The 57,671-nt window shown below is 44.7% G+C and carries 56 protein-coding genes, 3 pseudogenes and 1 riboswitch (1 of these 60 running past the window's edge); of the genes and pseudogenes, 51 read left to right on the top strand and 8 right to left on the bottom strand.

The window, feature by feature from the left end; genetic code table 11:
* Positions 1–104: pseudogene (locus P364_RS38710) on the top strand (hypothetical protein) (its annotated part extends 16 nt beyond the left edge of the window); the annotation flags it as partial.
* A gap of 69 nt (positions 105–173) precedes the next feature.
* On the opposite strand, the pseudogene P364_RS35270 reads toward P364_RS38710, so the two are convergent.
* Both P364_RS35270 and P364_RS36840 read right to left on the bottom strand, forming a co-directional pair.
* Positions 174–1,213: pseudogene (locus P364_RS35270) on the bottom strand (transposase).
* A 166-nt stretch (positions 1,214–1,379) separates the two neighbouring features.
* Positions 1,380–2,742: pseudogene (locus tag P364_RS36840) on the bottom strand (IS1182 family transposase).
* 226 nt (positions 2,743–2,968) lie between these two features.
* Here P364_RS36840 and P364_RS0112230 point away from each other — a divergent pair.
* From P364_RS0112230 to P364_RS38200, 8 genes are all read left to right on the top strand, one after another.
* Positions 2,969–3,256 carry a hypothetical protein gene (locus P364_RS0112230; protein ID WP_024630407.1) on the top strand — a complete coding sequence of 96 codons (288 nt, stop codon included), beginning with the start codon at positions 2,969–2,971 and terminating at the stop codon, positions 3,254–3,256.
* A 2-nt stretch (positions 3,257–3,258) separates the two neighbouring features.
* Positions 3,259–4,218, top strand: coding sequence for a sigma-70 family RNA polymerase sigma factor (locus P364_RS0112225; protein WP_024630406.1), 960 nt, complete (start codon positions 3,259–3,261; stop codon positions 4,216–4,218).
* 155 nt (positions 4,219–4,373) lie between these two features.
* Positions 4,374–4,550: a hypothetical protein gene (locus tag P364_RS37540; protein WP_161634212.1), complete on the top strand. Its 177-nt coding sequence runs from the start codon at positions 4,374–4,376 to the stop codon at positions 4,548–4,550.
* 326 nt (positions 4,551–4,876) lie between these two features.
* A complete protein-coding gene (locus tag P364_RS38705) occupies positions 4,877–5,089 on the top strand; it encodes a thioredoxin family protein (protein ID WP_052017197.1) in 213 nt (70 codons plus the stop codon).
* 245 nt (positions 5,090–5,334) lie between these two features.
* Entirely contained in the window at positions 5,335–5,604 is a 270-nt protein-coding gene (locus P364_RS0112200) for a thioredoxin family protein (protein ID WP_024630404.1), read from the top strand.
* Positions 5,605–5,891: 287 nt separating this feature from the next.
* Complete coding sequence (gene tnpA / locus P364_RS0112195) at positions 5,892–6,368, top strand: IS200/IS605 family transposase (protein WP_236642086.1); 477 nt, start codon at positions 5,892–5,894, stop codon at positions 6,366–6,368.
* A gap of 224 nt (positions 6,369–6,592) precedes the next feature.
* Positions 6,593–7,288 carry a hypothetical protein gene (locus tag P364_RS38205; protein WP_052016607.1) on the top strand — a complete coding sequence of 232 codons (696 nt, stop codon included), beginning with the start codon at positions 6,593–6,595 and terminating at the stop codon, positions 7,286–7,288.
* Between the two features lie 71 nt (positions 7,289–7,359).
* Positions 7,360–7,887, top strand: coding sequence for a peptidase G2 autoproteolytic cleavage domain-containing protein (locus P364_RS38200; protein WP_052016606.1), 528 nt, complete (start codon positions 7,360–7,362; stop codon positions 7,885–7,887).
* 640 nt (positions 7,888–8,527) lie between these two features.
* Here the strand turns inward: P364_RS38200 and P364_RS0112185 are convergent.
* The gene (locus P364_RS0112185; protein ID WP_024630402.1) at positions 8,528–9,187 is read right to left on the bottom strand and encodes a CatB-related O-acetyltransferase; all 660 of its coding nucleotides are present in this window, start codon (positions 9,185–9,187) and stop codon (positions 8,528–8,530) included.
* A 544-nt stretch (positions 9,188–9,731) separates the two neighbouring features.
* On the opposite strand from P364_RS0112185, the gene P364_RS0112180 reads away from it, so the two are divergent.
* Positions 9,732–11,033, top strand: a complete 1,302-nt coding sequence (locus P364_RS0112180; protein WP_024630401.1) for an aldehyde dehydrogenase — start codon at positions 9,732–9,734, stop codon at positions 11,031–11,033.
* A gap of 112 nt (positions 11,034–11,145) precedes the next feature.
* Here P364_RS0112180 and lexA read toward each other — a convergent pair whose 3' ends face one another.
* Positions 11,146–11,772 carry a transcriptional repressor LexA gene (gene lexA / locus P364_RS0112175; RefSeq protein ID WP_024630400.1) on the bottom strand — a complete coding sequence of 209 codons (627 nt, stop codon included), beginning with the start codon at positions 11,770–11,772 and terminating at the stop codon, positions 11,146–11,148.
* Positions 11,773–12,087: 315 nt separating this feature from the next.
* Here lexA and P364_RS0112170 point away from each other — a divergent pair, with 315 nt between their 5' ends.
* The 8 genes from P364_RS0112170 (at position 12,088) to P364_RS0112135 (ending at position 19,116) form a co-directional block, all read left to right on the top strand.
* A complete protein-coding gene (locus P364_RS0112170; RefSeq protein ID WP_024630399.1) occupies positions 12,088–12,465 on the top strand; it encodes a LysM peptidoglycan-binding domain-containing protein in 378 nt (125 codons plus the stop codon).
* A gap of 96 nt (positions 12,466–12,561) precedes the next feature.
* Positions 12,562–12,771 carry a DUF896 domain-containing protein gene (locus P364_RS0112165; RefSeq protein ID WP_024630398.1) on the top strand — a complete coding sequence of 70 codons (210 nt, stop codon included), beginning with the start codon at positions 12,562–12,564 and terminating at the stop codon, positions 12,769–12,771.
* Between the two features lie 127 nt (positions 12,772–12,898).
* Complete coding sequence (locus P364_RS0112160) at positions 12,899–13,411, top strand: hypothetical protein (RefSeq protein WP_024630397.1); 513 nt, start codon at positions 12,899–12,901, stop codon at positions 13,409–13,411.
* Between the two features lie 28 nt (positions 13,412–13,439).
* On the top strand, positions 13,440–14,246 hold the full coding sequence (locus tag P364_RS0112155; protein ID WP_024630396.1) for an HAD family hydrolase: 807 nt from the start codon (positions 13,440–13,442) through the stop codon (positions 14,244–14,246).
* A 577-nt stretch (positions 14,247–14,823) separates the two neighbouring features.
* On the top strand, positions 14,824–15,753 hold the full coding sequence (locus P364_RS0112150) for an ABC transporter permease (RefSeq protein WP_373456214.1): 930 nt from the start codon (positions 14,824–14,826) through the stop codon (positions 15,751–15,753).
* A gap of 12 nt (positions 15,754–15,765) precedes the next feature.
* Complete coding sequence (locus P364_RS0112145) at positions 15,766–16,635, top strand: carbohydrate ABC transporter permease (RefSeq protein WP_024630394.1); 870 nt, start codon at positions 15,766–15,768, stop codon at positions 16,633–16,635.
* A 69-nt stretch (positions 16,636–16,704) separates the two neighbouring features.
* Complete coding sequence (locus P364_RS0112140) at positions 16,705–18,336, top strand: ABC transporter substrate-binding protein (protein ID WP_024630393.1); 1,632 nt, start codon at positions 16,705–16,707, stop codon at positions 18,334–18,336.
* Between the two features lie 105 nt (positions 18,337–18,441).
* Entirely contained in the window at positions 18,442–19,116 is a 675-nt protein-coding gene (locus P364_RS0112135) for a GntR family transcriptional regulator (RefSeq protein WP_024630392.1), read from the top strand.
* A 90-nt stretch (positions 19,117–19,206) separates the two neighbouring features.
* On the opposite strand, the gene P364_RS0112130 is transcribed toward P364_RS0112135, so the two are convergent.
* Positions 19,207–19,752, bottom strand: coding sequence for a cupin domain-containing protein (locus P364_RS0112130; protein WP_024630391.1), 546 nt, complete (start codon positions 19,750–19,752; stop codon positions 19,207–19,209).
* Positions 19,753–19,931: 179 nt separating this feature from the next.
* Between P364_RS0112130 and metH the strand changes: the two genes are divergently transcribed.
* The 26 genes from metH (at position 19,932) to P364_RS0112000 (ending at position 47,355) form a co-directional block, all read left to right on the top strand.
* Positions 19,932–23,372, top strand: a complete 3,441-nt coding sequence (gene metH, locus P364_RS0112125; protein ID WP_024630390.1) for a methionine synthase — start codon at positions 19,932–19,934, stop codon at positions 23,370–23,372.
* Positions 23,373–23,446: 74 nt separating this feature from the next.
* Entirely contained in the window at positions 23,447–24,388 is a 942-nt protein-coding gene (gene rnz / locus P364_RS0112120) for a ribonuclease Z (protein WP_024630389.1), read from the top strand.
* A gap of 355 nt (positions 24,389–24,743) precedes the next feature.
* The gene (locus P364_RS0112115; protein ID WP_024630388.1) at positions 24,744–25,553 is read left to right on the top strand and encodes a TIGR01457 family HAD-type hydrolase; all 810 of its coding nucleotides are present in this window, start codon (positions 24,744–24,746) and stop codon (positions 25,551–25,553) included.
* Between the two features lie 7 nt (positions 25,554–25,560).
* On the top strand, positions 25,561–26,382 hold the full coding sequence (locus tag P364_RS0112110) for an Fpg/Nei family DNA glycosylase (RefSeq protein ID WP_024630387.1): 822 nt from the start codon (positions 25,561–25,563) through the stop codon (positions 26,380–26,382).
* Positions 26,372–27,220 carry a deoxyribonuclease IV gene (locus P364_RS0112105; protein WP_024630386.1) on the top strand — a complete coding sequence of 283 codons (849 nt, stop codon included), beginning with the start codon at positions 26,372–26,374 and terminating at the stop codon, positions 27,218–27,220. Before P364_RS0112110 ends, P364_RS0112105 begins: the two co-directional genes overlap by 11 nt.
* A gap of 20 nt (positions 27,221–27,240) precedes the next feature.
* Positions 27,241–27,579: a cyclic-phosphate processing receiver domain-containing protein gene (locus P364_RS0112100; protein ID WP_024630385.1), complete on the top strand. Its 339-nt coding sequence runs from the start codon at positions 27,241–27,243 to the stop codon at positions 27,577–27,579.
* Positions 27,579–27,896: a thioredoxin family protein gene (locus P364_RS0112095; RefSeq protein ID WP_024630384.1), complete on the top strand. Its 318-nt coding sequence runs from the start codon at positions 27,579–27,581 to the stop codon at positions 27,894–27,896. The genes P364_RS0112100 and P364_RS0112095 overlap by 1 nt, the downstream gene beginning before the upstream one ends.
* The gene (locus P364_RS0112090; protein ID WP_024630383.1) at positions 27,893–28,672 is read left to right on the top strand and encodes an ABC transporter ATP-binding protein; all 780 of its coding nucleotides are present in this window, start codon (positions 27,893–27,895) and stop codon (positions 28,670–28,672) included. Before P364_RS0112095 ends, P364_RS0112090 begins: the two co-directional genes overlap by 4 nt.
* 6 nt (positions 28,673–28,678) lie before the next feature.
* On the top strand, positions 28,679–29,728 hold the full coding sequence (locus tag P364_RS0112085; protein ID WP_024630382.1) for an SAM-dependent methyltransferase: 1,050 nt from the start codon (positions 28,679–28,681) through the stop codon (positions 29,726–29,728).
* Positions 29,729–29,908: 180 nt separating this feature from the next.
* Entirely contained in the window at positions 29,909–31,387 is a 1,479-nt protein-coding gene (locus tag P364_RS0112080) for a serine/threonine protein kinase (RefSeq protein ID WP_024630381.1), read from the top strand.
* A 26-nt stretch (positions 31,388–31,413) separates the two neighbouring features.
* Complete coding sequence (locus P364_RS0112075; protein WP_024630380.1) at positions 31,414–32,436, top strand: SAF domain-containing protein; 1,023 nt, start codon at positions 31,414–31,416, stop codon at positions 32,434–32,436.
* 71 nt (positions 32,437–32,507) lie between these two features.
* Entirely contained in the window at positions 32,508–33,221 is a 714-nt protein-coding gene (locus tag P364_RS0112070) for a hypothetical protein (RefSeq protein ID WP_024630379.1), read from the top strand.
* On the top strand, positions 33,218–34,048 hold the full coding sequence (locus P364_RS0112065) for a ParA family protein (protein ID WP_024630378.1): 831 nt from the start codon (positions 33,218–33,220) through the stop codon (positions 34,046–34,048). The genes P364_RS0112070 and P364_RS0112065 overlap by 4 nt, the downstream gene beginning before the upstream one ends.
* Before the next feature lie 7 nt (positions 34,049–34,055).
* Positions 34,056–35,882, top strand: a complete 1,827-nt coding sequence (locus P364_RS0112060; protein WP_024630377.1) for an ATPase, T2SS/T4P/T4SS family — start codon at positions 34,056–34,058, stop codon at positions 35,880–35,882.
* Positions 35,872–37,938 (top strand): hypothetical protein, encoded by a 2,067-nt coding sequence (locus P364_RS0112055; protein ID WP_024630376.1) that lies wholly within the window; start codon positions 35,872–35,874, stop codon positions 37,936–37,938. Before P364_RS0112060 ends, P364_RS0112055 begins: the two co-directional genes overlap by 11 nt.
* A gap of 59 nt (positions 37,939–37,997) precedes the next feature.
* Positions 37,998–38,483, top strand: coding sequence for a hypothetical protein (locus P364_RS0112050; protein ID WP_024630375.1), 486 nt, complete (start codon positions 37,998–38,000; stop codon positions 38,481–38,483).
* Positions 38,484–38,499: 16 nt separating this feature from the next.
* Positions 38,500–38,898: a hypothetical protein gene (locus P364_RS0112045; RefSeq protein WP_024630374.1), complete on the top strand. Its 399-nt coding sequence runs from the start codon at positions 38,500–38,502 to the stop codon at positions 38,896–38,898.
* Positions 38,895–39,446 carry a hypothetical protein gene (locus P364_RS0112040; protein WP_024630373.1) on the top strand — a complete coding sequence of 184 codons (552 nt, stop codon included), beginning with the start codon at positions 38,895–38,897 and terminating at the stop codon, positions 39,444–39,446. Before P364_RS0112045 ends, P364_RS0112040 begins: the two co-directional genes overlap by 4 nt.
* The gene (locus P364_RS0112035) at positions 39,433–40,416 is read left to right on the top strand and encodes a hypothetical protein (RefSeq protein WP_024630372.1); all 984 of its coding nucleotides are present in this window, start codon (positions 39,433–39,435) and stop codon (positions 40,414–40,416) included. The genes P364_RS0112040 and P364_RS0112035 overlap by 14 nt, the downstream gene beginning before the upstream one ends.
* A 132-nt stretch (positions 40,417–40,548) precedes the next feature.
* Positions 40,549–42,099, top strand: a complete 1,551-nt coding sequence (locus tag P364_RS0112030; RefSeq protein WP_024630371.1) for an ABC-F family ATP-binding cassette domain-containing protein — start codon at positions 40,549–40,551, stop codon at positions 42,097–42,099.
* Positions 42,100–42,224: 125 nt separating this feature from the next.
* Positions 42,225–42,334, top strand: a riboswitch (TPP riboswitch).
* A gap of 187 nt (positions 42,335–42,521) precedes the next feature.
* On the top strand, positions 42,522–43,241 hold the full coding sequence (locus tag P364_RS0112025; protein ID WP_328285956.1) for a thiamine phosphate synthase: 720 nt from the start codon (positions 42,522–42,524) through the stop codon (positions 43,239–43,241).
* A 4-nt stretch (positions 43,242–43,245) separates the two neighbouring features.
* Positions 43,246–44,475, top strand: a complete 1,230-nt coding sequence (gene thiO, locus P364_RS0112020) for a glycine oxidase ThiO (protein ID WP_024630369.1) — start codon at positions 43,246–43,248, stop codon at positions 44,473–44,475.
* Positions 44,472–44,675, top strand: coding sequence for a sulfur carrier protein ThiS (gene thiS, locus P364_RS0112015; RefSeq protein ID WP_024630368.1), 204 nt, complete (start codon positions 44,472–44,474; stop codon positions 44,673–44,675). Before thiO ends, thiS begins: the two co-directional genes overlap by 4 nt.
* A 3-nt stretch (positions 44,676–44,678) precedes the next feature.
* Complete coding sequence (locus P364_RS0112010) at positions 44,679–45,446, top strand: thiazole synthase (RefSeq protein ID WP_024630367.1); 768 nt, start codon at positions 44,679–44,681, stop codon at positions 45,444–45,446.
* A complete protein-coding gene (locus P364_RS0112005; RefSeq protein WP_024630366.1) occupies positions 45,443–46,492 on the top strand; it encodes a MoeB/ThiF family adenylyltransferase in 1,050 nt (349 codons plus the stop codon). Before P364_RS0112010 ends, P364_RS0112005 begins: the two co-directional genes overlap by 4 nt.
* 173 nt (positions 46,493–46,665) lie before the next feature.
* The gene (locus P364_RS0112000; RefSeq protein ID WP_024630365.1) at positions 46,666–47,355 is read left to right on the top strand and encodes a response regulator transcription factor; all 690 of its coding nucleotides are present in this window, start codon (positions 46,666–46,668) and stop codon (positions 47,353–47,355) included.
* 135 nt (positions 47,356–47,490) lie between these two features.
* Here P364_RS0112000 and P364_RS0111995 read toward each other — a convergent pair whose 3' ends face one another.
* A complete protein-coding gene (locus P364_RS0111995) occupies positions 47,491–47,991 on the bottom strand; it encodes a C40 family peptidase (RefSeq protein ID WP_024630364.1) in 501 nt (166 codons plus the stop codon).
* Between the two features lie 282 nt (positions 47,992–48,273).
* Positions 48,274–48,915 (bottom strand): thiamine diphosphokinase, encoded by a 642-nt coding sequence (locus tag P364_RS0111990; protein WP_024630363.1) that lies wholly within the window; start codon positions 48,913–48,915, stop codon positions 48,274–48,276.
* 187 nt (positions 48,916–49,102) lie between these two features.
* Here P364_RS0111990 and P364_RS0111985 point away from each other — a divergent pair, with 187 nt between their 5' ends.
* Positions 49,103–49,771 (top strand): trimeric intracellular cation channel family protein, encoded by a 669-nt coding sequence (locus P364_RS0111985; RefSeq protein ID WP_024630362.1) that lies wholly within the window; start codon positions 49,103–49,105, stop codon positions 49,769–49,771.
* Position 49,772: 1 nt separating this feature from the next.
* Positions 49,773–50,243 carry a low molecular weight protein-tyrosine-phosphatase gene (locus P364_RS0111980; protein ID WP_024630361.1) on the top strand — a complete coding sequence of 157 codons (471 nt, stop codon included), beginning with the start codon at positions 49,773–49,775 and terminating at the stop codon, positions 50,241–50,243.
* 157 nt (positions 50,244–50,400) lie between these two features.
* Here the strand turns inward: P364_RS0111980 and P364_RS0111975 are convergent, their stop codons facing one another.
* The gene (locus P364_RS0111975; protein WP_024630360.1) at positions 50,401–51,135 is read right to left on the bottom strand and encodes an alpha/beta hydrolase; all 735 of its coding nucleotides are present in this window, start codon (positions 51,133–51,135) and stop codon (positions 50,401–50,403) included.
* Between the two features lie 255 nt (positions 51,136–51,390).
* On the opposite strand from P364_RS0111975, the gene pdhA reads away from it, so the two are divergent.
* From pdhA to thyA, 5 genes are all read left to right on the top strand, one after another.
* Positions 51,391–52,458 (top strand): pyruvate dehydrogenase (acetyl-transferring) E1 component subunit alpha, encoded by a 1,068-nt coding sequence (pdhA, locus tag P364_RS0111970; RefSeq protein ID WP_024630359.1) that lies wholly within the window; start codon positions 51,391–51,393, stop codon positions 52,456–52,458.
* A gap of 105 nt (positions 52,459–52,563) precedes the next feature.
* Positions 52,564–53,541: an alpha-ketoacid dehydrogenase subunit beta gene (locus tag P364_RS0111965; RefSeq protein ID WP_024630358.1), complete on the top strand. Its 978-nt coding sequence runs from the start codon at positions 52,564–52,566 to the stop codon at positions 53,539–53,541.
* 175 nt (positions 53,542–53,716) lie between these two features.
* Entirely contained in the window at positions 53,717–55,039 is a 1,323-nt protein-coding gene (locus P364_RS0111960) for a dihydrolipoamide acetyltransferase family protein (RefSeq protein ID WP_024630357.1), read from the top strand.
* Between the two features lie 3 nt (positions 55,040–55,042).
* Positions 55,043–56,458, top strand: a complete 1,416-nt coding sequence (lpdA, locus tag P364_RS0111955) for a dihydrolipoyl dehydrogenase (RefSeq protein WP_024630356.1) — start codon at positions 55,043–55,045, stop codon at positions 56,456–56,458.
* A 327-nt stretch (positions 56,459–56,785) separates the two neighbouring features.
* Positions 56,786–57,580 carry a thymidylate synthase gene (thyA, locus tag P364_RS0111950; protein ID WP_024630355.1) on the top strand — a complete coding sequence of 265 codons (795 nt, stop codon included), beginning with the start codon at positions 56,786–56,788 and terminating at the stop codon, positions 57,578–57,580.
* The last annotated feature ends 91 nt before the right edge of the window (positions 57,581–57,671 follow it).

Here is a 57,671-nt window from a genome sequence, read left to right as displayed (position 1 = left end):
GAGAGCCGATGGTCATTGAACCATATCGAGCAATCCTTATCAAACCGTCTGAGTCTGCCAAAAAGCGACTCAAGGTCGGCAAGAAAACCTATCCGCTGAAGTAATAGAAAGACCCCGAAAGGGGTCTTCAGATTGTCGAGAAACCCTCTACTTTTTTCAAAGTACGGGGTTTCTCATATTTTAAGTGGTCGGTTTAAAAAGGAAATAGGGGAGATTACCCCCCGTTTTTCCAGGCGATCCAGGTGGATCGCCATCTTCTTCATGTTCTGCACAGCTGCCGTCATCAGGGCCTGTTCCCTGACGTTTTGCAGTCCGAACAAACGGCAATAGCGAAACCCATGGAGCTCTTTAGCATCCGCGAAGCTTCGCTCAATCGTCTCTTTTCGTTTGCGGTAGATATACTTCCCGGATCGACTGAGCCGGTTGCCTCGCACCCACTCTTTACTGTCCTCCCAGACATGACGGGTCACCACTTTTCGGTGGTTTCGAGATCGTGTGCATTCGTTTAATAACGGGCAGTTCTTGCAATGCTGGTGTACTGTCGGTATCCCTCGCGGTTGGTCGTTCTATACGGTAATTCGTGCTTTTCCGGACAAACATAAATATTGCGCTGTGCATCATATATGAACTTCCATTTGGGGAATAAACCTTGGGTCAGGTGAAATCTTCGGTGAGCAATAACGGCAAAAATATTTCGGCTTTGCAGCCCTTTGCAGATGGGTGAAGTCAAGTACCCCGAGTCCAGAGCAACGGCTTCTACTTTAAAACCAAATCGTTGTTGTTGACGATCCAAACGTGACAAATACGGTATAGAATCATGGACATTTCCAGCGGTCACATGTACATCCGTAATCATGTTGTATTTCAGATCCACAGTACGCTGGTCTAAGTAGAAAAATCCTTCCGGCTTCCCATCACGTATCATATAACCGCTGTCCAGGATCTGTTGTGCTCACTTTAATTTCCTTTTCCTCTATCACGTCCTCTCTAGGTTTTAGCGCTTTTTTCCATGTGCATTCCGGTCGGCCTCTACGGCAGCATTAAGTTCATTCACATAATCACGGGTGTTTTGTAGAACCTGACGAACCTTTTCGTCGATGAAAGAAAAATCGATATACTTATCCACTTTACGGAGCAGATGATCTTGAGGAACCAGTTCTTCAATGGAAACAAATTCGTAAGCCTGTTGTTTTTCTCGATTCGAACGCAACATATTTGTACACCCTTCCGCACGTTTATTTACTAATATTATACAACATTAACGCGGTGTCGTGTTGAATTAAATGTATAAAAAAATAGCTGTCGAGAAACCCAGTCATTTTCATGACATCGGGTTTCTCTTTTTGTTTTGGCAGATGTAAAATTGGGAAATAGGGGGGTTATCCCCGTTTCTCCAGGCGATCCAGGTGGATCGCCATCTTCTTCATGTTCTGCACGGCTGCCGTCATCAGTGCTTGTTCCCTGACGTTTAGTAGCCCTCGCAAACGGCAATAGCGAAACCCGTGGAGCTCTTTAGCATCCGCGAAGCTTCGCTCAATTGTTTCTTTTCGTTTGCGGTACAACTGTTTGCCTGACTTGCTGAGTCGGTTATTCCGTACCCAATCCTTGCTGTCTTCCCAGACATGCCGGGTCACCACCTTCCGGTGGTTTCGGGATTGCGTACATCGGTCCAGCAAGGGGCAGTTCTTGCAATGCTCTGGATTTGACGTGTACTGCCGGTAGCCTTTTCGATCCGTTGTGCGGTAATTCAGTTCGTGATTTGCAGGGCAGACATAACGATTTCGCTCCGCATCAAATGTAAACTTCCATTTCGAAAACAACCCTTGCTTGGAATGAAATCTTCGGTGGGCAATCACTGCAAAAATCTTTCGGCTTTGCAATCCTCGGCAAATGGGCGTGGTTAAATAACCCGAATCTAGGGCAACGGCTTCGATTTTAAAGTCAAAACGTTCTCGCTGGCGATCCAGACGCGACAAATAGGGAACAGAATCCTGAACATTTCCCGGCGTGACATGCACGTCCGTAATAAGATTGTACTTGGCATAAACACGGTGCGGTGGTCCAGATAAAAGAAGCCCTCGGGCTTACCGTCTCGAATCATATACCCGCTGTCTTGATCGGTCTTGCTCACTTTAATTTCTTTATCCTCAGTCACTTCCTCTCTAGGTTTTAGGGCTTTTTTCCGTGCTCTTTCCGGTCCTCCGCCACAGCGGCGTTAAGCTCGTCCACGTAATCTTTGGTATTTTGCAGTTCTTTCTGTTTGGTGTATTGGTGCTTGTTGGCATTCGCTTTAACATGAGTTGAATCGGTCACCAGAACACGTCCGCCGACCATCCGATGCGAAATGGCCTGCATGACAATCTCATCGAAAATATCCTGAAAGATGTTTGTATCTTTGAAGCGAGTTCGCCGGTTCCAGCTAATGGTTGTATGGTCCGGGACCTTGTCGGTCAACCCGAGTCCTAAAAACCAGCGGTAAGCTAGATTCATCTGAATCTCCCGTTCCAGTTGTCGTTCAGAACGGATGCCGTAAAAGTAACCAAGAAAAATCATTTTGAACAATACGATTGGATCTATCGCACGACGTCCGTTATCCGCACAGTATAAGGGGCGAACCATTTCATCGATAAAAGAAAAATCAATATATTTATCTACTTTACGGAGTAAATGATCTTGTGGGACCAAATCTTCTATGGAAACAAATCCGTAAGATTGCTGTTTTTCTCGGTTGGAGCGTAGCATGTAGAACACCATCCATTCTATAAAAATAGTTACCTATATTATACAACATTAACGCGGTGTCGTCTTAAATAGTTTGGATATAAAGATAGCTGTCGAGACTTTCTCGACAGCCTGGAAGACCCTGAAAGGGGTCTTTTCTTTTTGTTCGCATCTCATACCATACATAGCGCGACTACTAGAGTATGAAGCAAATAACACGGTTTAATACCGGAAGGAGATGGGATAAATGAGTGTTGTTAATACCCCCGAGATAGCCGATAACGAATTGGATATTGAGGTAACAGATGCCCGAGCCACAGGCAACCACAAGAAAATCAAGACGATGGATGACACTGTGTACAAAGCATTTATGGAGAGAAACGGCTTCGCAAAACCTCAAGGACCGAAATTGAAGTGGAGCGATTTCAAAAAAACTCTTACAGTCAACGAGGATAGTGTCGTGGTTACTGCAGATGGTGAGGTAGTGAACTTTTTGAAAGCTGCACAAGAAGACAGAAAGTTCGAGGTGAAGTAATAGTGCTGAGTCCCAACTACCTACATCTTAGGCAAGACAACCTGAAGGATATGCACAATATAGAACTCCTGAAAGCATGTAAAGAAGATAGAGAACTCATGGGCGAGTTCTTGAAAGCTAATAGAGACTTTATCTTCTCGATCATCAAGCATTTTAAAGGGAGTGTCGAGGAACTTGTTTCAAAGTTTCGTATCACCGAGGACGAACTGTACCAACACGCGTGTATCGGAATACTCACATCTATTAGAGACTTTGACTTTGATAGGGGCATTAAGTTTACGACCTTTGTCGTGCGCCCCATTCTCTGGGAAATCAATCAACTTCTTTATAGTGACTCTCAGTCTGTCCGGTTAAGTCGTGGTGCAGTTGACCTCATTAAGAGGATGGCCCAGATTGAGGAATCCCTTGGGTATCGCCCCGCCGAGGATGAAATGTCCGAACTGCTTAAGGTGACTGTCGAACGCTACCGAGAGATTGCGATGTTCAGTGATGAACTTGAGCACTACGACGGTATGGAAAACTTCGAGTTCGCCAACAAGGACGAGAGAAGTATTGAAGAAGAAGTTACCAATCGTCTCTATGTAAAGCAATTACTAGAAGACCCTATGTTCACGGATTTCGAGAAGAAGGTCATGTGTTTAGTCTTGGAGGACGCAAGCAACAACAATACACAGATTGCGGAACGTCTTAACGTTTACCCGATGACGATTAACCGTACCTTGGCTCGAATTAGAAGTAAAATCGAGAGCCGTAAGTCTGACGTAAAAGAAGAGAAAACCAAGATTCCTTCCAAGTATGAACGGGAGATATCCGTTCTCGCTCAGGAAACCAAGGAGCGTAATGAGAACCTCTGCATCGAAGATATCACGGAACTGCTTGAGGTCTGTGGTTACGACACCTCCACCTACTCGACAAGGGTTCTCTATTATATCCGTCAGAAAGCCAGCCAACAAGGTGCTTAAATCAATCGCAAACATCGTAAAAGGCATTTTCGGTAAAAAGGTAACCCTGCAAGCACCTACTTACAGGGAACTGGTTGAACAACTGGCTTGGGCTGAACATGAAGTGACACGAAGGATGCTTTACTTGGTCTTCAGTTTCGACTGCAACACGGTGTATGGAACATATCGCTCAGGATGCGGAAGCAATCATTGCTCATCACCAAGAGCTTCTTACTAAAGCCAAAGCTCACCGCAGTGACTTCCATGGACAAGTTGCCCAAGTCGAGACCGCAGTTAAGTTGGTTGACGGTCTGAAGACTGCTGTGGTGACTCCCGAAGAGGGTCTCAACTAATCCCTGAAGGGAGGTGAGAACCACATGGCAGACATTATCGTATCTGCGAAGTACGCTGTAGGTGACAAGATTATCGTCGGAAATGAGACGAGTAACCACATGGTCTAATACATCGTGAAAGTGCTGACGATTAAGAACATCGTACCGGATGATGATGAAGCTGGAAACGACATTATCACATACATGGTTGAAGTCTACTCCCCAACAAACACGGAAAATGCGAATGGACGTTAAGGAGGATGGCTTGCAACTACTCGAAGCCTTCACTGAAGCATTCACAAACTACTAAGTAAGGAGGCGTATTTATTTACCCATATTCGGAGGAATTGTCAAATGACATCATTAAATTTTATGCACCTTGGTGCGTTCCATGTAAATTAATTGCTCCAACACTCTCTAAGGTTACTGTCGAGCGTGGGATTGATGTTGATTCTACTATCGGTGCTGAGGCTGCTTCGAAAATCGGGGTTATGAGCGTTCCTACGGTGGTCTTTAAAAGAAGGCAAAGAGGTAGGGCGTTTCACTGGCAATGCGCCTGAGCACGTGATTACTTCCTGTGTAGAAATAGCAATCCGCGCCTAATAGAAAGGGGAACGAATATGAGAGAACGAGACTATCACGGCTGGAACATTGAGGTATATGACAACCAAACTTTCCTTTTAGGAGCTAACTTCAACACTAACGACCACATGGGCAAGAGAAATATCTACGTGTGCTTGTACTTCGGTAAATGGACAGTAACTATCGGAAAGTTCTATAAGTTCCCGAATGATTACGGTGACGAATGAACCTGACTCTTTATTACAGCAACGACTGCGGTCACTGCCGACGCTTCCAGAAGACTCTCGACAAGATTGCTCAGGAACGACAGCAGGTCAGCGTTTCTAGGATTGAGTATGATCCTTCCATTCACACGGAAGTAAAGATCATCCCGACAGTGGTTGTAAGCCACGGAGAGAGAGAACTAGGGCGTTTCAGCAGTGCTCTAGCAAAGAAGACAATCGACGCTTGGCTAGACCAATTAGAAGAATACATTAAATTTTACTTAGGGTAATAATACATGTTTGTCTGAAAAAGGTACTAGCGTTGGCATCCAGATCAATCCCCATATAATATAAGAAGTAATGTAATAAATTCACTTAAGTGCAAGGTGAACTTAAAATGCTTGCATTAAAAGTCTTGATACTCAAGGCTTTTTTCTGAAAAGAAAACCATACGCTATGCGTATGGTTCGGGATAGCTTTCAGCGATGTATGAAAAAAAATTCCTCCTAATGTTACAATAAATTTGGTTCGCCAACCGAATTTAGCGACTATAGGAGGGATACAGATATCATATTATATGAACAGTTTAGCACATACAAAATGGAATTGTAAGTATCATATCGTGTTTGCGCCAAAGTACAGACGCCAGGTTATTTACGGGAAATTAAAACAGGATATTGGGGAAATACGAAGACAACTATGTGAGAGAAAAAACGTGGAGATTATTGAGGCGGGAGCATGCAAAGACCACATTCATATGTTGGTGAGCATCCCACCGAAGCTTAGTGTATCAGCGTTTATCGGATATTTAAAAGGAAAGAGCAGCTTGATGATCTTTGACCGACATGCAAATTTAAAGTATCGATACAGGAATCGGAAGTTCTGGTGTAAAGGATTTTACGTGGATACCGTTGGAAGGAACAAGAAAGTGATACAAGAATATATCCAAAACAAATTGCAGGAAGATATTGTCGCGGAACAAATAACAATGGCGGAGTATATTGATGCGTTTACAGGAGAAGAAACAAAGGAACAACGAAAGAAGAAGAAATAGAGGACCCCTTTAGGGGTAGCCGAAAAAGTAGTGCGTTTGGCGAACTTTCAACGCCCTTTTAGTTCTGGCCAGTAACAAAGGCTTTCAGCCGCAGAACAAACCACCCGTTATACAGGTGGTTTTGATTTTTCCTAAAACAGGAATTTGTGTAAGGGGATAATGCAGTGTCCAATCCTTCTAAATTTTAATAGAGTACATTATATCTAAATTTAGGAGGAATGGTAATGGCAGATTCAGAGTGTAATCAAAATGCATCGGGACTTTGCTCTGAGACCGAAGGAAATACGACTACCGCAAGCGGGTTTTCTTCTCATGCGGAAGGATACCAGACGACAGCAAGTGTATCAGCAGCACATGCGGAAGGAAGCCACACACTCGCCTCGGGAGCTGCATCTCACGCAGAAGGGTATATGACGCTGGCTACAATCGATGCGGCCCATGCTGAAGGAGCTTATACAACAGCATCCGGTTATGGGTCCCACGCCGAAGGCTACCTTACCGTTTCCTCAGGGCACGCTGCCCATGCCGAAGGTCAATTTACTGTAGCTAGCGGAAATAATGCTCACAGTGAAGGGTCTATGACACAGGCTATCGGCTTGAACTCCCATGCCGAAGGCTACCTTTGTGTTGCTACGGGTGAGCCTTCTCACGTGGAAGGGTATTTATCACAAGCATCTGGATTTATTTCTCATGCCGAGGGGCAATCATGGCAAGTGCTCAGTATGCCCATGCCGAGGGAAATAACACAGCGGATGGGTATGCTGCTCATTCAGAAGGATCCGGAGCAAGAGCGAGTGGTGTTGGTTCTCATGCAGAAGGCGGCGTTACAACTGTTCAGTCGGACCACCCTTTTTCACATATTATGGGATACGCCGGTCAAACTTTATATCTTATCTCTTGGCATCTGGCCAATGGTTTAGAGGCTTCTCGCCCAGGATTAGCCGCCGTACTCCAAGGTTCAACCGGTAATCCGTATATTGATGGAACTGTTATGTCACCTGCTGCGAATTACGCCGAAATGTTTGAAACTCTAGATGGGCAGCCGATTGAACCGGGATATTTCGTAACAACGGTTGGTGAAAAAATTAGGAAAGCAACAAACAGAGATGACTATGTTGCAGGTATTGTCAGTGCGAGGCCGTCATTTATAGGAGGAGCCAGCCACCTAAATTGGATTGGCAAATATGAAACAGACGAATGGGGCAAGATCCAATACGAAGACAGAGTGGTTCCGGAGCAAAAGGATGAGCGAGGAGAAGTTATAGTACCAGCTTATACAATCAACAGTGCTGTCATTAGCACCTCTTATGATCATTCACGCGAGTACGTCTCCCGTATAGATCGAATGGAATGGGTAGTCATAGGAATGATGGGTAAGCTCCTTGTGAGGGATGATGGAACCTGTCAGTTGGATAGTTACTGCCGACCTAATGAAGAAGGAATTGCAACTGCTGCTACTGCAGGGTTCCGAGTATTAGCAAGAACAGGAGCCAACCAGATTAAAGTTCTTGTCAAATAAACGGAGCTTGAAATATTTTTAAATAACTATAAGTCCAGTCTTCCAGAAGATTGGCTTTTTTGTATTCTTGGATCGTCACATTGACGGTGTTTAATCTTTTGACGATGAAAAGATAAAGGGCTTAGTCGCATCAATTGACAGGCCAAACAGGACGGTCAAAACTTGTCAGAAACGAAGAAGATTACAGTTGGATTAAGATTGAAGAGATAATTGCAGCTACTTTATAATTAGTCGAGCCAGGGATTATTCGAAGGCTTGATTTCTTTCTTCTATATATAGTAACTTTTAAGCAATTTTATTTTGTAAAGCCGTAGTATTTGATTCATATAGCTTTATAGGAGACGTCCCCCAAACGTCCCCCAACTTATGAAAACTTATGATCAAATTTGAATGTGCTATTCTGTAATTTATCCCTAGAAATGCCCGTTTTTATTGAGATATGTGAACATATGAAACCAACGTACATAAACCGTACACAAGTCCACCAATGGGAACGCGATCAATATATCACGTTATACTAATAGCCGAATCCCTTGGCGCTCTAGTGCTGAGGGGTTTTTCTTTTTTTCTTTTTGTAGTTGAGGGAATTCAAAAAAGCTAGGTAGACTACTTTTCTACCTAGCTTTATATCTAAAGGATCTCATTCCTTAATTTCTGATAAGTAGTGCTCATATAACTCGTTAATAGAAGAACTAGAAAGTAAGTGAGCGATTGCTTCAATCGATTCTCTTTTCCAATCAAACCAGCGCATTTCTTTTAACTTCATGATTTCTTCTTCTGAGAAACGCTTCCTTACTTCTTTTGCAGGATTGCCACCAACTATCGTGTAAGGAGCGACATCTTTTGTTACAACTGAGCCTGCTGCAACAATCGCACCTTCACCAATGGTAACACCTGGCATAATTATGGCATTCATGCCAATCCATGCATCGCTTTCTATAATGGTATCTCCTTTGGGTGAGAAGGAATGGCTAATTTGATGTGCAAACGGATAAACAGTGATCCACTCCGCATGATGATTGTTATTTCCTCCCATAAGAATAACGACACCAGCTGCGATGCATACATAATTACCGATAATTAATCGATCTATTTGCCAACCAAATTCCTCAATGGGGTTGAATAAACTCCTCGATTTGTCATCTCCCCATAAATATCTTACGCATCCATCTTCAAAAGAAGAATAGATATCATAATAACCGGAGTAATAAGAGTAATCGCCAACTTCGATGAATGGGTTGGTTACAATGTCTTTTAAATACTTAATTTCAGACCAGTGATTAAATTGGTTTATATTCATTTTAGTTTCCTCGCTTCTAAGTTTTATTGCCGAGTAACTTAGAAGCGTGATACGGTAGCCACATTCTTTAGTTTTTTTAGACGACGAATCATCTGAATCATCCTTCCTTAAGATATGAGGGCGATTATAGCAATGACCTCTTTTTTTGTCAATCCTATTCTCATAAAGATATGTGTGTAAGTATTCTCGCTCAAATTGTATATAATGAAGAAAAAATTCAGGTAGAGAAAATATAGACAGAACACGTGTCCACCATTTAGAAGGATGGATACATCATGTTAGAGTAAAACAGGAACGGAATAAGAATGTAAAGAGGAAGCTGACAGGGTGAAGGCAAGATTTTTGGAATTTTAAAGCAGCTTTATGTAGGCATTGAGAGATAGAATGGGTATCTAACTAAAGTGATATTAGAAAACGAGAAGACACTTAAAATTGCTTCCTCAATTTTTACAGTATCTATATGTTGATAGTTTCATATAATTACGGTATAATTCATTTATATTTTTAGAAATTAAATTTTGAACAATTAATTGGAGATGTTAATATGGAACAAGAGAAACAACTCGTTGCCGCACAGCGGACATTTTTTTATACAGGTCAGACCAAGCCGATTGAGTACCGTATTCGTGCTCTTCAGCAATTAAGACAGGGAATTGAGAAGTATCAGCAACGTATTCTTGACGCGCTTCGTGCGGATCTCAATAAATCCGAAACAGAGGCTTATGGCTCAGAGATTCGCATTGTGTTGGGTGAACTGGATTTTGCATTGGAACACTTGGAGGAATGGGCTACACCAAAACCTGTGCCTACAAATTCTGCTATACCTCATGGCACAAGCCTGATTTATCCTGAACCTTATGGAGTTGCTCTTATTATTGCACCATGGAACTATCCGTTCCAATTGGCTTTTTGTCCTCTAATTGGAGCCATTGCTGCAGGTAACTGTGCCATTATTAAACCGTCTGAATTAACGCCAACCGTATCAAGTCTGACATATGATTTGGTTAATGAGATATTTCCCAAGGAGTACGTGGCTGTTATGGAAGGGGAAGTCGAGACAAGTACAGCATTGTTGAAGGAAAAGTTTGATTATATTTTCTTTACAGGCAGTACTGGTGTTGGCCGCATCGTTATGAAGGCTGCTGCTGAGCATTTGACACCCGTTACATTGGAACTAGGTGGTAAGAGTCCTGTCATTGTTCACCAAGATGCAGATTTGAAGCTGGCAGCACAGCGCATTGTTCGCGGTAAATTTCTGAATGCAGGGCAAACTTGTGTCGCTCCGGACTACCTGCTTGTACACGAGAATGTACATGACAAATTACTGGAATTGATCGATGCAGAGATTCAGGATAAATTCGGAGATGATGTGATGCAAAACGCAGATTTTCCGCATATTGTCAACGCGCGTAACTTCGACCGATTATCGGTGTTACTCCAAGATGGCAAAGCACTAATTGGGGGACGTTCTGAACGTGATCAGTTGCTTATTGAACCAACAGTACTGGGACAAGTGGATTGGAAATCCCCTGTGATGCAAGAAGAGATCTTTGGTCCGATCCTTCCTGTATTTAAGTTTAACGACCTCAATCCTATGCTAGATGAGATTGTTCGCCGTCCAAAACCACTTGCATTATATCTCTTCACTAAGGATCAGACTCTGCAGGATCAGGTTCTGAATCAAGTATCTTTTGGTGGTGGTTGCATTAATGACACATTGTCTCATATGACTTCACATTATCTTCCGTTCGGCGGAGTAGGAGAAAGTGGAATGGGTTCCTACCATGGTCGACAGAGCTTTGATGTGTTTTCTCATCATAAGAGCATTCTTAAACGCAGCGAATAGTAAGCTAACGTAAAACGATATAAGCAATATGCAAAAAAAGAGGTTGTCCCGTTCAACGGGACAACCTCTTTAAGTATCTTATTGTGAAACATCTAAGCTGCTTCAAAACATATTAATGAATATCACGGAAAAGCCCAATGACTTTGCCCAGAATGCTAACGTGTTTCAAACGCAAAGGTTCAAAAGTCGAATTTTCCGGTTGAAGACGAATATGATCTTTCTCTTTGTAGAACGTTTTTACCGTTGCTTCATCGTCTTCAGTCATGGCTACTACGATATCGCCGTTATCTGCAGTTTGCTGCTGACGCACGATAACATAATCTCCGTTAACAATGCCTGCTTCAACCATACTGTCTCCCACGACCGAAAGCATAAATACTTTCTGTTCGCCCACATAATGCGTAGGAAGAGGGAAATAATCTTCGATATTTTCTGTTGCTGTGATTGGAACCCCTGCAGTAACTTTACCCACGACAGGAATGCGAGCAACGCTGTGAGCAAACTGATGTGAATGCTCTGACTCTTCCTGGCTGAGAAGCTCAATGGCTCTTGGTTTGGTTGGGTCACGTCTAATTAGACCTTTCTTCTCCAAACGATCCAGATGTCCATGTACTGTAGAGCTGGAAGCCAATCCAACGGCTTCACCAATTTCGCGTACGGAAGGAGGATACCCCTTCAACCGGACTTCATTGCGTATAAACTCCAGAATAGCCTGTTGCCTGCTGGATATCTTCGACATACCGTATCAACCCCATTTTAGTAACGTTTGGGAAAATTATAACATAGAACCTCCGTTCGTACAAACATAAGTTCTAAATAAAATGCCATAAAATCAATGTTTTTTTGCGAATTTATATGAAAATTAATTTTGCATCTTAGCAAATACTGCAAATGATAGTGCCATACTATAGAAGAAAGATAGTAGAAGAAAGATGAGTGATAGAACTCAATAAAAAAAGCGAACAATTGTTCTAAAAAAGTTATTGTACAAAACAAGTGTTCGTGTTATATTGATTTCAACGGATAGGAACAAACGTTTGGAGGTCGATATTTAATGAGATATTCTACTTATCAAAGCATTTACGAACCGGTGCATTCAGAAGTGGTTGAAACTAACATAAGAAATTTTAAAAAGGTTTTTGCAAAAGGTAATATCCCAACCTGGGTGTTGAAATTTATAATTGTATCATTAATTATATTGGTTGGTTGCAGTACAGTGCTAACAGTATTTGCAGGCAATGAGAACGATTTGTTGCCTGGAGGAAAGATGGCAGTTTCACAAGGAGATACGCTGTGGAGTATATCATTGGATCATAAACCGGAAACGATGGATACACGTGTATATATAGAAGCAATTAAGAAAGTGAATCAACTTCAGTCAACTTCAATAAAGGTGGGGCAAGTCTTAATACTGCCACAATTCACAGAATAAAACTGCATATTCACACGCGCTAATGCGTGTCAGCTTGACAAGCTGCCTTTAACATGTCAAAGTTAATAAGACTTTGTATTTTTGGAGGGGACAAGCTTGGATATAGATAGTCTGGTAGCACGTATTAATGAATTGGCCCGTAAGCAAAAATCCACTGGATTGACAGAGGAAGAGCTCGCTGAACGTGCCAAGCTTAGAGAGATCTATTTGAATAACATTCGAAGCAATTTCAGACAGCAGCTGGATACGATTGAAATTGTAGATGATGAGAATGATCAAGGCCACCAAGGCAAACTCAAACATTAAGGAAACCTAATGATATCATATATGATATTTAGGTTTCTTCCTGTTATCTAGAGGTTGCAAATTATAGGGGGAAATGTTGGTTTACATTTATGTAAGCCGATACAAAGAACATCTAAGGGGGATTCTCATGTCGCGTTCGTTCGAGAGAACGGTTCGGAAAAATTCTAAGCAGTTGAATCAACAACGTAAAAAAAGCGGTCAACCGGTTTCCGGTACACCAGGTGAGGACGTATTCAAAGGACGCAGCCTTCTGTTTCCTATTTTTCTGATCGGACTAGCATTCCTGTACCTCTTTATGAGTACGTTTCTTGTTAAAGCGCCGATGACCACCTGGGACTGGGTGACCATGTTGCTGTATGTATTTTTGGCAGTCATCTTCATGCTCCGTCGTCCTTATGTCAAAATAGGAACTAACCGGATTTTGACGACAAAGGGCAATCGTGAGCGTTCAATTGGAGTTGACGATATCGTGAAATTCAGAATTGAGCCAGGTACAGTTGTGATTGAGCATAATGCACGAGGTAAGAGATGGGTGTTTACCAAGCTACTCAATCGTTATGATACCGATGCAATTACTGAACGTCTTCTAAAATTCGCCAAAGCACATCAAATCACCGTGGAAACTTACGAGAAAAAGTAATTATTGCATAAAGGGGAAGATGACCGAAATGGCGTTAAAAGCGATTTTGTTCGACCTGGATGATACTTTGCTGTGGGATGAGCGCAGTGTTCGAGAGGCCTTTCATGAGACTTGCCTGATCGCAGCGCAAGAGACTGGAGTTAAACCTGAAGACCTTGAAGAAGCTGTTCGTAATGAGGCACGTAATCTATATGAGTCCTATGAAACTTTTTCGTTTACCAAAATGATTGGGATCAACCCGTTTGAAGGTCTTTGGGCTAACTTCACGGGTGGGGATCAGCCGGAGTTTCGCCAGCTTGAGCAGCTTGCACCTGCATATCGTAAAGAGTCATGGCGTCGTGGCTTGTTAAAGCTTGGTGTTGATCGTGAAGATCTGGCGGAAAGACTTGCCTCACAATTTGGGGCAGAGCGGAGATCGAGACCCCATGTCTATGAAGAAACGCTGGAAACATTAAGTCATCTACAAGGGAAGTTCAAGCTTTTGCTTTTAACCAACGGCTGTCCTGCGTTGCAACAAGAGAAACTTGATGGTGTTCCTGAATTAGCTCCTTTTTTTGACGAAATTATTATTTCGGGTTCGTTCGGTAAAGGAAAACCTGACCCTTCGATTTTCGAGCACGCATTGAGTAAGCTGGGAGTACAGCCTGAGGAGAGCATGATGGTTGGAGATAAGCTTACGACTGATATTCGTGGAGCTTTGTCTGCAGGCATTCAGTCTGTTTGGATTAACCGTGAGAATAAAGTGAATACCGAATCGTATGTGCCTGACCATGAAATCAAGCATTTATCCGAATTGGAACGCATTATTGCTGAATTCTCTATTAGTGCATCATAAATCGGATCTTTTTGTGTTCTGTCCAAACATTGTAAGGTTTCATGAGATGTACTTCATCCATGAAACCTCACAATGTTTTTTGTTTTGGGACAGCTAAAACTATACCGTATTAACGTAATTTAAAATTTTTCACTAAAAGTTATTGAAATTATAGAACTGCTGATTTAGAATATAACTAACATACTAGTATGACTAGTATGCGAATGAAAGCAGCGAATATCTGTTGACTTACTTGAATGAAGTGGAAGCGGGGGTTATTCGCTATTATTTTATATTCGTTGTAAGCGCTTTACATAGTTGAGGGAAACCTATTAATTCTGGAAATAAACGGGCAACATGAAGTACCAAATGACAGTAAGCATCTTAAACGAGGGATACCTCTAGGGATTCCCAAAATTGATATCGCTTACATTATCTCTTTAATTTATTCTGCTGTGGGGGTGAAGTTCATCTGATTACTTGTCTTCTACGAAAAGAAGAGATGATGAGAAATGATCGAAAACGCTTTTAGTTTATCAAGCTAAGGATCGGAGTGAAATAACATATGGAGTCGGAAACCGCTAAAACCACACTAACGATGACTTCTTTACGTAAAGAAAGCAGGTTAAGAACGGCTGCAGCTCTGCTTCGTAAAGATTGGCAATTATACTCACTGTTAATTCTTCCAATTATCTATCTTATCATTTTCAAATACGGGCCAATGCTCGGAAATGTAATCGCATTTAGACGATTTGTACCAGGAGGCAGTATTTTCGGGGAGACGTGGGTAGGATTCAGGTATTTTCAGATGTTTATCCAAGACCCAACCTTTTGGAAGGTATTTGGAAACACACTTATGCTCGGTGGACTCGCGCTACTGTTCACCTTCCCAGTTCCGATCATTTTTGCATTGCTGCTGAATGAGGTAAAAAGCAAACGTTTCAAAAAGTTTGTGCAGACCGCTTCTTATCTTCCGCACTTCCTGTCCATCGTTATCGTTGCCGGAATGATTCTGCAATTAACGGCAGTCAATGGCTCAATTAACGGAATGGTTTCTTTTTTCACCGGAGACAGTATTCCTTTCATGCAGCGAGCGGAATGGTTTAGAACGATTTATATCACCTCTGAGGTTTGGCAAGGTATGGGGTGGGGAGCGATTCTTTATTTGGCTGCATTGACAACAATTGATGATTCTTTGTATGAGGCAGCACGGATCGATGGTGCGAACCGATGGAAGCAAACCATCCACATAACCATACCGGGCATTTTGCCAACGATCGTTACATTGCTGATTTTGAACATGGGAAATTTCCTTGCGGTTGGATTTGAGAAAATTTTGCTCCTTTACAATCCGCTGATCTACGAGACATCTGACGTGATTTCCACGTATCTGTACCGGGTAGGTTTGCAGTCCAGCAATTTCAGTTATGCTACCGCCATTGGTTTGTTCGAATCCATTATTGGACTGATCCTGGTATTCTCGGTTAATGCAATTTCACGCAGACTGACACAACGAAGCTTGTGGTAAAGGAGGAGCAATATGCTGGAATCAAAATCATACAAAGTATTCAAAGTATTCAACGCCATCTTTTTGCTGCTTGTGGTGTTCATCACGCTCTATCCGTTTTTGAATGTCGTGGCCCAATCCTTCAGTAGCGAGGCTTATATCAATTCAGGCAAGGTTAGCATTATCCCAAGGGGGTTTAATGTAGAAACCTACAAGACCATATCTCGAGACAGCATGTTCTGGACCAACTATAAAAATACAATTATATATACCGTTGTAGGTACGTTAATTTCCATGTTCATGACGACCATTTTCGCTTATGCCTTATCCAAGAAGAGATTAATGGGACGAAAGTTTTTGACCATGTTCGCGGTCTTCACGATGTTTTTCAGTGGCGGCCTGATTCCTAACTACGTCCTGATTAACTCCCTGGGCTTCAATAATACGATGTGGGCATTGGTTGTGCCTGGCGCAATCAGCATTTATAACATGTTAATTATGAAATCATTTTTCGAAAATATGCCTGAGGAGCTTGAAGAAGCGGCAGCTATCGACGGTCTGAATACGTATGGCATTTTGTTACGGATCATTCTACCGCTGAGTAAAGCTGTCATGGCTACGATGGTTCTGTTCTACGCTGTGGGACACTGGAACTCCTGGTTTCCAGCCTTCCTGTATCTCGACAAAAAGGAACTGTTCCCGGTTACGATCTACTTGCGCAACATGATTGCAGGTGCAACCGGTGGTGCTTCGGCTGGTGCTTCAGCCGATAATCTGACTCAAATTTCTGCAAATATCAAATCGGTCACCATGGTACTCACCATTTTGCCTATTTTAACGATTTATCCTTTTGTTCAACGGTACTTTGTAACCGGTATCATGTTGGGATCTGTTAAGCAGTAATCCTGACCTAATATAGTTCAACATCTTGATTGCAAGGCCAATCTAAACCACATTCAGGGGGAGAATTGAATGAAACAGAGACCACGTAAGCTGGTAGGCAAGTTGGTATTGGCAACAATGATGAGTGTCGTTCTGGCAGCATGTAGCAGCGGAGCTGGTGGAGAAAAAGTCGAGCCAGAATCCAAGGGAGCCATGGAATCCTATGGTGTAGGAGAAACCTTCAAAGCCACTGAACCATTTAATCTGTCTATTCTTTACAGTGACCAGCCAGCATACCCGTACAAAAAGGATTGGCTTCTCTTCCAAAAAATCACGGAAAAAACCGGAGTCACGCTGGAGCCTACTATCGTTCCAATGAGTGACTATTCCCAGAAAAGATCCCTTTTGATTAGCTCAGGAGATGCCCCGCTGGTTATTCCGAAAACCTATCCGGGTGAAGAATCTGCTTTTGTATCCTCGGGTGCGATTTTACCAGTGAGTGACTACGTTGATTTGATGCCCAATTTCAAGGACAAAGTAGAGAAATGGGGACTTCAGGATGAGCTTGAGGGTCTTCGACAAGAAGATGGAAAATATTATGTACTTCCAGGTCTGCACGAAGAGGTTTGGCCGGATTATACCCTTATTGTGAGAACGGATATTTTTGAGAAAAATAACATTGCCATTCCGAAGACATGGGACGAATTGTATGCTGCAGCCAAGAAGCTGAAAGAAATTTATCCAGATTCAGTTCCTTTCTCGGATCGTTTCCAGTTTAACAGTACATTAAATATTGCTGCTACCAGTTTTGGAACGAAAGCGGGATGGGGATTTGGAAACGGTTTAACGTACAAAGAAGATCAGGATGAATTTGTATACACATCGACCACCCCAGAATACAAGGAAATGTTAACTTACTTTAACAAGCTTGTCTCGGAGGGGCTGCTGGATAAAGAAAGCTTCACCCAGGACGATGATCAGGCTATCCAAAAATTTGTTTCTGGAAAATCTTTCATTATTAATGGTAACTCGCAAACAGTAGTGCTTCATCGCAACGACATGAACAAAACGTTGGGAGAAGGGAACTTCTCCATCGCCAAAATTACGGTTCCGGGTGGTCCAAAGGGTCAACTGATGTCGGGTTCCAGACTTGAAAACGGTGTTATGATTTCCGGGAAAGTTAAGGATAACGAAAATTTTAAAGCAATCCTGCAATTTATTGACTGGTTATACTATAGTGATGAAGGTCAGGAATTTGCCAAATGGGGTGTTGAGGGCGAAACCTTCACCAAACAGGATGGCGTTCGGAAGTTGGCCGATGATGTGAACTATAACGGATTGAATCCAAAAGGCACGAAGGACTTGCGCATCGAGTACGGATTCTCCGGTGGTGTGTTTGCCTATGGCGGAACGACTGATTTATTGCAATCCATGTTTAGCGAGGAAGAACTGAAATTCCAGCAGGATATGAAAGATACCAAAGAAGTTGTTCCTGCTGAGCCGCCCATTCCTTACTCGGATATCGATCGGGAACAAGTGACGCTGCTTAGCACACCACTTAAGGATTTCTCAGATCAAAATACGCTTAAATTTATTTTGGGTGAACGTAAACTTACTGAGTTTGATGCGTTCGTAAAAGAGCTGGAGAGCCAAGGCTTGCCTCAGTATATGCAGCTTGCCAATGACACCTACAAGAAGTACAAAGAAAACAAGCAACAATAGTTGTAAACTGAAGTCTGCCCAATTGCAATTTCACTGAGGGAATTTTAGTGGAGCGGCAAATTGTGCTAAGATGGATGAATACGGCTGAGAGGAAGAGGTTAAGGAATGTCACTTAATCAAAAGATTAGAGGTTCAACCCGGGCTTATTCATACAATCTGATAAAGGAACGAATTCTGCACCTTGAACTTGAGCCTGGTACCAAGATTTCCGAGAAGGAAATTGCAGATGAATTGCAAGTAAGCAGAACGCCAGTACGTGAAGCATTCATGAAGCTTGCCGAAGAGGAATTACTGGATATCATTCCACAGAGCGGGACCATTGTCTCCCATATTAATCTGGAGCACGTTGAAGAAGGCCGATTTATGAGAGAGAAGATGGAGAAGGAAATCGTCACTCTGGCGTGTGCAGCTTTTCCTGAAGAATTCAGATTCAGACTTGAAACCAATATTGCCATGCAGGAAGTATGTATAGGGAAGAATAATTTCTATCGTCTTTTTGAACTGGATGAAGAGTTTCATCAGATATTGTTTCAGGGCACAGGAAAAATGAGAACATGGAAAATGCTGCAGCAGCTTAATATTCCTTTTAATCGCCTTCGTTTATTACGCTTGTCTGAAGATTCCGATGCAGAGGTTATTATTTCACAACACAAAGAAATATACCGGCTTATCACGGAACGTGAGACCGATCGAGCTGTTAAGGTTATGGAAGCTCATCTCAGACTTGTTGTTGTGGAACAAGAGAAGATGAAAGCAAAATATCCGCATTATTTTATATAGAGCTCGGATGTTGTATACTATCTCCAAATGCAGAAACCCCTGTTCGAAATGAACAGGGGTTTGTTGAGCAAAGGATAGAAATTCGCTTTATTATGCTTGTTTGATAAACGTTGGATCCGGGTAAGGATCTGCAATCCAGCCATCTTTTTCAATGAACAGACGCACGGCAATGATTTGTTTGTTCTCCATTAATGTGAAGAAGTGTGGTGTGTTCTCAGGAACCGAGATTACGTCTCCAGGAGACAATTCAACATTAAAGTAGCCTACATCATCTGTTGCTTTGATGACAAAAATTCCTTTGCCAGCTACAATGGCACGGATTTCATCTTCAGCATGAGTATGAATTTCTTCGAACTTGGCAAGCTTTTCTTCAATATCTGGTGTTTGTTCAGACAACGTGATTACATCCCAGATTTGGTACCCGCGACGTGCAGCCAAATCTCTGATTTCATAGTCATATGTTTTGAGTACTTCTTCTTTTTGTTCATCCGTGAGTCCAAAGTTGTTTTGCAGATCCGTATTTAATTTGGAAGCGTCCCAGTTTTCATATAATACATCATATTTGTTTAAGAAATTTCGAACATTTTCGTCTCCAGTGATACGTTCGTTCGTATTTCGGATTACAATCTCAGCCATGTTCTTTCCCTCTTTTCCACTTGGTTTAATTGATATTATATCGGATTCCTCTGTTTTTGTCGATTCGCAAATTCGTCCCGCCTTCACTTAAACCCGCTATGGGACTGATTAATCCCGATCTTTCACATTAAGTTAGTTTCTGTTAAACTAAGATTTAACGTTTTGCGGAGGTGACGATATTGGATAAGCTTAGCCTACATGATGCATTAAAACAACGAATATTGATCCTCGACGGTGCAATGGGGACCATGATTCAACAGGTTGATCTCACAGACGCAGATTTTGGCGGAGAAGACCTGGACGGATGTAATGAAATGCTTGTACTTACACGTCCAGAGTTGATCCAGCGCATTCATGAGGAATATCTGGAAGCCGGTGCTGATTTAATTGAAACGAATACGTTTGGTGCAACGTCTGTTGTACTTGCTGAATACGACATTCAGGACCGTGCACGTGAAATCAACCTCGAAGCAGCAAGGATTGCAAAAGCTGCTGTGGATCGATTCTCGACACCGGAGTCTCCGCGTTATGTGGTAGGTGCCATGGGACCTACAACCAAAACACTGTCTGTAACAGGTGGGGTAACGTTTCAGGAGCTCATCGACAGTTATTTCGAGCAAGCGCTTGCTTTAATTGAGGGAGGCGTTGATGCGCTGCTGCTTGAAACCTCACAAGATACGCTTAATGTAAAAGCAGGCAGCATTGGGATTCAGCAAGCATTCGAGCAAAGTGGTATCAAGCTTCCTTTGATGATTTCAGGAACGATTGAACCGATGGGTACTACCCTCGCTGGTCAAAATATTGAGTCTTTTTATATATCCTTAGAACACCTTAACCCAATTTCAGTGGGACTAAACTGTGCTACAGGTCCGGAATTCATGCGTGACCATATTCGCTCGCTTTCCGGGATGGCTTCAGTTGCGGTAAGTTGTTATCCCAACGCAGGTCTTCCAGATGAGAACGGTAATTATCATGAATCTCCTGATTCGCTAGCACAGAAGATCGGTGCTTTTGCCGAGCAGGGCTGGTTGAACATCGCGGGTGGCTGTTGTGGAACAACACCTGCACATATTCGCGCCATGCGTGATACGCTTTCCAAGTATCCTCCAAGAGAAATGAACGGAACACATCCACCAGCATTGTCCGGGATCGATCCAGTCTATGTTGAACAGGACAATCGTCCATACATGGTTGGTGAACGAACGAACGTTCTTGGATCCCGCAAATTCAAGCGCCTTATTGTTGAAGGCAAATATGAAGAAGCGTCGGAAATTGCCCGGGCTCAGGTGAAAAATGGGGCACATGTTGTCGATGTTTGTGTTCAGGACCCGGACCGTGAAGAAGCCGAAGACATGGAGAAGTTCCTTGAACTTGTTGTCAAAAAAGTAAAGGTGCCACTTATGATCGATACGACAGATGCAGCCGTCATTGACCTGGCACTTCAATACTCTCAAGGTAAAGCAATAATTAACTCCATTAACCTTGAGGATGGCGAGGAAAAGTTCGAGCTGGTCACTCCGTTGTTGCATAAATATGGCGGTGCTGTCGTTGTCGGAACGATTGATGAACGCGGTCAGGCCATTAGTCGTGAGGACAAGCTGGAGGTAGCGAAGCGATCTTACGATTTGCTGGTGAACAAATATGGATTAAAAGCCGAAGACCTGATTTTTGATACCCTGGTGTTTCCGGTAGGTACGGGTGATGAACAATATATAGGTTCGGCTAAAGAAACCATTGAAGGTATTCGTGTCATTAAAGAAGCGATGCCTGAATGTCATACGATACTAGGGATCAGTAACATTTCATTTGGATTGCCTGAAGCAGGACGTGAAGTGCTAAACTCTGTATTTTTGTATGAGTGTACCAAAGCAGGTCTCGATTATGCCATCGTTAACACAGAGAAGCTGGAGCGTTATGCGTCCATTCCAGAGGAAGAGCGCAGACTTTCGGAAGAGCTGTTATATAATACGAATGACCAAACTTTGGCTGCTTTTGTAGCGGCGTTCCGTAACAAAAAGGTTGAGAAAAAAGAAAAAATTTCGAACCTGTCGTTGGAAGAACGTCTCGCTTCATATGTTGTTGAAGGAAGCAAGGAAGGCTTGCTGCCCGATCTGGAGCAGGCTCTCACCAAATATACAGCCCTTGAAGTAATCAATGGCCCGCTGATGCGGGGAATGGAAGAAGTAGGGCGACTGTTTAACAACAATGAGCTGATCGTAGCAGAGGTACTACAGAGCGCGGAAGTCATGAAGGCTTCGGTAGCTTATTTGGAACAGTTCATGGAGAAGAACGAGACGTCAGTTAAAGGAAAGATTATTCTAGCGACGGTCAAAGGCGATGTACACGACATCGGCAAAAACCTGGTGGAAATCATCCTTTCCAATAACGGTTACCGAATCATTAATTTGGGTATAAAAGTACCACCAGAGCGAATTATCGAGGCGTACAGAGAAGAAAAAGTCGATGCAATCGGTCTATCCGGTCTGTTGGTAAAATCGGCGCAACAGATGATTCTTACAGCTCAGGACTTGCGCACAGCAGGTATTGACGTACCTATTATGGTTGGTGGAGCGGCATTGACACGCAAATTCACCAAAAATCGTATACGCCCGGAATATAACGGAATGGTTGTATATGCAAAAGATGCGATGGATGGCCTGGATCTGGCCAACAAGCTGATGAACCCAAGCACGCGTCAAGTGATGCAACTGGAGATGGACGCTGAAAAAGAGGCGGACGCCGCTGGTGCAGAAACCGTTACATCACTTCCCGAGCTTACCCGGGTAGAGCGTTCGGATATCGCAATAGACAACCCGGTTCTCGTTCCACCGGATCTGGAACGACATGTTATGCGGAACTATCCGCTATCCCACATATTACCGTATGTGAACATGCAGATGCTGCTCGGACACCATCTGGGTTTGCGTGGCTCAGTAGAGCAGCTGCTTGCTTCGGGTGATCAGAAAGCCACTGATCTGAAAGCAGTCGTGGATGATATTATGCAGGAGGCTGTGCGTGACGGGATTATTCAGGCGCACGCTATGTATCGTTTCTTCCCGGCTCAGTCCAGTGGTAACAGTGTCATCATCTATGACCCTGAGAATACCAATAATATCTTGCACACATTCACGTTCCCGCGTCAAAAAGTCGAACCATTCTTGTGCCTGTCCGACTTCTTGAAGCCAGTGGAATCCGGACAAATGGATTACGTTGGTTTCATGGTCGTAACTGCCGGGCATGGTGTACGAGAATTATCGACGGCATGGAAGGAGAAGGGTGATTATCTCCGTTCACATGCTTTACAATCCGTAGCGCTTGAAGTAGCAGAGGGATTAGCGGAGCGGGTCCATCATATGATGAGAGATATCTGGGGATTCCCGGACCCAGCACAGATGACTATGAAGCAACGTCATGGAGCACGCTATCAGGGAATAAGGGTATCATTTGGATATCCGGCATGTCCCGATTTGGAAGACCAAGGGCCACTGTTTAAACTATTACAGCCTGAGGATATTGGTGTGGAACTGACTGAAGGTTTCATGATGGAACCGGAAGCTTCCGTATCGGCGATGGTGTTCAGCCATCCGCAAGCGAAGTATTTTAACGTCGATAAGGCATAAAAGTAAAAGGTCAGGCAAAGCCCTCCGCATTGTCGGAGGCTTTTTGCTGGCAGCAGAAAGAGGTGCGATCCAGAGTGGAACTATATTTCCTGGGAACTAACGCTGGTGTACCTACGCTTCAGCGGAATGTAACTTCCATAGGGCTGCGCATGTTGGATGAGCGCAGAGCATTGTGGTTGTTTGACTGCGGGGAAGGAACCCAGCATCAGATTTTAAGTTCTCCGCTTAAATTGAGCAAACTGGAGAAAATATTTATAACCCATTTACATGGAGATCATGTATTCGGACTTCCAGGTCTGCTCTCCAGCAGAGCATATCAAGGCGGCACTACACCGTTAACGGTGTATGGTCCACCAGGAACTGAGCGAATGATTATGACAACCATGGAGCTAAGCCAATCACGTCTCAACTATGATCTAAGCATTGTGGAACATACAGGCGGAGTGCTTTTTGAAGATGAGAGCTTTATTGTGGAATCGGCATTGCTGGAGCACCGTATTGACAGTTATGGGTATCGGATTACCGAAAAGGATCGTCCAGGCAGTCTGGATCCAGCGAAAATGGCTGAGTACGGTTTGAAGCCAGGACCGCTATTTGGTCGCTTGAAGAGGGGAGAAACCATTACCCTCGACAACGGAGACTCGCTTCGGCCAAAAGATGTACTGGGAGCACCAAAGCGTGGGATGGTGATTACCATTTTGGGTGATACACGTCCATGTGAGAATGTACAGCCTCTTGCCCTAAATGCCGATGTGCTTGTACACGAAGCTACGTTTTTGCATGATTTGGCTGATACGGCTCATGAGTACTATCATAGTACTTCGAAGCAAGCGGCTGAGGCGGCGAGAGCGGCACATGCAGGACAGCTGATCATGACCCACTTTAGCTCTCGCTACAAAGATGAAGACCAGTTGCAGCCCCTGCTGGAGGAGGCACAGTCGATATTCCCGAATACGAAACTTGCGATTGAACATGAACTGATTCCAGTAGTTCACTGCAAGGATGAGTCTTATTAGTGGATGTGCCAAGCAAAACAGCAAAACACGACCGGAGAAGAAGCTCTTAATTGCACGGGACTGAGGGGAAGTTATTCCCGAGGTCCCTTTTGCAATCTGGCCGGAAAGCGTGTAGGATGGGCAATATAAACAGGGAAATGATTCATATTATTTTCCGGGAAAGCGCAGGAAATGACAAGCTTGTACAGAAGGCGCGCGAGGCCAGACGTCCGTATTCGATTTGGTTCGACGTGTTGCGTGCAGATGCGAGCATTCCATCTTTTTGCACTACTGTATACATAGGTTAGCATTGAAGTTCGAGACAAATAGTTAAGGGCATGAAATGTTAATGGGATAAAGAAAGGAAGTGCTGTATATGATTAAGGCCTATCTGATTGACCTGGATGGTACGCTCTATCATGGCAGACATCGTATTGAAGGAGCCGATAAGCTTATTCGGACATTGAATGAACAAGGCATGCCTTATTTGTTTGTGACTAATAATTCTTCACGTACACCTCAAGGCGTGGCAGATCATCTCAACGGAATGGGAATCCCCGCCGAGGCGTCGCAGGTATGTACTTCTGCGGTGGCGGCTGCGGAATACGTGGCTAAAGAGACTCCAGGTGCGAAAGTGGCTTGTATCGGAGAAGAAGGGCTGCTGCAAGCGATTGAAGCTGCAGGGCTTAAACGAACAGATGATGAGCCTGAATACGTTATCCAAGGAATTGATCGTGAATTTTCCTATCAGAAATTGACCAATGCGCTTCGCTGGATCAACGGCGGCTCTAAATTTGTCATGACCAATCCGGATTTGCAGCTTCCTTCTGATGATGGACTTACACCGGGAGCAGGAACGATCGGGGCAGCGATAGAAGCTGCAACCGGAGTTCATCCTACTGTCATTGGCAAACCGTCAAGTATTATTATGAAGTCGGCCATTAGCCGATTGAACTTAAAGTCTGATGAAGTTGCTGTAATCGGAGACAATATGCGTACAGATATTGCGGCAGGGGCAGCAGCAGGATGCGAGACCCTACTGGTTCTTACCGGAATAACGACACGGGACAATATGGATAGCCACATTCAGGCGACCAAGGTTCGTCCTGATCATGTGTTTGAAGATTTGCATAAACTGATTGAGTGGCTGTCGCAGACGACAGGCCAAGCATCCAAGAAGGGGTAGATGTACGATGCCGGAATTACCGGAAATGGAAAACTACCGGACCTTGCTGTCCGAGAAAATACTTGATTTGCCCATTACTGGTGTGGTGGTTAACCGTGAAAAGTCGATTAATACTGATCCTGATGTGTTCACCCGTGAACTGACAGGCAATCGTATCATATTTGTAGAGCGCCGGGCCAAACATCTGATCTTTCATCTGGCTAATGGTAAGCGGCTTGTCCTGCACCTGATGCTGGGCGGAATGATTTTCTGGGGCACGGAAGCTGAACGTCCTGATCGTTCCACTCAAGTGGAGATTCAGTTTGGAGAATACACGTTGTTCTTTATTGGGCTTCGTTTAGGCTATCTGCATCTGCTTACTTCCAAAGAGACGGAAGAGGCCATGTCTGACCTTGGACCTGAACCGCTTGATCGGCGCATGAATGCAGAACGTTTTGCTGCCCTGTTGAAAGGACGCCGGGGTACACTCAAAACTACGCTGGTCAACCAGCACATTATTGCAGGCATCGGAAATTGTTATTCGGATGAGATTGCATTTGCAGCAGGTCTGAGACCAAGCTCCAAGACGCAAAATATTGCTGCTTCACCTGAACTCACAGCGCGTTTGTTCCATTCTGTACAATCCGTGTTGCGGGAAGCTGCATTGGAAGGCGGTTATATGGAAATGCCGTTGATGCAGGGAGATACCAAGACGGGAAGCTTTGATGAGCAGTGCTCGGTATATGATCGTGAAGGGGAAACTTGCCCTCGCTGTGGGGGAACGATAGCGCGTGTGGAAATTACGGGCAAGAAGGCTTTCTTCTGTCCGGATTGCCAGCATGAGGCCTAACAGCGGAATCGGGGCACATGTCAGCACCAAAGGCGGATTTCTTCAGGCAGCCAGGCGGGCATATGATATCGGGGCTACGGCATTTCAGTATTTTCCGAAGAACCCGCGAAGCCTTGGTCTGAAAGATCTGGATATCAAGGATGCTGAACAGTGCAGGGATTGGTGTGAGAAGCAGGGGATGGCTTCCGTTGCCCACTCACCCTATCCCACGAATCCGGCTTTGGGCAAAACCCGGGGAGAGGCGGGTTTTCATGCAACCATTGCATCAATACAAAATGATCTGCATATTGCGGATGCCTGCGGTTCAGTAGGAACTGTAGTTCACTTTGGACATATCAAGAGCAATGAACCACTTGAAGGATATCAGAATCTCATAACCTGTCTGGATACCGCATTAGCAGATTGGGATGGACAGGCTAAGGTTCTGCTTGAAAATCAGGCTGGAGATCATGGCCCGATGGGAACGACGATGGAAGAATTGATACAGATTCGCAAGTTAAGCCGGTTTCCCGAACATATTGCTTTTTGCTTTGACACGTGTCATGCTTTTGCTTCAGGCATGTGGACGACTGGCAATGAGGCATCGATGCTGGAGAAAGGCAGACTGCTGGGATACTGGGATGCTCTTGCGGCTGTTCACTTTAATGATTCGAAATATCCTTCCGGTTCATGCAAGGACAGACATGCACGGATTGGACAGGGTTATATAGGAACAAAAGCGATGCAGGAACTGTTATGTGCGCCTGAATTTCAGCAAGCTGTAGTTGTGCTGGAGACCGAATCAGGCGAAGATGGAACACACCGTGGTGACATTGAGCTCATGCGTTCCTGGCTTTAATTGGGAGAGGAGCGATTGTAATGCATGTTTTTTTGGATGATTACCGGGCATGTCCGAAAGGGTTTGTTCTGGCTACCAATGCAGAAGAATGCCTGATGCTGCTTAGAGAAGGTGACGTGGATATTTTATCCCTGGATTATGAACTGGGTCCGGATTCGCCGAATGGCGGTGAAGTTGCTGCATCAATCGTTCGGGAAGGTTTATTTCCGCGCCAGATCTATTTGCACACGTCCAGCATGTATGGCAAACGTCAAATGTACGAATTGTTGTACAGTAATAAACCAGACTCTGTCACCATTCATAATGGTCCGATGTCGGGTGAGGTTATGCTTCGTGTTGCTGCGGGAGAACAAAGCTGATGAAACCGATTACGACCAAAATGTTAATGCGCGGCGTATGGGAAGGCATGCCTCAGGCTGTATTTATCTATACCCCGTTATGCGGAACTTGCGCGGCGGCACGTCGAATGCTTGAAATCGCCGAACATTTGCTGCCCGAAGGGATTTTGACCGAGATGAATATTCACGATATCCCGGAACTTGTGCAGCAATTTCAGATTTCGAGCGTCCCTGCGGTTATGCTTTTTAATGGAGAACATGATGTACCAAAAATGGTCTATCGGATGAACTCTGTCGAGCATCTGTTAGGAGAAATCCGGAAGGCGGTTCTAAAATGAGTGTAATCTCGATGGAGCATGTCTCTCTTAGACGAGAAGACAATCAGATTCTGGATGACGTCCATCTGCATGTTAAAGAAGGCGAGCATTGGGTGATTCTCGGGCGCAATGGTTCAGGTAAAACCACGCTGCTGGAAATGATGAATGGGTATATGTTTCCGAGTCAGGGGCGCATTGAGGTACTGGGTAACCTGTATGGACAATGTGATGTTCGGGAGGTTCGGAAAGAGATTGGTTATATCAGCCAAACATTGATTGAGAAACTTACACTTCGGGATCCGGTGTGGGAAGTTGTTGCAACAGGCGCTTATGCCTTTTTACGTTTCTATCAAACGATTCCGGATGATGTGAAGGCCAAAGCGATGAACCTGCTTGATGAAATGGGCTTTGCCAAGCTGGCTAATCATCCACTCGGCACCCTTTCTCAAGGAGAGCGCAAAAAAGTAATGCTGGCTCGTTCACTGATGGCAGATCCCAAATTGCTGATTATGGACGAGCCTTGTGCCGGACTTGATTTATACGAACGCGAGAAAATGTTGGCTGAAATTGATCGACTACGTAAGCGTAATATTACTGTCGTTTATGTGACGCATCACGTCGAGGAGATCGTACCATTATTCACACATGTGGCCTTGATCCGTGATGGACGTATTGCTGCGGCAGGTCTCAAGCATGAAGTTTTAACACAAGATACAATTAAGTATACGTACGATGTTCCGGTTGATATCCAGTGGCATGATGGACGTCCCTGGATCCGCGTACATTCTGGAGGGTAACACATTTTGAGTACACAGTCATCTTGGGGTGAAGGAGACTTTTCCCGTTTTATTTGTACAGCCAACCATGGCTTTGCGCCATATGCTCAAGAGGAATTGCGCCGCACGTTTGGTGCAGTCAAGAGCACGGTACTCGTACCGGGTGAAATTCTGCTTGCCGGTCTTCCGATCGCGGAAGAAGAGGTAGCGATTAAGCTGTTGCAAGAAAACCCGACGTTTTTACGTCATATTCAACCTGTTCAATTTCAGGAAAATACCGAAGATTCAGCGCAAGCGATGGAAAAATTGATTTCATTTGTACTGAATCATACCGAGTTAACAGGTACTAAAGTTACATTACAAGTTCGTAAAACCGAAGGGTCCTTCTGGCAGGAGAACGCTGTTTCTTTGAAACAACTGCTGACCGAGAAGCTGGATGACCTTGGCTGTGAGTGGGTTGTCCGTGATGCGGATCATGTTATATCTGTCTTCGTTGCAAATGACATGTTATATGCCGGCGTCTCCAGACCTGATCAAAATCTGTCGGACTGGAGTGGTGGAGCCGTTCGTTTTCAGAAGGAAGAGGGGCAAATCTCGCGGGCCAAATTTAAATTGCTTGAAGCGGAGCAGACGTTTGGTATCGACTTTACTTCTTTCCACAAAGCATTGGATATTGGTGCTGCACCTGGTGGTTGGACCTCTTTCCTGCTTGAACGCGGACTCGAAGTTACAGCTGTTGATCCGGCCAAGATGGATGCGACTCTGTTGGAATCGCCCAAGCTGACCTTTTTGAAAAAAAATGCAGGTGATGTACGCTTCCGCGAAGGGGAATTTGATCTGCTCGTATGTGACATGAGCTGGAGTCCCAAACTGATGAGCCGTCTGATATCGGACCTGTTATACAGCCTCCAGTCGGGGGGAACAGCGGTTGTGACAGTGAAGTTACTGCACAAAAAGCCGCTTGCGCTGATTAAAGAAGTCATCGACACATTTGAACGCTCACGGATGCAGATTCAACGCTCCAAACAGTTGTTTCACAACCGTGAAGAAATCACGTTATATATGATTAAGTATTAAGTCATTAATGGCATTAAATTTTATGCTTTACAATACCTAATTGCCTATACTATAATGATACCAATATTAACCATAACAAGTTGAGGGAAAGCATCCCGAAGTGAACGAGTCCGGATATCCGGTCTGTTCCGCTTCGGTGAAGCTTTCCCTTTTTTGTTATGCATACAAGGAGGAGTCTATATGAGACATCCGGCCAGGCTAGAGCGTGGAAGCCTGCTGGGAGCAAGATACCGTATCGTGTCCATTCTCGGTTCGGGTGGAATGAGCCATGTATATGAAGCAGAGGATTTGAAGTTGCCTGGCAAAACCTGGGCGATCAAAGAAAGCGTGACGGCATTGCCATACGAGGGCAGTATGGAGTCGGAAGCTGCTCTCCTGACCTCTCTGCGGCATCCCAGATTGCCGCAAATTGTAGATTTTTTTGTCCCGGATGAGCACGGGTATACGTATCTTGTGATGGAATACATTGAGGGATTGACTCTCAGTGACTATTTCAAGCAATGTCGCGGGAAGATTCCGCTTGAACATATGACGGAGTTTGCGCTTCAGCTGCTGGATGTACTAAGTTATTTGCACAGTCTGGACCCACCCGTCATCTATAGGGATTTGAAACCATCCAACATTATGATTACACCGGAACATGAAGTCAGACTGATTGATTTTGGGATAGCACGGAGTTATAAAGCACAAAGCGTCGATGACACGGTTAAATTGGGGACAGCCGGATTCGCTGCACCGGAGCAATATGGTTCGGGACAGACGGATGCCCGTTCTGATCTGTATGGGCTTGGAGCATTGCTGCTCTATCTCATGACATGTGGAGCTTATACGGAATGGATTCAGGGAGTAGAAAGTTCCATTCGCAGTGATGTTCCACGTACCTATATTCCTGTTGCGAGAAGGTTGCTGCGACTGAATCCGAATGAGCGCTTTCAATCTGCTGATGAAGTTCGTAAAGAACTGCTGCGCAGACCGGGAATAGCGGCTGGTGGTTCAGAAACAACGGTGACGATAAGCGGAGGGACAAGAGTAATTGCTTTGACAGGCGCATCATCCGGAGTTGGGGTTACGCATACGGCCATAGCCATCAGTCACTATCTGGAGCGGCAGAACTTCAAAGTGGCCATAATCGAGATGTCGCCACGTTCTCAATCGTTTGCACGAATTCAACAAGTGGCGCATGCCGGTAAACCCGTGCCAGCAGGCAGACAGTTTGCCGTGGATGGTGTGCACTACTGGAAACAATCAGGACGCGCAGACATCCTGTCTTTGCTAGGTGGTAGCTATCAGTTCATTATAATGGATCTGGGCAGTGGTCAGGACCAGAACCGTCTCGAAGAGTTTCTCAGAGCCGATCTGCCCATTGTTATAGGTTCCGGTGCGGAATGGAGGCAGGCTGAGATTGGATCTTTTGTCCGTTCTCACAACCGGTACCCGAGAGACAAATGGATCTACTGCCTGCCGCTTGCATCTGCTGATGCCGTTCAGCGCATGCGCAAAACGTTGGACACTTCCAGTGTCTACGGTTTGCCCTTACATATTGATCCCTTTGATCGCGAACCTCAGATGGATAAGGTTTTTGCTCATATTCTGACTCATATGATGGGGCAGCTTCCCAAGAAACGTTCATTTTTTGCAAGAAAAAGAGTACATGATTAGAAGAGATTGCGAAAGGAGAGCCTCTTTTGTCTAAATTAAGAAAACAAAGCCGTCAACTGATCTATGCTGGACTGACGGGAGCGGGAGCGATTGGTCTATTGTTTGGGGCATATGTCATTTACAATGTCAAAACCATGAGTGATACGAGGTCTGAAGTGGAGGCCCGTTACTCGTCAGCTTATGAACAAAAAGAAGCTGAATTGATGCAACAGTGGAACTCAGGGGCACAGGGATGGGTGACCGTACGGGATGTTGAAGCAGGGGAGCCGATATTGCCTGAGGACATCAAACTCATTGCAGTTCCGGATGCACAGGCACCAAGGAATTTGTGGTCCAGCTCCAAGCAGATGGATGGTCAAGTGGCAAAAATAGAATTAAAAAAAGGAACAGCCATTACGACTGAAATGGTGTACGAGGATAGCCCGGCACCGCCGGATTTAAGAAACCGTGAACTACAGGTCGTTTTATTGCCATCTTCACTCGTCAAAGGAGATAACATTGATATTCGTATTCAGTTTCCAACGGGTCAAGACTACATTCTCCTGTCCAAAAAGAAAGTCGAAAGATTAAATGCAGCTACCCTATGGATTACGATGACAGAGGAGGAAATCCTGTCCCTTTCAAGTGCAATTGTAGATGCCTATTTACATAAAGCTTCAATCTATGCCTTAACCTATGTAGAACCACAGTTCCAGACCCCAGCGATCCCGACATATCCTGCCAACAATGAAGTGTTAAAACTGCTGGAGAGTGATCCTAATCTAGTGCGTCGGGCTGAAGTGGAGTTAGCACGGCAAGTACGGAGTTCGCTAGAAAGCTCACTCGCCGCATCCATGTCAGCGCCATCCCAAGGCGTGGAGCAGGATGTTGCACAATCCTCTGTCTCTTACAATAACCGTCCTGGAGCGAATAACTCTTCTTCTGCGGATGGTGTCATCTGGAATGATGGTTCAGGCAACGCAGGAACGACAGGCAATGGGAGCGATAATGGTTCAGCGTCAGCTTCGAGTGCGGATGAGCAGAAGAGCTTGCTGACGGGCGGAGAGTAAAATATGCAGGGAAATCGATTAATAATTCATATAACAGTGAGTATTGGAACTTTAAGGAGGCTTTGATAGCTATGCAAACATGGATTTTTGCCGGGCTATGTGAGAAGAATGACCTGATGCTGTACCTTTGCAAAATACTGGCAGCCTCCGGTAAACGTGTCTTGCTTGTTGATGGAACATTACAGCAGAAATATGGATATGGTGTAGGTGAAAGTCAGCAATCTCTGCGTATTACAGAGTTTGAAGGTTTTGATATCGCCTGTCAATTCGTAACTTCAACAGCGGTTGAGAGCCATCTTGAAGCAAGTGGCGAGAAATTGGAGACCTATGATTACGTTCTTTACGACATGGAAACATCCCACTTTGCATCCCGTGATCTATGGCTCACGGCAGATATCCGTGTCTGGGTCAGTGATTATGAACGCTACAATCTGGAACGGGGCAAAGGCTGGCTTAATCGGTTGCTGGAAGAGCAGTCCCTGCCAGCAGAACTGCCGTTTCAGCGCATCTTGATCAATGCTGTTGATTGCAAACTGGAAGCTCGATATTTGTGGGCATATCTGGAAGGTAGTCCGTTTGTATGGACAGGTGAATCGCTAATGTTGCCTTGGGATGAACTGACTGCGGCAGTCAAACTGGAAAACGAGCACCATCGTCGAATTCGCTTGGGGCCATTGTCACGGAACTATAAAAAATCGCTATGCAGATTAGTGGAGCAGTTGACCGGGTGGGAAAATGTCCAGAGTCGCCGGGCCATGAAAGAAGCAGAAAGGATGAGGGCATGAGCACCATTACGTTTTGGAGTCCTTTTTCAGGAACAGGCAGCACCTCAAGTGCGTTAATCGGTGCCTATGCGATGGCACTTCAATATAGGACAAGAATTTTGCTCGTAAATACAGGTCCAGTCGGGAGCAGCACGGAAGCTGCCCTTCCACCCAAAGAAATAGAGGACATGGGTTCAGTATTCACATTTGAGGAGGGGGGATGGGATGCTGTAGAACGGCTGCATATAAGCGGGAGCCTGAACAAGCATAATTTGAGAGATTATACGAAACCACTCCTTAAAGACCGTCTGGATTTATTGACTGGCAGAATTAACAGGTTGGAGCGTACCTCTCAAGAGCATGTGGAGACATTAAAAAGGCTGCTGGATGTAGCCAATGAATACTATGATCTCGTTCTGCTGGATGCAGACCGCGCAGGCACAAGTGCTCAGATTCTGCTGGATCAAGCTGACTATGTTGTGGTGAACCTGAATCAAAATATGAGGGACCTGGAGCATTTTTTTGAAAAGATCAGACCTGAGAGTATGAGTGATCAGAAGCTGCATGTCGTACTGAATAAGTATGATCCACATTCACGCGCAACCATTACCAATATTCGTCGGCGTTTTCGATACAAGGGTTCGATATCGGTGTTACCGTATACCACCGGATTTCTGGATGCCTTCAATCGTCGTGATGCGGCCGCGTACTTGCAGTTGGAAGGTCTTAGCAACCATAAACACATTCGTAAAGGGAGCTTTGCCGCAAGTATGGCTGAACTCGCTCGCCTCATTATGGACGGCGCAGGAATGCGTACCGTACTAAAGAGGTTGGAAAGGGGAGCCTGAACCTCCGATGCTCTGGAATTCCCTATGGTTAATATTAATTTTGCTGTTATGTCTTGCATATGTTTGGTTCAAATATAGAGCTTCTTATCGTGAAAAGAATAGCCGTGCTCCTGAGCGAGAATCCTTCACGATTGAAGTGCTGACAGAGAAAGTAAAGACCTCACTTCATGAGCTTAGTCATAGCCAACTTGCTGATGCCGGGTTGCATGAAGAAGAATATCGTCGAAGAATCAATCAGCGCGCAGAGATGCGCAAGGCTCTTAAAGGTTGTGTATCAGGAAGCATCAGTGACAAAACGTATGTCAAAAATCTGATCGGTGATCTGCTCACTCGCAGCATAGGACTGAACAAGTCAAATATCGATGAGGTCATTTATTTTGGAGAAACGGAGTTACTGACGATTCAGGATCAATTCGAAATCGTGTTTTATCTATATCGGCAGCAATTCGGTGTCGATGCCTTGTCGCGCATGATTGATACTTATGACCTTGGCAGACTGAGGCTGGATGAAAGTGCAGATGACGGAGGGAGTTATTATATCTCCGAAGAGGACATCCGATATGTGTTTGAGTGTGAGTATAGAGAGCTTGGATTTAGAGAAAAAACAGATATCATTGTTCAACGCATCTATCAACATTATAAAGGTTTCTCGGTTGTTGATGAAATAAGAGATCAACGGATAGATGGTGTTAGTGGTGGTGTTAGCGGCATGCTGGATGCAGTTCAGGATATGGGGCTACGACAGCCAGCTTCGTGGAACGATCTGTTGGAGGATGGACTTGAAGATGCTCCCCTCGAAGAACCACTTAGCGGAATGGAAAGTGTCTGGATCTTCTATAAAGGTAAGTCTATTCATATGTCCTTCCTGTCATTTGGCAGTATCCGTGAACTGAAGAGGGTATGTCAAAATATTTATAAATACAACTATCCGGGACAGCTTTCGGAAGCGAATGGGTACAAAGTGAACGAGATGAAGGACGGATCACGTGTCGTTGTTGTCCGACCTCCCTTTGCCGAATCATGGGCATTCTTTGTCCGGAAATTCGATATTCCCAATGCTTCACTGGAGCAGTTGATTACCGGAAACAACGCAGATCTGCCCATTACTTTGCTGCAATATTTGATGAAAGGCAGTCGAATAACAGCTGTAACTGGTGCACAGGGGTCGGGTAAAACGACGCTGCTTATGGCAATGGTGAAGCATATTTACGCTTCCTATACGCTGCGTGTACAGGAGATGGCTTTCGAGCTGCAGCTGCGGCGTATATACAGTCGTCGTAACATTCTAAGCTTCCGGGAGACGGAGCACATTTCAGGTCAACAAGGATTGGATTTACAGAAAAAGACGGATGGTACTGTTAACATTCTCGGTGAGGTTGCAAGTGACGAAGTTGCTGCCTGGATGATTCAGATGTCCCAGGTTGCCAGTCTGTTCACCCTGTTTACCCATCATGCCAAAACGTTCCGTGATCTGGTCTTCTCCCTCCGCAATTCACTGCTCAAAACAGGTATGTTCCAGCATGAACATATTGCTGAGGAGCAAGTAGTTAGCGTCATTAATTTCGATGTACATATGAAGAAGGATGCTGAGGGTCGAAGATATATAGAACGAATCACGGAATGTCTGCCACGTGCGAATAAAGGAGACAGCGTTGAAGAACGGGCGGGTTTTACGTTTCGCAATGTAGTCGAGTACAGGGATGGCAATTACGTCGTCACAGCTCCAATCTCAAATGGCAGTATCACAGATATTCGGGATCAGATGACACTACAGGACGCTGCGCTGTTCGAACAATTCATCAAGCAATATTGGGGTGAACCCTATGACCGTTAAGTTAGTTCTTCTTTTGGTGCTGGCGATATGTGCAGGTGGTCTGCTAATCACGCTACTTGTACTGAATCTGTTACGTCATAGAGGAGGTGATACTGCTAGTAAATCCATAGGGATCGCTACACTGAACGGAAATCGTACGGTGCGGTGGGGAACGTTCCTGCTACAGTCTTATCGCTGGGGCATGAAAGTGCCGCTGCTCTCTGTTTATATTTTACAAGTACAGAAACGAATCTCATATCGACATGTTGGCGACGAACCAGCATTAAGACGAATGACGATGAGTGTGGTTCTAATTATTTTCGCAGGATACGGGAGCATCAGTGTAATCCTGTTCCTTATGCAGCCGGGTATCGCCTTTGTCATATTGTCTGTACTTTGCGCTGTAGTTCTGAACAGTCTTGTGCTGGATATGTGTCTGAATCGTATGGAGAAGCGACTGTTGGTACAGATGCTGGATCTGTTTGCCGACGTGAGGCATCGGTATCATCAGCATGGAATGGTAGAGGAAGCACTGTATGAAGCAGCTGAAGCAGGTAAAGGAGAGGCTGCGGAGCAAGTGCTGTTGATCTATGAAGCATTGACTTCTCCGGACCCGAACGAAGCTTTGGAACGTTACTATGAGATTGCACCTAATCGTTTTCTTAAGGGTTTTGCCGGTATTTCATATATGGTGATGGAGTTCGGGGATAAAGACAGAGCACAGGGTTCGATTTACTTGAAAGGTCTGGGGAATCTGACGCAGGAAATTCATCTGGAGATTTTGCGGCGGGACAAATTGGACTATCTGTTAAAAGGGTTAAATATCATTGCCCTCGCCCCCGTTCTGTTCACAGCTCCAATTGAACGCTGGGCCAGAGGAAGTTTTCCGACTATGGATGAATTCTATCGCAGCAAAATCGGGTTTGTTACCAAAATTTCAATCTATGTCATTATCATACTTGCCTACTTGCTTTTGCAAAGACTGCAGCAATATGATGAAACCCGATATCGGACCGGGCGCAAACACTCCAGGATTGATCAGTTCTTATACAAGCAGACATTCATCCGTAAAGTCGCGATGTTGTTCGCGGCCAAACCTGGTAGTACCAACTATAGTCAAACCGTAAGACTAATGCGGGAAAGCAGTTCGGAACTGAAATATGAATGGCTTGCAATACGAAGGCTGATGTTATTTGCAAGCTGTTTTGTCCTGACCATTGGCTGCGTCTTTCTGCTGCATCAGGTTGAACGAAGTCATATCTTACATGATCCTGTGAGAGATGACCGGATGTTTGGCGCGATGGGAGAGGCGGAACTGAAGCAGGCTACGGAAAAGACAAGCTTGGATCAAGCAGTACTTGAAAGCATCGAAATGAAGCGTGGAGCAACTTATGATGAAGTCTCCAATGCATTGCAGTCCATGAATCCCGTGCAACTGGATCATGATACACAGAATGAAACTATTGCACGCATCCTGCAGAAGCTGGAAGTATACAACAAGCAGTACCTTCACTGGTGGGAGTTAATTATTGCGATGGTGATAGGTATAGCGGGTTATCACATGCCGATCTGGCTCATGCTGTTCCAGCGCAAGATGCGCAGTATGGACATGAAACATGAAATCTATCAGTTTCAGACGGTGATCTCGATCTTGCGGGAAATGGACCGTATGTCTGTCGAGGAGATGTTGGAATGGCTCAATCGCTTTGCAGTCATTTTCAAAAGGCCGCTGCAAAAATGTTTGTTGCATTTTGAACATGGGCCGGAGCATGCACTTGAACAATTAAAAGAGGAAGCAGGTTTGCCTGAATTTCAGCGTCTGGTGGAGAAACTGCAACTTGCACTCGGGAAAATTTCAATTCGGGAAGCTTTTGACGATCTGGATAGCATGATGGCCTTTTATTTTGAACAACGTAAGCAGGAATATACCAAGATGATTGATATCAAAGCATCCTGGGGAAGAATGATCGGATTTACACCGATGTATGCCCTGATCTTTCTCTATCTGGTCATTCCGTTGGTAGGTATGAGTTTCCTGCAAATGAACATTTATTATGAACAGATTCAGAAACTGTAACGATCATGTACGTCACAGTCTGAAATAAATTAAAAACAATATATTTAGGAGGATTTATCATGAACAATGCATCAAGCGCTTTAAAGGTGGCAGCAGGCATCTTTCTGACCATCGCCCTTATTACAATTGTAGTTTTGTTGTTTATTTCGGCTCAGGAGGCGACCAAAACGGCACAAAACAATTTTGCCGATATCCAGACCGAGTTGTCCCAAGCTGCATTTACGGTTTATGACGGAACTACCATTAGCGGATCACAGGTTACGAACGCGTTGCGTAAATATGCGGACAAGGATCAATTCGGGATTCAAGTTATTACAGGTAAAAATAAAGGAGGACAATGGTATGGTAATCAGTTAAACATTTCCCAGGATCTCAATAATGCGGATTATGGCTCTGTTATTAAACCTGACGAGAAAGTGGGCGTTATCAACCAGACCATGAGTGAAAAAGATAATCAGTATGTCAATCCAAGCGGTAAATTCAAAGCAATTATTGTAAAAGACAGATCCAATGTGGTTAGAGGGCTTATTTTCCAGCAATCCTGACAGGAGTTGGTTTAAGATGTCCCAGAATACACAGCAGCTCATGTTGTTCTGTACGGCGGTTGTCCTTTTTGTGACAGCCTGCCTGTACGGGCAGAAAAATGTTAGGGTTCTATCAGACGCTCTGAGTCACAGGGTGCAGACGACAGCAGAGATGGAAGGGCGGCTGACCACTACTTTACGCATCAGTGAACCAACCCGTTATAGTGGTGCTGAGGTCATACACACTGTGAGACAAATGACAGGGACAATGGTCAGCGTAGAGGTAGACGGGAATGCATACGTCATTGATCCCCTTGTAAACAGAAGAGCAACCATACCTGTCCTGCTTAGTGCTTCGTATAGACCTGAGTTCATAAGAAGTGAGGCTGGTGAACTGCTGAAGATTGCATTTTGGAAGGAGGCCAGTACACCTTGATTAATGCCGCATCCAAGCTGCTAGCAGTTTTGCTGGCAGTGATTTTGCTTTATGTATACCCGGCAGCCGAGACTGCGGATCGACAGGATGACATGGCACGAATGACCGTTGTTCAGACGGTTACACGTTTTGTTGATGCGGTCAGAACAAAGGGATATATTTCACCTGGCATGTATGCAGAGTTTGAAGAGCAGATGGCTCGAACGGGTAACGCCTATGAGATTGCCATGGAACATTCGCACAAAAAATATGTACCTCATTATTCAGATCCGATGGATCAGAGTACATTCTCAGGAACCTATGAAACTGTGCAGGATGGCTATTATTCAGCTCAGATCAAAGCAAAGCTGTTTCCTTCTTCTGGTTTGCTGGCTTCAGACGATCCAGGGCGTAGATATACACTGGCAATGGGTGATTTCTTCACAGTAACCGTCAAAAATACCAATCGTACACCTGCCATGCTGATTCGTGAGTGGTTGAACGGGTCTGCGCAGGCTGCAGCGGTGTTTACCACATATGGAGGTATGGTGCTCAATGAAGATTACTGATCTTTCCATTGTGTTTGTGCTTATCTTTTTACCTATATTTTGGGTTATATCTCACAATACAAACAATGCCCAAGAGGCTCAATATTTAAGCAATCGATATAAGATGGCACTTCATACTGCTGTACTGGATGCAGGGGCTGTGATGCATCAAAATGAGAAGCAAAACGATGAAGCAGGGTATGATTCGACCAAATTTGTTAAAGCGGACAAAGATCTTGCTTTGACTACGTTTACCCAAACCATGGCACTAAATATGGGGATTCAGGATGATCCTATTGCTATACGAACCATGTTTAATTACATTCCTGCAATAGTCGTGCTGGATTATGATGGTTACTATATTTTGGCGAACGAAACAGAAATGACCGGTAACCTTGAAGATACATTCCGACAGGTTTGGAGTCCCAAAAAGCCCTATACATATTCGGATTCAAATGGTAGCAGTATTAACTTCACACTCGATGGGTATGTATATGCCTATGATGCAGACTTGGGCAAGTGGGTGGAGGGTTTCCAGAAAGAACTGGCCTCCGTCACACGTATCCCTCTTCTTCAAAATGCAGAGACGTTTGAGCAGATCAGACGAAGCCGGATCGTGACAAGTGTGCAGGAAGATTTAGCAGATGTAATTAACAGGCATAATGAGTTTGCGAGAAAGAATGGTGTTTCCTATACCTTTACGATGCCTTTGATTTCTCAGGAAGACTGGTACAACTCGATTAATGACACGGGGCTTATGGCTTTTATCCAAGGAATACCTGTAGGTAACCAAAAAACTAACAATTATGCCATTGGTGGTGGCAGACTGGTGAAGAAAACAGCGATTGTTGGCGGAGTTGATCCGTTGAGTGGAATCAAATATTATTACCCTTCTACCTGTAACAATGGTTACAGAGCGGAAGAAGTGTTTACATATGCCAAACAAGCGGCAGCGCAAGGTTATTTTGAGTATAACTGTTCCACGAATTAATGGCAGTTTGTTTGTAATATAAAAGCAAGATTGCATGAGATGTTTACATTACTTTCAGAAAAGGCAACACCTGTGCTAAAATAGGGTTTCGGAACGATAGTAATGTCCAATAGATAGGAGCAACCTCATCTTATGAGTTTATTGTCAGTAGAGAACGTGAGTCACAATTTTGGAGACCGCACGTTATTTAAAAATGTATCTTTTCGTTTACTTGCCGGAGAGCGTGTAGGCCTTGTTGGTGCAAATGGTGTGGGCAAGTCCACACTGATGAACATCCTTACCGGGAAATTGTTAAAGGACGAAGGGAAGGTCGAATGGACCCCCAAAGTTCGTTATGGATATCTGGATCAGCATACCAAGCTCACGCCAGGAAAAACGATTCGTGACGTGTTAAAGGATGCGTTTCTGCCCTTGCTTGAGTTGGAGAAAGAAATGATGTCCATTACGGATCAGATGGCAGACGCCGATCCGGACAAGCTCGAATTGTTGCTGGAAGAAATGGGTGACATTCAGGAGCAATTGGAGCAAGGTGATTTTTATCTGATTGATGTGAAAGTGGAAGAGATGGCGAATGGACTTGGCTTGTCCGCCATCGGTCTGGATCGTGACGTGGCTGCGCTTAGTGGTGGTCAACGTACAAAGGTATTGCTTGCCAAGCTTTTACTCGAGAAACCCACTGCTCTTCTTCTGGATGAGCCGACGAACTATCTCGATGTGGAACACATTGAATGGCTGACGCGCTACCTGAAGGATTACCCGTACGCGTTTATTCTGATCTCACATGATACGGAATTTATGAATGAGGTCGTTAACGTTATTTATCATTTGGAATTTGCCAAGTTGACGCGTTATGCAGCCAACTATAACAAATTCCTTGAAATGGCTGACATGAATAAGGCCCAACATATTGACGCTTATGAGAAACAGCAGGAGTATATCAAGAAGCAGGAAGATTTCATTCAGCGGAACAAAGCCCGCGCTTCCACTTCCGGTCGTGCCAAGAGCCGTGAGAAGCAGCTCGGTAAGATTGAACGGATTGATCGTCCAGACGAAGCAGCCAAACCCACGTTTAATTTCAAGGATGCCCGAGCGAGCAGTAAAACGGTCTTTGAGGGTATTGATTTTGAGATTGGATATTCGTATGCATTGTTGCCCAAAATGACGATGACGATCGAGCGTGGCGAGAAAATTGCTATTGTTGGATGTAACGGTGTAGGTAAATCAACACTGCTCAAGACCATTTTGGGGAAAATTCCACCTCTCAGTGGTAAGACTTTCTTGGGTGATTATTTGGAAACAGCGTATTTCGAACAGGAAGTACGTGCAGGTAATATTACCCCGATTGAAGATGTTTGGAATGAATTTTCTCATCTGACACAGAATGAAGTCCGGGGCCATCTCGCACGTTGTGGATTGAAAAATGAGCATATCACCCGTCCGCTTAACGCGCTTAGTGGTGGAGAGCAAGCGAAGGTTCGTTTGTGTAAGCTTCTGATGCGTGAAAGTAACTGGATTTTGTTCGATGAGCCTACGAACCATTTGGATGTGACGGCCAAAGCAGAGCTGAAACGTGCCTTGCAAGAATTCAAGGGTACCGTGCTGCTTGTATCCCATGAACCTGAATTTTATGAAGGCTGGGTAACCAAAACGTGGGATGTTGAAGCTTGGTCCGAGAAACAATAGTTTCTTTAAACCAGAAAAGCTACTTCGATAACTTCATTGTCTTCAGCAATGGATAAACAACGTAATAATTGGAAATGTAACGGTGACAAAAAAAGGTGTCTATGGTAACATAGGCTACAGCTTCATATGAACACTAGGGGGGCCGCACGATGCGGCTGAGATGGAAGAATGCGATTCCGGACCCTTTGCACCTGATCTGGATCATACCAGCGTAGGGAAGTGGCGCGTTTCAGCTAATGACAAAGGGCGTTATCGTTGACTTTGCGATATTGCCTGCAAGATGAATCATGCGGTTTCAGGTATACTACGTTGCGACTATGGATCGTTTTTATAGTTGGTTATACGTTATGTATAGAGTAATTGCATGTGACAGTCATTCAGTTGATCATGAATTTTAAATTCGTGGCCACTCCCCTACGGGAGTGGCTTTTTTTGTTGTTTTATATCAGCTTAATGCACGCAAGAGGAGGGCGAACAGGACGGCAATCTTCCATGAACATGTAACAACACAATCATTCGAACTGCATCTGGTTTCACCAGGTAAGGGAGACATGGACTCTTTTCTGGATACGGCTAAGAAAGTGTGGCGATGGGTCGATTATATCCACATTCGGGAAAAAAGGCTGACCCTTGAGCAGCAGATGTATTGGGCGCAAAGTCTAGAAACACAAGGTGTTCCATCTAAACGAATCGTTATGAACGGCTTAGATCAGCTGGCTCAACAAGCGTGGTTGGGTGGTGTGCATTGGGGTCAAGCAGCTATTCAAGGCTATGATCTGGCTGAGTTAAATCGACTGAACCGGCTTCGTGTAGGCGTGTCGGTTCATTCTCTGAAAGAAGCAAAAGTTGCAGAAGAACGTGGAGCGGATTATCTCTTTTACGGGCATGTATACGAATCCAATAGTAAACCGAATTGCGAACCTAGAGGACTTATTGCGTTGGCTGAAGTATGCTCCAATGTTTCGATTCCAGTGATTGCAATTGGCGGGATTAGACCGGAGAATATCAGGGCTATTCGTACTGCGGGTGCCAAAGGTGCTGCGGTAATCTCAACCATTTGGATGAACAGCAAGCCGGAGCTGGCTGCCGCTTCATTGCGGCAGGCAATCAGGGATTCAGAGAACGCCGAACCGAGGAGCTGAAAACATGAGTGAGGAAGCAAGAAGCCGGAGCAGGAATCGTTCAGGTTATCATCCAGGGACAGTATCCAGGAGTAAAGTTGGAGCGGAGATTCGTGGCAAGCTTCATGCAGAAACCATTATTGTAGGCGGAGGAGTTATCGGATGTGCCATTGCATGTGAACTCGCAACTCGAGGCCATGACGTTCTTTTGGTTGAGCGTGCGCGGATCGCCGGGGGGACTTCCTGTGCAGCTGCCGGGATGCTTGCTGCGGACAGCGAGGAATTCACTCATGCTGTGATGGCGAAGCTTGCGCGGCAGAGTAGAGCATTACTTCACGAGCAGAAGGAGCGAATCCATTCACTTAGCGGAGTGGAAATGGGTTTGCAACAGCATGGATTTATTACTCCTTTCCGTTCATACAGTGAGGTCAGCAGTTACAAGAATAACCGATCGTCTTCCTTATCTACAGAACATATTTGGTGGGATCGTGTGGCTGTCCAACAAGAAGCATCATGGTTAAACAGGGATACGTATGGCGCATATTACAGACCTTCCGAGAGCGAGGTTCTTCCTGTCAATCTAACGCAGGCTTATGTCAGATCGGCTCAAGCCCTGGGTGCCAGGGTGATGGAAGGTGTGCAGAATGTCTGTTTGCGTACGGACATGAATGGAGTGCAAGGTATTGAGACTTCAATTGGAACAATGACATCGAGAAATGTCATTATCGCTACAGGGTTACAAGGCGAAGAATTGATGAGACAAGTGAGCCTTGGTGTACCTGTTTTGCCTGTGAAGGGTGAAATTGCAGCGGTGCAGTTCTCACCCCACCATGTCGGTTACAGACCTGACAAAACGGTGTATGCAGAGGATATATATATTGTTCCCAAAGCGAATGGAGAAGTGTGGATTGGTGCGACAAGTCTTCCTGGAAGAACAGACATGAAGGTCTCCGTTCAAGGCATTCAGAAGCTGCTTGCAGCCGCGACAAATTGGGTGCCTGGTTTGAAGGAAGCACATTTTATCCGAGCGTGGGCGGGAGTACGTCCTTCGACTCCGGATGGGTTGCCTTATGTGGGTGTTTGTGAAAGTGTTCCGGGTTTATTCGCTGCTTTTGGACACTATCGTAATGGCATACTGCTTAGTGCGATCACGGGCAGCTTAATGGCTGACTTAATTAATGGTAAAACCTCGAAAGAGCTGGGTATTCAGGACCTAAGTCCGGAACGGTTAAACCGAAAGGAGATATTGCAGTGAAAATCATTGTCAACGGACAAAGCATGCATATTGAAGATCGTTTAAATCGTGTGGACAAATTACTCCATTCGTTTAATCTGCAAGTGAAAACCGTGGTAGTTGAATTGAATCGGCAAATTTTAACACGTGAATATCATGAAACGACAACGTTAAGAGACGGAGATCGAATTGAAATTGTACATTTTGTGGGAGGCGGTTGAACGATGTTGAGGATTGGAAATTATACGTTTGAGTCCAGGTTACTTCTGGGTACAGGCAAATTTTCGGATTTGGAAGTGCAGAGCCAGGCAGTTGAAGCCTCGGGTACGGAAGTGTTAACGTTTGCAGTTCGGCGTTTGAATCTGGAAGATCGCAACAAACAGCATTTTCTGGATACACTGGATTTGAAAAAGTATACCCTGCTTCCTAATACAGCGGGTGCTTCAACGGCAGAGGAGGCGGTGCGAATCGCAGAATTAGCTCGGGCTTCAGGACTTTGTGATATGATAAAAGTGGAAGTCATCGGCGATGGAATCACATTGCTTCCTGACCCGATTGAAACCTATAAAGCTTGCGAGATCTTGCTTGAAAAGGGCTTTACGGTACTGCCTTATATCTCGGATGATGTTATTCTGGCCAAACGATTGCAACTACTCGGCGTACATGCCGTTATGCCTGGGGCTTCGCCCATAGGGGCGGGGAGAGGAATTATTAATCCCTATAATCTGGAGATTATTATTGAACAAGCCGTCGTTCCTGTCATTGTGGATGCAGGACTTCGTTCACCAAAAGACGCTGCTCATGCGATGGAGCTGGGAGCTGACGGTGTATTGTTGAATACGGCTGTCTCCGGATCTGGGGACCCGGTAAAGATGGCAAAAGCAATGCGAATGGGGGTTGAAGCAGGCAGACTGGCTTATGAGGCAGGCATGATTCCCGTCAAGCGCTATGCAGCGGCGAGTAGTCCGGCGGAAGGAATGGTTCATACATGACTAATCAGACACAATCCTCTGAGCAGGGAGACCGCTATTCCAGACAGGAACGGTACACACCTATCGGTAAGGAAGGTCAGCATCGATTGAGTAACAGCAGAGTATTGATTGTTGGAGCTGGTGCGCTTGGCACGGGGATTGCAGAAACACTGGTGCGTTCGGGAATTGGCCATATTACCATTGCAGATCGTGATTATGTGGAGTGGAGCAACCTGCAGCGACAACAGTTATATACAGAGCAAGACGCCACTGAGCGAATGCCTAAAGCGATGGCAGCGAAGAAGCGCCTATCGGAGATTAACTCTACAGTTGAAGTTGTAGGTAGAGTGATAGACGTTAGAGTGGATGAACTGGAAGAATTGGTTCAGAATGCAGACTTAATCATGGATGCAACAGATAATTTTGATACCCGGCTTTTAATAAATGACATGTCTCAGAAGTATCGCATTCCCTGGATTTATGGCGGATGTGTGGGCAGTTACGGAATTACCTACACATTTCTGCCTGGAGAAACCCCTTGTCTAAACTGTTTGTTGGGTGAGGTTCCGTTAGGTGGGGACACCTGTGATACGTCAGGCATTATCCCTCAGGCAGTGCAGATGGTTACGGCGAATCAGACTGCTGAAGCGATGAAGTTTCTTAGTGGTAATCCAGATGCGCTTAGACGCAAATTGCTATCTTTCGATGTGTGGAGAAATGAATATATATCCATTAACGTTGACGGTGCCAGAAAAGAAGATTGTCCTTCCTGCGGAGTAAAGGCAAATTATCCGTACCTCTCAGCTTCAAACTTGGAAAAAACAGATGTATTATGTGGCAGGGATACAGTACAGATTCGTCCTTCCCGGCGAATGAAATTGGATTTGCAGCATACGGCTGATCGACTCGGTAAGCTGGATGAGGGCAAAGTGGAGGCCAATCCATTTTTGGTTTCTTTCACAACTGGAGCGTACAGGATGGTCATTTTTCAGGATGGGCGCGTCCTTGTTCATGGAACAAAAGACACGGCAGAGGCCCGTACACTGGTTCATCGGTACTTTGGTTAGAGATAAAAACAAATGAATTCTTCGAGTCCGTTCCTTCCGGGAATGGACTTTTTCATTTTACGGCATGATAAACATACAAGAATGCTGCGATGCACAGTGGTCACAAGTATGTGAAGACCAAGTGTAGTTGAAACTAACCAAGGTAGCAGCGTATAAGACAGGCCGGGTGAAAAATGAAAATATCCATATTACTGGTTGGCAGGGGCGATCTGCTTTCTTTTATTCAAGGCATATTGGGTGCTGAAGGGTACCAAGTCGAGCAAATGGAATGGACAGAACTGCACGATCTTTCTGAACTAACACTAACCAATCTCAATATGATCATATTAATAAATGAAGGCTGTCATGAAGATAACCTGAAGAGTGGACTGGAATCTTTGGTACACAGGGGTGTCACCTCTCCATTACTTGTGATTACTCCCAAGATATCGCCTGAATTAATTGTGGAATTACTCGATTACGGCGCTAATGATGTGATGGAAGCACCTATTCATGGTAATGTGATGATGGCCAGAATACGAAATCTTTTACGTGTGTTCTCACATGCTGCACAGGAAGATGAAGAAGTCATTGTTGTGCATGATCTCAAGGTCAATCTGCGTTCACGTCGTGTAAGTCGTGCAGGTGAATATCTGGTATTGACTCCGAAAGAATACGAACTGCTGGAGTTTATGGCCCGTCATGTGAACGAGGCATGTGCGCGGAGCGTTATTTTAAGGGAAGTGTGGGGGTATGATTTTGCAATGGATACCAATGTGGTGGATGTGTATATCAAACATTTGCGGGTGAAAGTGGATAAGGGGAGGAGCGTCAAATTAATTCATACCGTTCGGGGGATCGGCTATATGCTTCATTCTCATTAAAAAAGGGTCGTATCGGCGAACTCCATTCCTGTTTTCCACATTACTCCTGTTTGAACAGAGAACTTTATCGGGTAAATATAAAAGGACCGGATCATCAGATCCGGCCCCACTCGCTCGTTTTTTCAGAAGCATGAACTACAGTACGCGGCGAGCTTTAATATATGTTTTTTTCCAGTTTCCCGAGTTCAGGTCGGAAAGAGTAACACCTGGTGATCCGTACGTGTGCAGAATTTTTCCGTCTCCTGCATATACACCTACGTGAGTAATATTGGAGCCTGTAGACCGACTACCGCTTGAAAAGAAGACCAAGTCTCCAACGCGTAGATTTGCTTTAGACACAGCTACGCCTTCTTTGGATTGCTTAACGGATGTACGCGGCAAATCAACACCATACTTTTTAAAGATGTATTTCATAAAAGAAGAGCAGTCAAAATTTTTGGTTGTAGAAGTTGACGCACCAAATTTATATGGAGTTCCTGTAAAGGTTTTACCATAGTTCACGATTTGTTGTCCTGTGGATACAGAAGCGCTTGCTGCTTGTGCAACAGGTGCATTAGTCATTAATACAGCTCCAAAACCTAGTGTAGCGCACAACCCGACGGTTACGGCCTTTTGGACAAAGATGTTTGTTTTCATGTGAGTACCTCCAAAATTCGTTTTCGTTTAGTTGCTAGAGCGAGTATAACAGCTTTGTAACAGCCTAGAAATTGGATGGAACCTGTTCGTCCTTAGAGCCGCAACGGTTTGGGTTTGTTTATTAAAATACCATTAAAAATGTCAAAAAATTAATCATTGACGAATCTTGAATGTTATAAACATAGAAAAGACCCTTGATATATCAAGGGTCTTTGTTGTTTTATACGATTATTTTTGATCTAAATCACAGGTTACAAAAACGTAATAAGTCTGCACTAAAGCTTAATCTTTGCTCTGAATAAGGAGTAACAACCCACTATCGATCGAGACGGTGCCAGACTTTCCGAGCAGTTTGTTGCTAATCCCCAAAGATTGCCCCATACGTATGGTGGCTTGCTCCAGTGGGTACATGAAACCTTCCAGCGTGATACCTGTAACTTCATTGGTGAGAGGAAGCAGGGAGATATACTCATAACCACGGTCCTCCACGAAAGCTTCGGAGGTCGTTAGCATCATATAATTGTGTTCATCCTGCAGAGTACAGGAAATATGATGCTGCATAGCGCGGACCATAATATGTACGTTAGCCAGTGTATGATCCATGCGTGTACCCGTTGCGCCCAACAAGAGAATGTCAGTAGGCTCAAGATCCAGTGCTGTTTCGAATGCCATCTCGGTATCCGTCAAATCCTTATGCACAGGATCACAGGTGATTATCCGTTCGCTGTTATCTCGTACACTCTCCCGTTCCTGCTCTGTAATGGAATCAAAATCTCCTACAGAAATATGCGGCTGAATCCCATGTTCTATTAAAAATAAAGCTCCACGGTCAGCCGCAATAATGATGTCATCCTTACCGATTTCTTTCAGAAATTGAGGAGATAGGGTTCCACCCGTAAAAATAACAACTCGTTTCTTAGTCATTCTATTTCATCCTTCCTGATCAATGAAGAAACTAAATCACTTCTACTAATGTGATGAATTGATGTAATTATCATTCACAAAACCAGTATAATCCACAAAATGTGGTTGCACAATTTCAGCCTGCGCGGATACAATGGGTAGAGCAACATGGAGATGACTTGAAAAGTGAGGTTTGGACGGGTTGGACTTGCACATTTTTGAAGTATTCAGCATTATAGGTACCATTGCATTTGCAATGTCCGGTGCTTTCGTGGCAATGGAAGAGGAATATGATATTTTGGGCGTTCTGGTATTGGGACTCGTGACTGCATTTGGAGGCGGAGTTATTCGTAATGTTCTCATTGGTGTTCCTGTAACCATGCTGTGGAGCCAGGGAGCGCTGATTATGCTTGCCTTAGTATCTGTAGCGATCGCGTTTGTATTACCTCTTAAGTGGATTGGTCACTGGAAGCGAACAGAAGCGCTGTTCGATGCGATCGGACTTGCAGCATTTGCGATTCAAGGGGCGTTATATGCGGCAAATATGGGACATCCCATTAGTGCGGTGATTGTTGCCGCAATGATGACTGGTATAGGCGGTGGGATCATTCGTGATTTGTTGGCAGGCAGGAAGCCACTGGTACTGCGGGATGAAATCTATGCCGTTTGGGCAATAATCGCTGGTTTTGCCGTAGGCATGGGCTGGTTCACAACGAACGTTGGACTGTTAATATGTTTCGCTGCTGTTGTGTTTTTCCGGATGTGTTCTGTTCATTATAAATGGAAGCTGCCCCGTCGTTCTCTGGTACAAACGGAGAGTGTGAAACCTAAGACAGCAACAGCGCCACTTAACCGCACCTTGAGTAAGGGGGAATAACATGATTAACGTTTTGTTTGTATGTTTGGGCAATATTTGCCGATCGCCGATGGCTGAGGCTGTCCTCCGCCACAAAGTTAATGAAAGAGGACTGGCTCAACAAATTCGAGTGGACTCGGCAGGTACAGGCGACTGGCATGTCGGTAAACCTCCGCATGAAGGGACTCGCAAATTGCTTGATTCACGTCAAATTTCTTATGCTGATATGGCTGCAAGACAATTTGAGAGTGAAGACTTCGTACAGTTTAATTACATTATATGCATGGATGATTCCAACGCTGCTAATGTAAGAAGTGTTACCGGTGGTGAAGAAGCAGAAATTATCAAGATGATGGATATGCTGCCGGACGAAACACTTCGTGAAGTTCCAGACCCGTATTATACGGGGAACTTTGAAGAAGTGTACAGGCTGCTTGATGCGGGCTGCGACGTGTTGCTAGATCGGATTGCGAAGGAGCATTCACTGGTATAACCAATGTGATATTTGCTGAACATTGACAGATGTAGTACAAAAGAAGAAGCTGGACGAACAAGCAGGAGAGCCTGCTTCTTTTTTGAATGTTTATGTAAGCGATATCATTGGACTGTAAAACAAAAGCGGCATTTCAGCCGCCTGTTCTATGATCGTGTTAGTTTTCCTGAAGAAAGTAAAGCAAAGCTTCCGGCAGTTCATTCTGCCAGAATCCCCATTGGTGACGCCCGTCTTTCTCCTGATAGGAGACGAGTGCACCTCGTTTTTCCAGCAAATCACGGGTATCCCGGTTTAATTGAACAAAATTATACGTGCCGGTGTCGGCTTCAAAAGCAGTCTCCTGCATACCAACAATCATCCAAATGGATAACCAGGACAAGTCTTCAGCTGCAGCGTAGATTTCCTGAGAAGCGGAGTAGTAAGCACCAGACATGCTGATGACACGTGTGAACAGGTTCGGATAGAGTAGAGCAAGGTGAAGTGAAACGCTGCCACCCAGTGAGTCGCCGGCAAGAACACGTTCCTGCGGAGAGCGGCGCACAGGATATTTCTCTTCTACATAGGGAATAATCTCTTCAGCGAAGCATGAGGTATACGCCTTGAACCGATCGCCGAATGGGGCGTATTCCTGAGTTCTTACAGACACGTCGACCTGAACTCCTACTATAATGAAAGGTTCGGCTCCCTCGTCGAGAATGATTCGGTTGGCCGTGGTGGCGATACGTCCAAAATTGAAAAATTCTTCACCGTCCTGACAATAAACGACAGGGTAGCTAAGCAACTCGTTATAGCCAGGGGGAAGATAAATTCGAAGTGTGCGCTTCTCTCCGAGATAGCGGCTCTCAATCTCTTCCTTTACAATCGTGCGTTTCAAATAGCGGGAATCCGTCATAAAACGTCACCTTTCTCGGTAAATTTTTGCATTCAACCGCGCAATACGGTAAGATTAACCTTGTGCGGGGATGGGTCAAACACGCAAACATGTATTATGCTGTTATACCAATATTAAGCCCCTGTTATACATACAATCCGGAAGGAAACATAAAAAAATTACGGATATCTTTGACGTATGCAGTGAAACAGGTGTATAATAATATTATAACAGCGGAACTTGATATTCAAATTTTTTGTTGAGGTGAAGAAAAAAATGAGCAAGGTTCCTTATGAAGTATATACGGAGGATGTAGAAGCTCTGTCCGTGCTGTCTCCTGACGGCGAAATCGTTAACAAAGACATGATGCCTAAACTTTCCGACGATCAATTAAAAGAAATTATGTACCGCATGGTATTTACCCGTACTTGGGATGACCGTGCAGTAAACCTGGGCCGTCAAGGTCGTCTTGGTTTCTATGCTCCAGTATCTGGTCAAGAAGCTACAATGGTTGGTAGTGAATTTGCAATTGAAAAAGAAGACTTTGTATGTCCTGGCTATCGTGACATTCCGCAACTCGTGTGGCATGGACTTCCTCTTTATCAAGCGTTCCTGTACTCCCGTGGACACCAACATGGTGGACAGATTCCGGATGGCGTTAATGTATTGATGCCGCAAATCATCATTGGTGCACAAATCCTGCACGCAATGGGTATTGCTATGGGTTACAAGTTGAAGAAACAAAAACAAGTAGTTATTACGTACACAGGTGATGGCGGTTCTTCAGAAGGTGACTTCTATGAAGGTCTCAACTATGCTGGTGTTTACAAACTGCCTGTTATTTTCTTCGTACAAAACAATGGTTATGCCATCACAACTCCTTTTGCCAAACAAACGGCAGCTCTGTCCATCGCTCACAAAGCGGTAGCAGCAGGTATCAAAGGTGTTAAAGTTGACGGTATGGACATCTTTGCAGTTATCAAAGCGGTTCAGGAAGCTGCTGAACGCGGTCGCAACGGCGAAGGCGCAACATTGATCGAGGCTGTAACTTACCGTTTCCGTCCTCACTCCCTTTCTGATGATGCTTCCAAGTATCGTACAAAAGAAGAAGAGGCAGAATGGAACACTAAAGATCCAATCGCACGTTTCGCTAAATATCTGGAGAAAAAAGGTCTTTGGACTGAAGAAGATACAGCACGTGTGAAAGAAGAAGCAAAAGCTAAAGTGAACGAAGAGATCAAAAAAGCGGAAAAAACCGAGAAAATGACGATTTCAGGCTTGATCGACAGCATGTTCGAACAAACGCCTAAGCACTTGGAAGAGCAAAAAGCTGATTTCCAATAAGTTTTTTCCGATAAAGCATAAACATCCGGGACGGGTTCCGGTGTCCCGGTATACATGTATGAATTCAAATGTGAACTGTCAATGTTTAAGGAGGAAATGAAGCAAATGGCACAAATGAACATGAAAGAAGCAATCCGTGATGCGCTTCGCGTTGAGTTGAAACGTGATCCTAACGTTCTGCTTTTCGGTGAAGACGTAGGTAATGTAGGCGGCGTTTTCCGTGTAACGGAAGGTCTACAAAAAGAGTTTGGCGAAGAGCGTGTATTTGATACTCCACTCGCTGAGTCCGCTATTGGTGGTCTGGCTGTAGGTTTGGGTGTTCAAGGCTTCCGTCCGGTTGCCGAGATCCAATTCGTTGGTTTTATCTTCGAAGCACTTGACCAAATGGTAGTTCAAGCCGCTCGTATGCGTTTCCGCTCCGGCGGTAAATACAATTCTCCAATCGTATTCCGTACACCATTTGGTGGCGGTGTAAAAGCGGCAGAATTGCACACAGATTCCCTGGAAGGTCTGCTTACGCAAACTCCGGGTATCAAAGTAGTAGTTCCTTCTAACCCTTACGATGCAAAAGGTCTGATGATCGCTTCGATTCGCGATAACGACCCTGTATTCTTCATGGAGCACTTGAACTTGTACCATGCATTCCGTGCAGAAGTACCTGAAGAAGATTACACTGTTGAGTTGGGCAAAGCGAACGTTGTTCGTGAAGGTTCTGATGTAACTATTATTACTTACGGTATGATGGTTCACACTTCTGTGAAAGCAGCAGATGAGCTCGAAAAACAAGGAATCAAAGTTGAAGTTATCGACCTTCGTACGGTTAGCCCGATCGATATCGATACCATCGTTGCTTCCATTAAGAAAACAAACCGTGCAATTGTTGTACAGGAAGCTCAAAAGAGCGCAGGTGTTGCAGCTGAAGTCATTGCCCAAATCAATGAAAAAGCAATCCTGCACTTGGAAGCACCGGTTCTGCGTGTAGCTGGTCCGGACACTGTATATCCATTTGCACAAATCGAAGATACATGGCTGCCTAACCCGGCTCGTATCGTTGCCGCGGTTAATAAAGTCGTAAATTTCTAATTTAATCATCTGACATGCCGCAAGGCGCAGTATGGTGATCCACACCGCAGCGCTAGCTGCACTGTAAACAGCCATTAGCCCCTTGAGTAACAGTTTATTGCACTAGCAGTAACGGTTGTTTCTTGGAGTTAAGGGTTGTTTTCAGGATTGAGACATAATCAAGGAGGTTTTTCAGTTGGCTAAATTTGAATACAAATTCCCTGAACTGGGCGAAGGCCTTCACGAAGGCGAAATCATCAAGATGCACATCAAAGTCGGTGACAAAGTAACTGACGACGACATCATCATGGAAGTACAGAATGACAAAGCGGTCGTTGAAGTACCTTGTCCAGTTAACGGCACAGTAACAGAAGTATTCGCAAAAGATGGTCAAGTTTGCCACGTAGGCGAAGTTGTTGCAATCATTGACGCTGAAGGCGAGCTTCCTGAGCAAGACGATGCTCCTGCTGGCGATCAAGGCGAGCAAGAAAAAGATGCAGCTCAAGGCGGAGCTGACACAAGCGGTTCTTCTGCAGCAGCTTCCAGCTCGGATGCAGCTAAAGAAGGCGGCAACAACAGCGTTCCGGCAGTACCTGCCAAAGACGTTCTGGCAACACCAAGCGTGCGCAAATTTGCCCGCGAACAAGGCGTAGACATCGCTCAGGTTAACGGTACTGGCAACAACGGTAAAGTAACCAAAGAAGATGTTGAATCCTTCAAAAATGGTGGCGGTTCTTCCGCAGCGGCATCTTCCGCAGCTCCGGCTCAGGAAGAGAAAAAATCCGCAGCACCAGCAGCGGCTGCAGCTGATCAACGCCTTGAAGAAGAGCGCGTACCATTCAAAGGTATCCGTAAAGCGATCTCTAACGCAATGGTTAAATCGGCTTACACAGCACCTCACGTTACAATCATGGACGAGGTGGACGTAACTGAACTGGTTGCTTTCCGTACTCGCATGAAACCAATTGCTGAGAAAAAAGGAACAAAAGTTACTTATCTGCCATTTATCGTTAAAGCATTGGTTGCGGCTTCCCGCCAATTCCCTGCTCTGAACGCAATGATCGATGAAGAAGCTAACGAAATTGTTTACAAAAAATACTACAACATCGGTATTGCTACAGATACAGACAACGGCTTGATCGTTCCTGTTATCAAAGACGCTGATCGTAAATCCATCTGGATGATCGCTGATTCCATTCGTGATCTGGCAGCTCGTGGCCGCGATGGCAAACTGAGCGCGAACGAAATGAGAGGAAGCACAATCTCCATCAGTAACATTGGTTCTGCTGGCGGTATGTTCTTCACTCCGATCATCAACTTCCCTGAAGTTGCAATTCTCGGAACTGGACGCATCAGCGAAAAAGCCGTTATCAAAAATGGCGAAGTTGTTGCAGCACCTGTAATGGCTCTTTCCCTGAGCTTCGACCACCGTATTATCGATGGCGCAACAGCACAAAACTTTATGAATTACATTAAACAGTTGCTCGCTAACCCTGAGCTGCTTGTTATGGAGGTGTAAGATATGGTAGTAGGCGACGCTTCTCTCAATATCGACACATTAGTAATTGGTGCGGGTCCTGGTGGCTATGTAGCTGCCATCCGTGCCGCTCAACTGGGCCAAAGCGTATTGATTGTAGACAAATCCGAACTGGGCGGCGTTTGTTTGAACCGCGGATGTATTCCATCCAAAGCTCTGATCTCGGCTGCACATCAATATGAGTCTGCACTTCACGGTGAAGCATTTGGTATTTCTGCTGAGAACGTGAAAGTGGACTTCAGCAAAACTCAAGAATTCAAAAACGGCGTTGTTAAGAAAATGACTGGCGGCGTAGCTGGTTTGCTCAAAGGCAACAAAGTTGAAGTTTTCAACGGTGAGTGCATGTTCATCAACGAAAACGAAGCTCGTGTATTTAACGATCACGAGTCACCACGTTACAAATTTAAAAATGCAATTATTGCAACAGGTTCCCGTCCAATCGAACTGAAACCTTTCCCGTTTGGCGGACGCATTCTGTCTTCAACAGAAGCTCTGAACTTGCCTGAAGTTCCAAAAAGCATGATAGTTATCGGTGGCGGTTATATCGGTGCTGAGCTTGGTCAAATGTATTCCAAATTCGGTGCAAAAGTAACAATCATCGAAGGTTTGGATACAGTACTGCCAGGTTTCGATAAAGATATGACTAGCCTCGTAGCTAAAAACATGAAGAAAACAGGCATCGAAATCGTAACGGGTGCAAAAGCTGAAAGTGCGGAGCAAACGGATAAAGATGTAACTGTTAAATATTCCGTAAATGGTGAGTCCAAAGAAGTAACTGCAGATTACCTGCTTGTTACTGTTGGACGTCGTCCAAATACAGACGGAGAGCTTGGTCTGGACCTGATTGGCGTAGATGTTGACGAGCGTGGATTCGTTAAAGTTGATCACCAAGGCCGTACCAGCATTCCTCACATCTTCGCAATCGGTGATATCGTATCCGGTCTGGCACTTGCCCACAAAGCTTCTTATGAAGGTAAAGTGGCTGCTGAAGCGATCGCAGGACAACCATCTGTAGTTGACTACAAATGTATGCCGGCAGTTGTCTTCACAGATCCTGAGTGCTCCAGCGTAGGTTACACTGAGAAAGAAGCTAAAGAAAAAGGCTACAAAGTAAAAGCTGGCAAATTCCCTTATGCGGGTAATGGCCGTGCTGTATCTTTGAACCACGCTGAGGGCTTCGTGAAAATCGTAGCTGACGAAGAAAGCGGCCTCGTGTTGGGTTGCCAAATCGTAGGTCTGGAAGCTTCCAACCTGATTGCTGAGCTTGGCCTTGCAATCGAAATGGGTGCTACTCTGGAAGATTTGGCGCTGACTATTCACGCTCACCCTACTTTGGGCGAAATCGTGATGGAAGCTGCGGAACTGGTTATGGGTCACCCGATCCACATCATTTCCCGCTAATATCGTCTAAGCTTCGGATTCGTCCGGTATTATACGTAAATCAAGAAGGGATGGATAACGTGTTACAGCGTTGTCTATCCCTTTTTTTGTATAAATACCTCAAGTGAGTCTGTTAAGACTCAAAATTATTGGTTTTACGTATATCTTTTTATCGATGAAGCATCATGCAATCTGAATCTCAATGTGGTACACTGTAACAACGAATATGACAGCATCGACCTTAGCTCTGTGCTGTTTCAATAAGGCAAATTGGAGCAAACACAACTACTGTGAATGTTCTCGTTTGTTTTTATTGCTGTGAAATAAGAAGTGCGAGGGGACTATAATTTGAAGAACTATCTTGATTTATTACAGGATATCCTGGATAACGGCGTGCATAAGGGAGACCGCACCGGAACGGGAACCCAATCTGTTTTTGGAAGACAGCTCCGATATGACCTATCCGAAGGGTTCCCGCTTGTAACAACCAAGCGAATCCATCTGAAATCAGTCATTCATGAGTTGTTATGGTTTTTGAGCGGGGATACGAATATATCCTATCTGAAGGAAAATGGTGTGAAGATCTGGGATGATTGGGCTGACGAAAACGGTGATTTGGGTCCGGTATACGGATCTCAATGGCGCACTTGGGAAGCACCCAATGGAGAGAAGATTGATCAGATTGCAGCTGTTATAGATTCAATTAAAAACAATCCGGATTCACGACGTCACCTCGTTAGCGCCTGGAATGTGGCGGAGATTAACAACATGAAACTGCCCCCTTGCCATTTCGCGTTTCAGTTTTACGTGGCTGAGGGTAAACTATCATGTATGCTCACAATGCGTTCCGTGGATACGTTCCTGGGGTTGCCATTTAACATTGCCAGCTATGCATTGCTGACACATATGATTGCCCAGCAGTGTGATCTTGAAGTGGGAGAGTTCATCTGGTCCGGTGGGGATGTACACATCTACTCAAACCATGTGGAACAAGTGAAAACCCAGTTGGAGCGTGAACCATACGCATTGCCTAAACTGGTCATCAAGCGTAAGCCGGATTCCATTTTTGATTATACGTTTGAAGATTTTGAGTTTGAGAACTATCAGCATCATCCGGGTATTAAAGCCCCGATTGCAGTATAAGTACATGTTCAAATAGTCTGGTTTTCAGTGCCGAGTAGATGGAATGAAGATAGAAATGGAGTAGCGGAGCATAGGGAAAACTACGTGAGCA

Source organism: Paenibacillus sp. MAEPY2 (assembly GCF_000499205.1).
In the GTDB taxonomy this organism is placed as follows: Bacteria; Bacillota; Bacilli; order Paenibacillales; family Paenibacillaceae; genus Paenibacillus; species Paenibacillus vandeheii.
Note: the sequence above shows the minus strand (reverse complement) of the source record. Positions and strands in the feature narration are given on the sequence as shown.

Excerpts from the sequence above, each read along its gene's own strand:
- P364_RS0112230 (WP_024630407.1), top strand. The coding sequence starts at position 2,969 with ATGAGTGTTGTTAATACCCCCGAGATAGCCGATAACGAATTGGATATT.
- P364_RS37540 (WP_161634212.1), top strand. The coding sequence starts at position 4,374 with ATGGAACATATCGCTCAGGATGCGGAAGCAATCATTGCTCATCACCAA.
- P364_RS0112200 (WP_024630404.1), top strand. The coding sequence starts at position 5,335 with ATGAACCTGACTCTTTATTACAGCAACGACTGCGGTCACTGCCGACGC.
- tnpA (WP_236642086.1), top strand. The coding sequence starts at position 5,892 with ATGAACAGTTTAGCACATACAAAATGGAATTGTAAGTATCATATCGTG.
- P364_RS38205 (WP_052016607.1), top strand. The coding sequence starts at position 6,593 with ATGGCAGATTCAGAGTGTAATCAAAATGCATCGGGACTTTGCTCTGAG.
- P364_RS38200 (WP_052016606.1), top strand. The coding sequence starts at position 7,360 with ATGTCACCTGCTGCGAATTACGCCGAAATGTTTGAAACTCTAGATGGG.
- P364_RS0112185 (WP_024630402.1), bottom strand. The coding sequence starts at position 9,187 with ATGAATATAAACCAATTTAATCACTGGTCTGAAATTAAGTATTTAAAA.
- P364_RS0112180 (WP_024630401.1), top strand. The coding sequence starts at position 9,732 with ATGGAACAAGAGAAACAACTCGTTGCCGCACAGCGGACATTTTTTTAT.
- lexA (WP_024630400.1), bottom strand. The coding sequence starts at position 11,772 with ATGTCGAAGATATCCAGCAGGCAACAGGCTATTCTGGAGTTTATACGC.
- P364_RS0112170 (WP_024630399.1), top strand. The coding sequence starts at position 12,088 with ATGAGATATTCTACTTATCAAAGCATTTACGAACCGGTGCATTCAGAA.
- P364_RS0112160 (WP_024630397.1), top strand. The coding sequence starts at position 12,899 with ATGTCGCGTTCGTTCGAGAGAACGGTTCGGAAAAATTCTAAGCAGTTG.
- P364_RS0112155 (WP_024630396.1), top strand. The coding sequence starts at position 13,440 with ATGGCGTTAAAAGCGATTTTGTTCGACCTGGATGATACTTTGCTGTGG.
- P364_RS0112150 (WP_373456214.1), top strand. The coding sequence starts at position 14,824 with ATGACTTCTTTACGTAAAGAAAGCAGGTTAAGAACGGCTGCAGCTCTG.
- P364_RS0112145 (WP_024630394.1), top strand. The coding sequence starts at position 15,766 with ATGCTGGAATCAAAATCATACAAAGTATTCAAAGTATTCAACGCCATC.
- P364_RS0112140 (WP_024630393.1), top strand. The coding sequence starts at position 16,705 with ATGAAACAGAGACCACGTAAGCTGGTAGGCAAGTTGGTATTGGCAACA.
- P364_RS0112135 (WP_024630392.1), top strand. The coding sequence starts at position 18,442 with ATGTCACTTAATCAAAAGATTAGAGGTTCAACCCGGGCTTATTCATAC.
- P364_RS0112130 (WP_024630391.1), bottom strand. The coding sequence starts at position 19,752 with ATGGCTGAGATTGTAATCCGAAATACGAACGAACGTATCACTGGAGAC.
- P364_RS0112115 (WP_024630388.1), top strand. The coding sequence starts at position 24,744 with ATGATTAAGGCCTATCTGATTGACCTGGATGGTACGCTCTATCATGGC.
- P364_RS0112110 (WP_024630387.1), top strand. The coding sequence starts at position 25,561 with ATGCCGGAATTACCGGAAATGGAAAACTACCGGACCTTGCTGTCCGAG.
- P364_RS0112105 (WP_024630386.1), top strand. The coding sequence starts at position 26,372 with ATGAGGCCTAACAGCGGAATCGGGGCACATGTCAGCACCAAAGGCGGA.
- P364_RS0112100 (WP_024630385.1), top strand. The coding sequence starts at position 27,241 with ATGCATGTTTTTTTGGATGATTACCGGGCATGTCCGAAAGGGTTTGTT.
- P364_RS0112095 (WP_024630384.1), top strand. The coding sequence starts at position 27,579 with ATGAAACCGATTACGACCAAAATGTTAATGCGCGGCGTATGGGAAGGC.
- P364_RS0112090 (WP_024630383.1), top strand. The coding sequence starts at position 27,893 with ATGAGTGTAATCTCGATGGAGCATGTCTCTCTTAGACGAGAAGACAAT.
- P364_RS0112080 (WP_024630381.1), top strand. The coding sequence starts at position 29,909 with ATGAGACATCCGGCCAGGCTAGAGCGTGGAAGCCTGCTGGGAGCAAGA.
- P364_RS0112070 (WP_024630379.1), top strand. The coding sequence starts at position 32,508 with ATGCAAACATGGATTTTTGCCGGGCTATGTGAGAAGAATGACCTGATG.
- P364_RS0112065 (WP_024630378.1), top strand. The coding sequence starts at position 33,218 with ATGAGCACCATTACGTTTTGGAGTCCTTTTTCAGGAACAGGCAGCACC.
- P364_RS0112060 (WP_024630377.1), top strand. The coding sequence starts at position 34,056 with ATGCTCTGGAATTCCCTATGGTTAATATTAATTTTGCTGTTATGTCTT.
- P364_RS0112055 (WP_024630376.1), top strand. The coding sequence starts at position 35,872 with ATGACCGTTAAGTTAGTTCTTCTTTTGGTGCTGGCGATATGTGCAGGT.
- P364_RS0112050 (WP_024630375.1), top strand. The coding sequence starts at position 37,998 with ATGAACAATGCATCAAGCGCTTTAAAGGTGGCAGCAGGCATCTTTCTG.
- P364_RS0112045 (WP_024630374.1), top strand. The coding sequence starts at position 38,500 with ATGTCCCAGAATACACAGCAGCTCATGTTGTTCTGTACGGCGGTTGTC.
- P364_RS0112035 (WP_024630372.1), top strand. The coding sequence starts at position 39,433 with ATGAAGATTACTGATCTTTCCATTGTGTTTGTGCTTATCTTTTTACCT.
- P364_RS0112030 (WP_024630371.1), top strand. The coding sequence starts at position 40,549 with ATGAGTTTATTGTCAGTAGAGAACGTGAGTCACAATTTTGGAGACCGC.
- thiO (WP_024630369.1), top strand. The coding sequence starts at position 43,246 with ATGAGTGAGGAAGCAAGAAGCCGGAGCAGGAATCGTTCAGGTTATCAT.
- P364_RS0112010 (WP_024630367.1), top strand. The coding sequence starts at position 44,679 with ATGTTGAGGATTGGAAATTATACGTTTGAGTCCAGGTTACTTCTGGGT.
- P364_RS0112005 (WP_024630366.1), top strand. The coding sequence starts at position 45,443 with ATGACTAATCAGACACAATCCTCTGAGCAGGGAGACCGCTATTCCAGA.
- P364_RS0112000 (WP_024630365.1), top strand. The coding sequence starts at position 46,666 with ATGAAAATATCCATATTACTGGTTGGCAGGGGCGATCTGCTTTCTTTT.
- P364_RS0111995 (WP_024630364.1), bottom strand. The coding sequence starts at position 47,991 with ATGAAAACAAACATCTTTGTCCAAAAGGCCGTAACCGTCGGGTTGTGC.
- P364_RS0111990 (WP_024630363.1), bottom strand. The coding sequence starts at position 48,915 with ATGACTAAGAAACGAGTTGTTATTTTTACGGGTGGAACCCTATCTCCT.
- P364_RS0111980 (WP_024630361.1), top strand. The coding sequence starts at position 49,773 with ATGATTAACGTTTTGTTTGTATGTTTGGGCAATATTTGCCGATCGCCG.
- P364_RS0111975 (WP_024630360.1), bottom strand. The coding sequence starts at position 51,135 with ATGACGGATTCCCGCTATTTGAAACGCACGATTGTAAAGGAAGAGATT.
- pdhA (WP_024630359.1), top strand. The coding sequence starts at position 51,391 with ATGAGCAAGGTTCCTTATGAAGTATATACGGAGGATGTAGAAGCTCTG.
- P364_RS0111965 (WP_024630358.1), top strand. The coding sequence starts at position 52,564 with ATGGCACAAATGAACATGAAAGAAGCAATCCGTGATGCGCTTCGCGTT.
- lpdA (WP_024630356.1), top strand. The coding sequence starts at position 55,043 with ATGGTAGTAGGCGACGCTTCTCTCAATATCGACACATTAGTAATTGGT.